The 57,671-nt window shown below is 40.7% G+C and carries 58 protein-coding genes and 2 pseudogenes (1 of these 60 cut by a window edge); 49 read left to right on the top strand and 11 right to left on the bottom strand.

Annotation, left to right across the window (positions count from 1 at the left end):
• Positions 1 to 729: the 3' portion of an aminoglycoside phosphotransferase family protein gene (locus LCL91_RS12980; protein ID WP_224882968.1), read on the top strand. Its footprint begins 354 nt before the window's first position; only the last 729 of its 1,083 coding nucleotides appear in the window; its start codon lies beyond the left edge, outside the window; the stop codon is at positions 727 to 729.
• 98 nt (positions 730 to 827) lie between these two features.
• Here the strand turns inward: LCL91_RS12980 and LCL91_RS12975 are convergent, their stop codons facing one another.
• On the bottom strand, positions 828 to 1,652 hold the full coding sequence (locus tag LCL91_RS12975; RefSeq protein ID WP_224882967.1) for an STAS domain-containing protein: 825 nt from the start codon (positions 1,650 to 1,652) through the stop codon (positions 828 to 830).
• 124 nt (positions 1,653 to 1,776) lie between these two features.
• On the opposite strand from LCL91_RS12975, the gene LCL91_RS12970 reads away from it, so the two are divergent.
• A complete protein-coding gene (locus LCL91_RS12970) occupies positions 1,777 to 2,106 on the top strand; it encodes a winged helix-turn-helix transcriptional regulator (RefSeq protein ID WP_224882966.1) in 330 nt (109 codons plus the stop codon).
• 36 nt (positions 2,107 to 2,142) lie between these two features.
• On the opposite strand, the gene LCL91_RS12965 is transcribed toward LCL91_RS12970, so the two are convergent.
• Positions 2,143 to 3,717, bottom strand: a complete 1,575-nt coding sequence (locus tag LCL91_RS12965) for a peptide chain release factor 3 (protein WP_224882965.1) — start codon at positions 3,715 to 3,717, stop codon at positions 2,143 to 2,145.
• Between the two features lie 145 nt (positions 3,718 to 3,862).
• On the opposite strand from LCL91_RS12965, the gene LCL91_RS12960 reads away from it, so the two are divergent.
• From LCL91_RS12960 to LCL91_RS12935, 6 genes and pseudogenes are all read left to right on the top strand, one after another.
• A complete protein-coding gene (locus LCL91_RS12960) occupies positions 3,863 to 4,285 on the top strand; it encodes a flavoprotein (protein ID WP_224882962.1) in 423 nt (140 codons plus the stop codon).
• Positions 4,286 to 4,639: 354 nt separating this feature from the next.
• Positions 4,640 to 5,845: an MFS transporter gene (locus LCL91_RS12955; RefSeq protein WP_224882960.1), complete on the top strand. Its 1,206-nt coding sequence runs from the start codon at positions 4,640 to 4,642 to the stop codon at positions 5,843 to 5,845.
• 12 nt (positions 5,846 to 5,857) lie between these two features.
• Positions 5,858 to 6,352, top strand: a pseudogene (locus tag LCL91_RS12950) (LLM class flavin-dependent oxidoreductase); the annotation flags it as partial.
• 138 nt (positions 6,353 to 6,490) lie between these two features.
• Positions 6,491 to 6,889: an IS200/IS605 family transposase gene (gene tnpA / locus LCL91_RS12945; protein ID WP_224882958.1), complete on the top strand. Its 399-nt coding sequence runs from the start codon at positions 6,491 to 6,493 to the stop codon at positions 6,887 to 6,889.
• An 11-nt stretch (positions 6,890 to 6,900) separates the two neighbouring features.
• A complete protein-coding gene (locus LCL91_RS12940) occupies positions 6,901 to 8,013 on the top strand; it encodes a transposase (protein WP_224882956.1) in 1,113 nt (370 codons plus the stop codon).
• Between the two features lie 131 nt (positions 8,014 to 8,144).
• A pseudogene (locus LCL91_RS12935) lies at positions 8,145 to 8,621 on the top strand (LLM class flavin-dependent oxidoreductase); the annotation flags it as partial.
• Positions 8,622 to 8,645: 24 nt separating this feature from the next.
• On the opposite strand, the gene LCL91_RS12930 reads toward LCL91_RS12935, so the two are convergent.
• On the bottom strand, positions 8,646 to 10,679 hold the full coding sequence (locus tag LCL91_RS12930; RefSeq protein ID WP_224882953.1) for a sigma-54 interaction domain-containing protein: 2,034 nt from the start codon (positions 10,677 to 10,679) through the stop codon (positions 8,646 to 8,648).
• Between the two features lie 178 nt (positions 10,680 to 10,857).
• Here LCL91_RS12930 and yfcC point away from each other — a divergent pair, with 178 nt between their 5' ends.
• Both yfcC and iadA read left to right on the top strand, forming a co-directional pair.
• The gene (yfcC, locus tag LCL91_RS12925) at positions 10,858 to 12,369 is read left to right on the top strand and encodes a putative basic amino acid antiporter YfcC (RefSeq protein WP_224882951.1); all 1,512 of its coding nucleotides are present in this window, start codon (positions 10,858 to 10,860) and stop codon (positions 12,367 to 12,369) included.
• A gap of 21 nt (positions 12,370 to 12,390) precedes the next feature.
• The gene (gene iadA / locus LCL91_RS12920) at positions 12,391 to 13,557 is read left to right on the top strand and encodes a beta-aspartyl-peptidase (RefSeq protein ID WP_224882950.1); all 1,167 of its coding nucleotides are present in this window, start codon (positions 12,391 to 12,393) and stop codon (positions 13,555 to 13,557) included.
• Positions 13,558 to 13,593: 36 nt separating this feature from the next.
• Here iadA and LCL91_RS12915 read toward each other — a convergent pair whose 3' ends face one another.
• A complete protein-coding gene (locus LCL91_RS12915; protein WP_224882949.1) occupies positions 13,594 to 14,112 on the bottom strand; it encodes a DUF2202 domain-containing protein in 519 nt (172 codons plus the stop codon).
• 152 nt (positions 14,113 to 14,264) lie between these two features.
• On the opposite strand from LCL91_RS12915, the gene LCL91_RS12910 reads away from it, so the two are divergent.
• Positions 14,265 to 14,930, top strand: coding sequence for a type 1 glutamine amidotransferase domain-containing protein (locus LCL91_RS12910; RefSeq protein WP_224882948.1), 666 nt, complete (start codon positions 14,265 to 14,267; stop codon positions 14,928 to 14,930).
• Positions 14,931 to 14,995: 65 nt separating this feature from the next.
• Here the strand turns inward: LCL91_RS12910 and LCL91_RS12905 are convergent, their stop codons facing one another.
• A complete protein-coding gene (locus LCL91_RS12905; protein ID WP_224882947.1) occupies positions 14,996 to 15,277 on the bottom strand; it encodes a hypothetical protein in 282 nt (93 codons plus the stop codon).
• Between the two features lie 140 nt (positions 15,278 to 15,417).
• Positions 15,418 to 16,176 carry an MBL fold metallo-hydrolase gene (locus LCL91_RS12900; protein WP_224882946.1) on the bottom strand — a complete coding sequence of 253 codons (759 nt, stop codon included), beginning with the start codon at positions 16,174 to 16,176 and terminating at the stop codon, positions 15,418 to 15,420.
• Between the two features lie 119 nt (positions 16,177 to 16,295).
• Here LCL91_RS12900 and LCL91_RS12895 point away from each other — a divergent pair, with 119 nt between their 5' ends.
• The 3 genes from LCL91_RS12895 to LCL91_RS12885 all read left to right on the top strand — a co-directional run bounded on the left by LCL91_RS12895 (position 16,296) and on the right by LCL91_RS12885 (position 19,763).
• A complete protein-coding gene (locus tag LCL91_RS12895; protein ID WP_224882944.1) occupies positions 16,296 to 16,736 on the top strand; it encodes an Lrp/AsnC family transcriptional regulator in 441 nt (146 codons plus the stop codon).
• Positions 16,737 to 16,883: 147 nt separating this feature from the next.
• The gene (locus tag LCL91_RS12890; RefSeq protein WP_224882941.1) at positions 16,884 to 18,227 is read left to right on the top strand and encodes a DUF2254 domain-containing protein; all 1,344 of its coding nucleotides are present in this window, start codon (positions 16,884 to 16,886) and stop codon (positions 18,225 to 18,227) included.
• Positions 18,228 to 18,434: 207 nt separating this feature from the next.
• Positions 18,435 to 19,763: a cyanophycinase gene (locus tag LCL91_RS12885; RefSeq protein ID WP_224882939.1), complete on the top strand. Its 1,329-nt coding sequence runs from the start codon at positions 18,435 to 18,437 to the stop codon at positions 19,761 to 19,763.
• A 44-nt stretch (positions 19,764 to 19,807) separates the two neighbouring features.
• Here LCL91_RS12885 and LCL91_RS12880 read toward each other — a convergent pair whose 3' ends face one another.
• Positions 19,808 to 20,278 carry a nucleoside deaminase gene (locus tag LCL91_RS12880; RefSeq protein WP_160920344.1) on the bottom strand — a complete coding sequence of 157 codons (471 nt, stop codon included), beginning with the start codon at positions 20,276 to 20,278 and terminating at the stop codon, positions 19,808 to 19,810.
• 185 nt (positions 20,279 to 20,463) lie between these two features.
• On the opposite strand from LCL91_RS12880, the gene LCL91_RS12875 reads away from it, so the two are divergent.
• The 6 genes from LCL91_RS12875 (at position 20,464) to LCL91_RS12850 (ending at position 24,431) form a co-directional block, all read left to right on the top strand.
• Positions 20,464 to 20,829, top strand: a complete 366-nt coding sequence (locus tag LCL91_RS12875; protein WP_224882937.1) for a potassium channel family protein — start codon at positions 20,464 to 20,466, stop codon at positions 20,827 to 20,829.
• 159 nt (positions 20,830 to 20,988) lie between these two features.
• Positions 20,989 to 21,258 carry a 30S ribosomal protein S14 gene (gene rpsN, locus LCL91_RS12870; protein ID WP_159781455.1) on the top strand — a complete coding sequence of 90 codons (270 nt, stop codon included), beginning with the start codon at positions 20,989 to 20,991 and terminating at the stop codon, positions 21,256 to 21,258.
• Positions 21,259 to 21,276: 18 nt separating this feature from the next.
• A complete protein-coding gene (locus LCL91_RS12865; protein ID WP_098442514.1) occupies positions 21,277 to 21,618 on the top strand; it encodes a hypothetical protein in 342 nt (113 codons plus the stop codon).
• Between the two features lie 178 nt (positions 21,619 to 21,796).
• Positions 21,797 to 22,210 carry a MerR family transcriptional regulator gene (locus LCL91_RS12860; RefSeq protein ID WP_224882935.1) on the top strand — a complete coding sequence of 138 codons (414 nt, stop codon included), beginning with the start codon at positions 21,797 to 21,799 and terminating at the stop codon, positions 22,208 to 22,210.
• Between the two features lie 69 nt (positions 22,211 to 22,279).
• Complete coding sequence (locus LCL91_RS12855) at positions 22,280 to 23,563, top strand: hemolysin family protein (RefSeq protein ID WP_224882933.1); 1,284 nt, start codon at positions 22,280 to 22,282, stop codon at positions 23,561 to 23,563.
• An 88-nt stretch (positions 23,564 to 23,651) separates the two neighbouring features.
• Positions 23,652 to 24,431, top strand: a complete 780-nt coding sequence (locus tag LCL91_RS12850) for a serine/threonine protein kinase (RefSeq protein ID WP_224882930.1) — start codon at positions 23,652 to 23,654, stop codon at positions 24,429 to 24,431.
• A 19-nt stretch (positions 24,432 to 24,450) separates the two neighbouring features.
• Here the strand turns inward: LCL91_RS12850 and LCL91_RS12845 are convergent, their stop codons facing one another.
• Both LCL91_RS12845 and LCL91_RS12840 read right to left on the bottom strand, forming a co-directional pair.
• Positions 24,451 to 24,615: a hypothetical protein gene (locus LCL91_RS12845; RefSeq protein ID WP_160920351.1), complete on the bottom strand. Its 165-nt coding sequence runs from the start codon at positions 24,613 to 24,615 to the stop codon at positions 24,451 to 24,453.
• A gap of 198 nt (positions 24,616 to 24,813) precedes the next feature.
• On the bottom strand, positions 24,814 to 26,163 hold the full coding sequence (locus LCL91_RS12840) for a dipeptidase (protein WP_224882927.1): 1,350 nt from the start codon (positions 26,161 to 26,163) through the stop codon (positions 24,814 to 24,816).
• Between the two features lie 397 nt (positions 26,164 to 26,560).
• Between LCL91_RS12840 and LCL91_RS12835 the strand changes: the two genes are divergently transcribed.
• From LCL91_RS12835 to LCL91_RS12800, 8 genes are all read left to right on the top strand, one after another.
• A complete protein-coding gene (locus LCL91_RS12835; protein ID WP_224882925.1) occupies positions 26,561 to 27,868 on the top strand; it encodes a glycoside hydrolase family 68 protein in 1,308 nt (435 codons plus the stop codon).
• A 34-nt stretch (positions 27,869 to 27,902) separates the two neighbouring features.
• Positions 27,903 to 29,231, top strand: a complete 1,329-nt coding sequence (locus tag LCL91_RS12830; RefSeq protein WP_159781467.1) for a glycoside hydrolase family 68 protein — start codon at positions 27,903 to 27,905, stop codon at positions 29,229 to 29,231.
• Positions 29,232 to 29,320: 89 nt separating this feature from the next.
• Positions 29,321 to 30,895, top strand: coding sequence for a glycoside hydrolase family 32 protein (locus LCL91_RS12825; RefSeq protein WP_224882923.1), 1,575 nt, complete (start codon positions 29,321 to 29,323; stop codon positions 30,893 to 30,895).
• A 274-nt stretch (positions 30,896 to 31,169) separates the two neighbouring features.
• The gene (locus LCL91_RS12820) at positions 31,170 to 33,155 is read left to right on the top strand and encodes a hypothetical protein (RefSeq protein ID WP_224882922.1); all 1,986 of its coding nucleotides are present in this window, start codon (positions 31,170 to 31,172) and stop codon (positions 33,153 to 33,155) included.
• A 102-nt stretch (positions 33,156 to 33,257) separates the two neighbouring features.
• Entirely contained in the window at positions 33,258 to 34,130 is an 873-nt protein-coding gene (locus LCL91_RS12815) for an SMP-30/gluconolactonase/LRE family protein (protein WP_224882921.1), read from the top strand.
• 72 nt (positions 34,131 to 34,202) lie between these two features.
• The gene (locus LCL91_RS12810) at positions 34,203 to 36,203 is read left to right on the top strand and encodes a penicillin-binding transpeptidase domain-containing protein (RefSeq protein ID WP_224882920.1); all 2,001 of its coding nucleotides are present in this window, start codon (positions 34,203 to 34,205) and stop codon (positions 36,201 to 36,203) included.
• 268 nt (positions 36,204 to 36,471) lie between these two features.
• Positions 36,472 to 36,999, top strand: a complete 528-nt coding sequence (locus tag LCL91_RS12805) for a DinB family protein (protein WP_224882919.1) — start codon at positions 36,472 to 36,474, stop codon at positions 36,997 to 36,999.
• Positions 37,000 to 37,079: 80 nt separating this feature from the next.
• Positions 37,080 to 37,637 carry a GNAT family N-acetyltransferase gene (locus LCL91_RS12800; RefSeq protein WP_224882918.1) on the top strand — a complete coding sequence of 186 codons (558 nt, stop codon included), beginning with the start codon at positions 37,080 to 37,082 and terminating at the stop codon, positions 37,635 to 37,637.
• Positions 37,638 to 37,676: 39 nt separating this feature from the next.
• On the opposite strand, the gene LCL91_RS12795 is transcribed toward LCL91_RS12800, so the two are convergent.
• Positions 37,677 to 37,832, bottom strand: coding sequence for a Fur-regulated basic protein FbpA (locus LCL91_RS12795; protein WP_098442528.1), 156 nt, complete (start codon positions 37,830 to 37,832; stop codon positions 37,677 to 37,679).
• Between the two features lie 136 nt (positions 37,833 to 37,968).
• Between LCL91_RS12795 and LCL91_RS12790 the strand changes: the two genes are divergently transcribed.
• From LCL91_RS12790 to LCL91_RS12705, 18 genes are all read left to right on the top strand, one after another.
• Positions 37,969 to 38,715 carry an alpha/beta hydrolase gene (locus LCL91_RS12790; RefSeq protein WP_224882917.1) on the top strand — a complete coding sequence of 249 codons (747 nt, stop codon included), beginning with the start codon at positions 37,969 to 37,971 and terminating at the stop codon, positions 38,713 to 38,715.
• A gap of 11 nt (positions 38,716 to 38,726) precedes the next feature.
• Complete coding sequence (locus LCL91_RS12785) at positions 38,727 to 39,224, top strand: GNAT family N-acetyltransferase (protein WP_224882915.1); 498 nt, start codon at positions 38,727 to 38,729, stop codon at positions 39,222 to 39,224.
• Positions 39,225 to 39,372: 148 nt separating this feature from the next.
• Positions 39,373 to 39,513 (top strand): hypothetical protein, encoded by a 141-nt coding sequence (locus LCL91_RS12780; RefSeq protein ID WP_224882913.1) that lies wholly within the window; start codon positions 39,373 to 39,375, stop codon positions 39,511 to 39,513.
• A gap of 162 nt (positions 39,514 to 39,675) precedes the next feature.
• Positions 39,676 to 41,100, top strand: coding sequence for a sodium:solute symporter family protein (locus LCL91_RS12775; RefSeq protein ID WP_224882911.1), 1,425 nt, complete (start codon positions 39,676 to 39,678; stop codon positions 41,098 to 41,100).
• Positions 41,084 to 42,769, top strand: a complete 1,686-nt coding sequence (locus LCL91_RS12770) for a sensor histidine kinase (RefSeq protein WP_224882909.1) — start codon at positions 41,084 to 41,086, stop codon at positions 42,767 to 42,769. Before LCL91_RS12775 ends, LCL91_RS12770 begins: the two co-directional genes overlap by 17 nt.
• Positions 42,770 to 44,146: a sigma-54-dependent transcriptional regulator gene (locus tag LCL91_RS12765; protein ID WP_224882907.1), complete on the top strand. Its 1,377-nt coding sequence runs from the start codon at positions 42,770 to 42,772 to the stop codon at positions 44,144 to 44,146. It begins immediately after the preceding gene.
• Positions 44,147 to 44,284: 138 nt separating this feature from the next.
• Positions 44,285 to 45,514 carry an NRAMP family divalent metal transporter gene (locus tag LCL91_RS12760; RefSeq protein ID WP_425589681.1) on the top strand — a complete coding sequence of 410 codons (1,230 nt, stop codon included), beginning with the start codon at positions 44,285 to 44,287 and terminating at the stop codon, positions 45,512 to 45,514.
• A gap of 18 nt (positions 45,515 to 45,532) precedes the next feature.
• Positions 45,533 to 46,279 (top strand): 5-oxoprolinase subunit PxpB, encoded by a 747-nt coding sequence (pxpB, locus tag LCL91_RS12755; protein ID WP_224882904.1) that lies wholly within the window; start codon positions 45,533 to 45,535, stop codon positions 46,277 to 46,279.
• Positions 46,266 to 47,039, top strand: a complete 774-nt coding sequence (locus LCL91_RS12750) for a LamB/YcsF family protein (protein ID WP_224882901.1) — start codon at positions 46,266 to 46,268, stop codon at positions 47,037 to 47,039. The genes pxpB and LCL91_RS12750 overlap by 14 nt, the downstream gene beginning before the upstream one ends.
• A complete protein-coding gene (locus LCL91_RS12745; protein WP_224882899.1) occupies positions 47,032 to 47,982 on the top strand; it encodes a biotin-dependent carboxyltransferase family protein in 951 nt (316 codons plus the stop codon). The genes LCL91_RS12750 and LCL91_RS12745 overlap by 8 nt, the downstream gene beginning before the upstream one ends.
• Positions 47,983 to 47,996: 14 nt before the next feature.
• Positions 47,997 to 48,464, top strand: coding sequence for an acetyl-CoA carboxylase biotin carboxyl carrier protein (gene accB, locus LCL91_RS12740; RefSeq protein WP_224882896.1), 468 nt, complete (start codon positions 47,997 to 47,999; stop codon positions 48,462 to 48,464).
• Positions 48,465 to 48,475: 11 nt separating this feature from the next.
• Positions 48,476 to 49,831, top strand: coding sequence for an acetyl-CoA carboxylase biotin carboxylase subunit (gene accC, locus LCL91_RS12735; protein ID WP_224882895.1), 1,356 nt, complete (start codon positions 48,476 to 48,478; stop codon positions 49,829 to 49,831).
• Positions 49,831 to 50,586: a putative hydro-lyase gene (locus tag LCL91_RS12730; RefSeq protein WP_224882894.1), complete on the top strand. Its 756-nt coding sequence runs from the start codon at positions 49,831 to 49,833 to the stop codon at positions 50,584 to 50,586. The genes accC and LCL91_RS12730 overlap by 1 nt, the downstream gene beginning before the upstream one ends.
• A gap of 116 nt (positions 50,587 to 50,702) precedes the next feature.
• Entirely contained in the window at positions 50,703 to 50,897 is a 195-nt protein-coding gene (locus LCL91_RS12725) for a hypothetical protein (protein WP_224597506.1), read from the top strand.
• A gap of 176 nt (positions 50,898 to 51,073) precedes the next feature.
• Positions 51,074 to 51,562 carry a GNAT family N-acetyltransferase gene (locus tag LCL91_RS12720; RefSeq protein WP_224882893.1) on the top strand — a complete coding sequence of 163 codons (489 nt, stop codon included), beginning with the start codon at positions 51,074 to 51,076 and terminating at the stop codon, positions 51,560 to 51,562.
• 265 nt (positions 51,563 to 51,827) lie between these two features.
• On the top strand, positions 51,828 to 52,331 hold the full coding sequence (locus tag LCL91_RS12715) for an RNA polymerase sigma factor (protein ID WP_224882892.1): 504 nt from the start codon (positions 51,828 to 51,830) through the stop codon (positions 52,329 to 52,331).
• On the top strand, positions 52,315 to 53,307 hold the full coding sequence (locus LCL91_RS12710; RefSeq protein ID WP_224882891.1) for an anti sigma factor C-terminal domain-containing protein: 993 nt from the start codon (positions 52,315 to 52,317) through the stop codon (positions 53,305 to 53,307). The genes LCL91_RS12715 and LCL91_RS12710 overlap by 17 nt, the downstream gene beginning before the upstream one ends.
• Positions 53,308 to 53,439: 132 nt before the next feature.
• The gene (locus tag LCL91_RS12705; protein WP_224882890.1) at positions 53,440 to 53,874 is read left to right on the top strand and encodes a hypothetical protein; all 435 of its coding nucleotides are present in this window, start codon (positions 53,440 to 53,442) and stop codon (positions 53,872 to 53,874) included.
• 143 nt (positions 53,875 to 54,017) lie between these two features.
• Here LCL91_RS12705 and LCL91_RS12700 read toward each other — a convergent pair whose 3' ends face one another.
• Entirely contained in the window at positions 54,018 to 54,449 is a 432-nt protein-coding gene (locus tag LCL91_RS12700; protein WP_224882888.1) for an Lrp/AsnC family transcriptional regulator, read from the bottom strand.
• A 117-nt stretch (positions 54,450 to 54,566) separates the two neighbouring features.
• Between LCL91_RS12700 and LCL91_RS12695 the strand changes: the two genes are divergently transcribed.
• The 3 genes from LCL91_RS12695 to LCL91_RS12685 all read left to right on the top strand — a co-directional run bounded on the left by LCL91_RS12695 (position 54,567) and on the right by LCL91_RS12685 (position 57,365).
• Positions 54,567 to 54,983, top strand: coding sequence for a carboxymuconolactone decarboxylase family protein (locus LCL91_RS12695; protein WP_224882886.1), 417 nt, complete (start codon positions 54,567 to 54,569; stop codon positions 54,981 to 54,983).
• Positions 54,984 to 55,404: 421 nt separating this feature from the next.
• Entirely contained in the window at positions 55,405 to 56,553 is a 1,149-nt protein-coding gene (locus LCL91_RS12690; protein ID WP_224882884.1) for a restriction endonuclease, read from the top strand.
• Between the two features lie 536 nt (positions 56,554 to 57,089).
• A complete protein-coding gene (locus LCL91_RS12685) occupies positions 57,090 to 57,365 on the top strand; it encodes a hypothetical protein (protein WP_224882882.1) in 276 nt (91 codons plus the stop codon).
• Positions 57,366 to 57,671: the final 306 nt, after the last annotated feature.

Raw genomic sequence — 57,671 nt, 5'->3', positions numbered from 1 at the left:
ATACTTGGTGATTTGACAATAAACCAATCACGTCAATATGGAAGAGAAATAGGAGACTTTTTTCTCGCTCTAGAATCGATGGAATCTCCCTATAATGGGATTGGGTACTTGAAGTGTGATCAGAATGGTAAGTTAAAAGGTGAGCTAGATATAGATCAAAAAGAGTTCGTTATGGAAGAGACGAGGGAGTATGTGGAGGAGTTAAATTTTTTGCTTGCAAGCGACTATGATTTTGATAAGCAAAGAGTTGAAGCCGTTGGAAGAGAACTGATCTCTGCTCGTTCCGTAAGCGTTGAAAAAATAACGTTTACGAATCAAGATACGTCTCCTGAGAACCTGATCTTTTCAGAAGGTGGCCTTAAGATGCTTGATCCGTATCCGCTTCTTTCTCCAGGTGTTTCGCTAGCTGCGAATCACGTTTTCAATTACCATTATCTCTTTCCTTCTTTTCATAACACACTTAGATACCGGAAAGGAAATTATCTTCAATCTCTTCCGCAATTAAGAGCTAACGCTGAAGGGTTTAAAGAAGCCTATACAGTCTGTTCGAAAGGGGATAACCTGCACATTGAAGTTTTCTTAAAGCTTGTTACGATGACCTATACTCATTATCAGTTAATAAATGAAAAATCATTAAGTCGTGAACAGGTGATTCGTTATGGTACGAAAGCGCAAATTGAAGAGCGGTTCGTTCATTTCCTAAAACAGCTTGAGCAATTTCCTCAATGATAAAGCAAAGAAAACACCTTTTTTTACGCAAAATAAAAACCACACCGAAGTGTAGTTTTCATTTGAGTGCAGTATCTCATATCAATGGAATAGACGAACTACCTTTCTACCATTCCGAGAGATTTTAGAGCTCCTTCTAAATTCTGTTTAATTGTAAGGGATTGCAAATCGAGTCCTAATGAGACAACGCCGATGGCAACTTCAGAACTAACCCCAGTTACAATGATATCCACGCCCATTACTTCTAGTGAATCAACGATTTTGAAGAGGTGTTGGGTCATCATTGTATCAAGTGTTGCGACACCGGATAGATCAAGAATAAGAGAGCGAATCTTTTTTGCGCTGGATTCCATTAATGTTCGTTCAAGAATAAGATTTGCGCGTTTTTCATCAATTTCCCCGATGATTGGGCAAATCGCTACACGAGAAGATAGTTTAATAATGGGTACAGATAATGCATCATCTTGATAGTATTCTGATCGAAGGCTATTTGTTTTTTGTGTTAAATAGCTTTCGGTAAAATGATGAATAAAATAATCAATCAACGGATCGACGATTTTTGTAATGGTAATGATGTCTGAAACCGTAAGTGAGAAAGTTTGCTGATTCTCTTCTATATAACTAAGAAGCGATTGTTTAACGACTGAAATGCTCATTAACACCGTATCCAAATAAGCTGGGCTAGCATCCATTTCTTTAAAACTTGAAACCTGCTCTGTTGGATAAGAAACTTCTTCAGCTTCGATCGATTCACCTAATGAGACGATGATCTGGTCGGTAAATGTGTAAGGGACAATGTTTGGAAGACCCTGTTCTTTGACGGAAATTTCAATTTGATGCCGCGCGTTTGCTGTGATGTGAGCGATGTTATTTAGGATGGATTGCCCTATAGATTGGACAGTGTGTGAAATGTTTTCGGACATAGAAACTCCCCTCTAACTTTGTAGTTAACTTATGATAAAATAAGGTTAATATATGCTTATCTTACTACAATGCACGTTTTTGTGAAGAAGTATATTACTATATACCTGGAGGTGCAGGGGGAATTTGAACAAATCCGTGGAGGATATGAAAACGACGCTTGATGTAGTCTGTGGGAAGTGGAAAGCCGTTTTGCTGCTAGAATTAGTGGAGGAGCCTCTTCGATTTAGCGAGATAAAAAAGGCGATACCACGCATTCCTCATCAAACGTTAATTAAACATCTCAAAGAACTTGAACAAGATGGGTTAATTAACCGAGTAGAATCGGATGATGTACCGCCCAAAGTCGAGTATTCTTTAACTTCATATGGTTATGCTCTTGAACCATTGCTTCAAGAAATGGAAAGATGGGGAAGAGTTCACCGCTCTCGTTCTGAAGAAACGATTGCAAACTAAAAGGAACGTGCAGATGCACGTTCCTTTTGTTTAGGTTTATCTTGATTCTCTTAGTGGAATATCTGGATTTTTATCCTGGAACCATCTAAGCGCAAAGTCGTTTTGGAACAGAAGAACAGGGCGCTTAAGCTGATCGTAAACAAGCATATTGCGAACACTGTCTACTTTCTCTTCTGGATTATCCGTTTCAATCCACCTTGCATGCTGATGCGGCATTGTATCAAATTGAATATCGACGTTGTATTCACCTTTCATGCGATATTCAAAGATTTCAAACTGAAGACGTCCAACGACGCCGATGACAATTTCATCCCAGTGTGCGGTACGATAAACTTGAATCGCACCTTCTTCGGAAAGTTGTTGTACCCCTTTATAGAAGTGCTTCTGTTTCATCGCTTTTTGAGCACGAACTTTCGCAAAATGTTCAGGTGGGAATGTTGGTAAGGCACCGAAGGAATAGACATTTTTTGAACCAACAAGCGTGTCACCAATTTGATACGTTCCTGAATCATAGAGACCAACAATATCACCAGGGTATGCTTTTTCTACATTGCCTCGAGAAGAGGCGAAGAAAAGTTGCCCTTGAGATAGTTTTAAGCTTTTTCCAGTACGCTCAAGCCAAGCTTCCATTCCTTTTTCGAATGTGCCTGACACGATACGTAAGAATGCCACGCGGTCACGGTGAGCCGGATTCATGTTTGCTTGAATTTTAAAGATAAACCCTGAGAACGTTTCGTCATCTGGATTTACTTCTCCTTCAGAACTCTCGCGAGGTGCGGGAGAAGGAGCTAGATCAAGAAAGTGGTTTAAGAAGGTAGGCACACCAAAGCTTGAAATGGCACTTCCGAAGAACACAGGCGTTTGCTTACCAGATTGAAGGGCTTCTTCGCTATATGTTGCACCAGCTTCGTCAAGTAGCATCACGTCTTCTTGTAGCTGATTCACAAGATCTTCACCGGCTTTTTCTTTCAGAACAGGGTCATCCAGATCTGAAATTTGGATCGCCTGTTTGTTGTCGCCTTCTGTATCATAGAATTCAACTGCTTTTTGGTGACGGTCGTAAACACCCTGGAACGATTGACCGATCCCGATTGGCCAGTTCATTGGATAGGATTCAATGCCTAGAACATCTTCAATTTCTTCAAGAAGTTCAAGCGGTTCGCGACCCTGGCGATCCATTTTATTAATGAAGGTGAAAATCGGAATGCCGTGCTCACTAACAACTTTAAAGAGCTTCTTTGTTTGTGACTCGACCCCTTTAGCAGCATCGATAATCATGACAACACTGTCAACAGCAAGGAGGGTACGGTACGTATCTTCACTAAAATCTTCGTGTCCTGGTGTATCGAGAATATTAATGGTATGACCTTTGTAGTTAAAGTTCATTACACTCGACGTAACGGAAATACCACGCTGTTTCTCAATTTCCATCCAGTCAGATGTGGCATACTTAGATGATTTTCGAGATTTAACGGTTCCAGTTGAGCGAATCTGACCACCTAAAAACAACAGTTTCTCAGTCAATGTTGTTTTACCAGCATCGGGGTGAGAGATAATCGCAAAGGTTCGTCTCTTCTTTATTTCTTCTTGTAATTCTTTATGGTTACTCATTATGTCATTTAGTCCTTTCAATATCACTTCTTATGTAATATAACATATTCTGACGGTTGTTCCTATTGCGTAAAGGAGGCGAAAAGAGAGAGAAGGAATTCGATGATCGGAGCTCGAAAATGAAAGAGAAAGGAGAGCGATTGCTATGAGTGGATTTCAAGAATTTTTAGAAGAATTTCTAGCGAGCTGGCAGCACTCCTCGTTAGATGAAATAAAAGTTAAAATAAGTGATTCTTATCAAGCAAGGGAGATCTCCAGTCAATCTGAATTATACGATTTTGGCTATGAGGAATCGATTGAAGGTTGGGAGCAAGCATTTAAAGCTTTTAAGAATGATGGATCGACATGGATTTTAAAGAAGCTAGCCGTTACGCCGCTTCGAAGAAATGAAATGCTTGCGATTATTTTCGCTTCTATTGAAGTAGGTGGCAAACAAAGTGAAACAGGAAATGTCTTTTTTAATACTTTTCGTAAAGAAGTCCAAGGAAATTGGAAGCTTGTTAGAAGTTACATTGAAGCCGGAATTCCAGGTGACTATGTAAACGCGTTTGATTTAAAAGAAGAATAGAACAAGAAATCAGAACCTCCCACTAAATTTTAGTGGGAGGTTTTTTGGTGTGCAGCTCTTGATTTGAGCCAATAGGAACTTATAGGTGCCTATATTACAGCAAAGTGCGTACTTTTCAGAGTGAAGAAACGAGCGCATAATCAGAGTCAGCTTGTTCTTGTTGCTTCTTTTTCGCAAGGGGGATGAGTAGGGTGGGTACTTTAAAGTTCCTATCGTACTTTTTGGGTACTGCGGTACAAAAAAGTGCGTACTTCTATTATTGTCTAGAAGGTTGCATAATCAGGTGTACCGCCGAAAAGGGAGGCGCCTCCCTGTCGTTTCGGCACTAAAAAAATTCAAGGAGGAATTCGCTTTATGAGTTCTCAAACACATACAATGTCACATTCGAAAGAAAAATCCAGTGGTACTCTTGCCCTTCTAGCGCTCGCGATTAGTGCATTTGGAATTGGAACAACTGAATTTGTTCCTGTTGGCCTTCTGTCTTCTATAGCAGATGACTTATCGATTTCGATTACACTTGCTGGCTTATTGATTTCAGGTTACGCCATAGGAGTAGCAATTGGTGCTCCCGTTCTAACTGCTTTAACTGGAAAAATGAATCGGAAAACGCTCCTGATGTCCTTAATGGTCGTCTTTATCATTGGTAACCTTGTAGCGGGAATTTCTACATCGTTCGGTTTATTACTCGTCGCCAGGTTTATTACCGCTTTTTCACACGGAATTTTCTTTTCAATCGGTTCAACGATTGCAGCAGACCTCGTTCCAGAAAATAAACGGGCGAGTGCGATTGCCTTTATGTTTACAGGATTAACGGTTGCTACAGTAACTGGTGTTCCACTAGGTACATTTATTGGACAAGCATTTGGTTGGAGAGCGACATTTCTTGGTGTTGCCTTACTAGGTGTCATTGGAATTATCGCGAGTGCCATTCTCGTTCCAAAAGATTTGAAAGAAGCTCCGCCAGCGAAATTTAGTGAACAGTTAAAGATCTTAACGAATGGAAAATTACTATTAGCTTTTGCGATTACAGCGTTAGGTTACGGTGGTACATTTGTTGCTTTTACGTATTTAGCTCCGCTTCTTGAAGATGTCACAGGGTTTAGTGCGAAATTTGTTAGTGTCATTTTACTCGTGTATGGTGTGGCAGTTGCAATTGGAAATATGATTGGCGGTAAAGCGTCGGATAAAAACCCATTAAAAGCATTGTTCTGGATGTTTGTCCTGCAAGCGATCATTCTTTTCGTGATGACATTTGCACTCCCGTTCAAAGTAGCTGGCATTATTACGATATTCTTCATGGGATTATTTGCCTTTATGAATGTTCCTGGGTTGCAAGTACTTGTTGTTAACCTTGCTGAAAAGTATGTTCCTTCAGCGGTAAACGTAGCATCCGCACTTAATATCGCAGCATTTAACGTTGGTATTGCGATTGGGTCGTTTGTCGGTGGGGTCATAGTTGATTCAATTGGGTTAATTCACACGCCGTGGATTGGCGGCATTATGGTTGTAGGAGCGGTCGCTCTTACAGGTTGGCTTCGTGCGATGGAAAGAAAAGCGTAGGAGGTTCTAATCATGAATTTATTTGAAAAACATCAAGCCTATAAAAGAACGTATCAGGAAGGTGAGCTAACGCTTGGTCTTCATATTCCACTTGAGAATTATCAGTTCAGTACACCGACGATGGAAAAACAGGTGGAGCTGGCTCAAGGAGCCGAACAATATGGTTTTACAGCGCTATGGTTGCGGGATGTTCTTTTAAAAGATCCGCAATTTGGTGATCCTGCCACCGGTCAAATTTACGATATGATGATTTATTTAACGTATCTTGCTTCGAAAACGACGAGAATTGGGCTTGGGACGGCAGCGGCTGTTTTGCCGCTTCGCCACCCTTTAAGAGTAGCGAAGGAAGTAGCAACGATTGATCAGCTTTTCCCTGAAAGACTGTTTCTCGGTGTTTCATCAGGTGACAGACAATCTGATTTCCGTGGATTAAATGCATCCCATGCAAACCGAGGTCATGATTTTGTAGAGGCGTTTCGCTATTTAACAAACTTCCGAAAGAAGTCTCCCTCTTCAAGCGTGTGAAGGGCGTAGCCCAACGGTAAGGGGGAGATGAATTTCGGTTAGGGGACAGCTCACAAGTTTCTGCCTTCTTGACTCCATATGGTATAATCAGTCTTATTACGTATGAGGACTGATATAAAAGTGAATTTAGATAGTAATAACCATTCAGTGTTCTTGATGTATTACCATTTGGTATTGGTTGTGAAATATAGAAGGAAAGTCATTGATGACACCATTTCAGATTATTCGAAAGAAAAGTTCCTATCCTTGGGTGAGAAATACAACATCACTCTGGTCGAATGGAACCACGATTTTGACCACGTTCATATTCTGTTCAAAGCCCATCCTAATACCGAACTATCAAAGTTTATCAATGCCTATAAAAGTGCCAGCTCAAGACTGATCAAAAAAGAATTTCCTTTTGTGCGAAAGAAACTATGGAAAGAAATGTTTTGGTCAAGAAGTTTTTGTTTGTTGACCACTGGTGGTTCGCCTATTGAGGTGGTTAAAAAATACATCGAAAATCAAGGGGTAAAGTGAGGTGATTGGATATGGCCAAACTGAATAAAGCATACAAATTCAGAATATACCCAACTGATGAACAGTCTTTGATGATCGGTAAAACCTTTGGTTGTGTTCGCTTTGTTTACAACAAAATGTTAGCTGAACGAAAAGAAGCCTATGAAAACCTAAAAGATGATAAAGAAGCATTGAAATCCGTAAAACACCCTACCCCTGCCAAGTACAAAAAAGAGTATGAATGGCTAAAGGAAGTAGACTCACTAGCGTTGGCAAACGCACAATTAAATTTAGATAAGGCATATAAAGCCTTCTTCAAAGGGAATGCCAAGTTTCCGAAATTCAAAAGCAAGCGACACAGACAAAGCTACACAACAAATGTCGTAAACAGTAATATCGAGTTGTTGGATGGTCATATCAAGTTACCTAAACTAAAAAAGGTCAAAATCAAACAACATCGAGAAATACCTTTCGTGCACAAAATCAAATCTTGCACCCTATCGATCACGGCATCAGGAAAATACTATCTTTCTATTCTGACAGAGTATGAGAAGGAAATCGAAGCCAAAGAAATCAAAGAAGTAATTGGGTTAGATTTTGCGATGGATGGGTTGTTTGTTGATAGTGAGGGTGAGAAAGCCAATTACCCTAAATTTTATCGCCAAATGCGTGATAAATTAGCAAAAGAACAGCGGAAACTTTCTCGAAAAAAGAAAGGCTCTTCGAATTGGAATAAGCAACGTATCAGAGTTGCCAAAATCCAAGAGAAAGTCGCCAATCAACGTAAAAACTTTCTTCACCATACATCCAAAAAATTAGTGACTCATTTTGATGCTGTTGTGATGGAAGATTTGGATATGAAAGGGATGTCGCAAGCATTAAAGTTTGGAAAAAGTGTTGCCGATAATGGTTGGGGAATGTTTACCTCTTTCTTACAATACAAACTAAACGAACAAGGGAAACAACTTATCAAAATAGACAAATGGTTCCCATCCACAAAAACTTGCTCGAAATGTGGTTCGGTAAAAGAAATCAAACTATCAGAGCGAACTTATCAGTGCACGTGTGGTCTAAATATCGATAGAGATTACAATTCAGCACTTAATATCAAAAAAGAAGGCATTCGCTTATTAGCAAGTGCCTGATGAAAATATAAACTTTTGGAACAAGAGGGTTAGCTTGGTCAATTTCGTCAGCTGATAAAAGTGGCGATTACCCAAGAAGCCCCCACTTCAAGCAACTCGTAAGGGTGGTAAGTGGTGGGAGTAGTTCACATGAAGCTTTATACCAGGAGTTCCCATCGATTCACTCTGAACAGGGCACGATTCATGGAGCCAACCTTGTACCAAAACCTATGAAAAGAGTCCCTACATTTATTACAGGTTTTGCACAGCAGTCGATGGAATGGTTTGCGGAACACGGCGATGGGTGGATGTACTATCCTCGAGGCCCGGTGCAACAAAGGGAAGCGATTGCGGCTTGGCGAGAGCTTTCAGAGAAATATCATCCTGGTGTGTTTAAACCATTCAGCCAGCCGATGCACCTTGATTTGGCAGAAGATCCGAATGAGCAGCCAACACCGATTCGTCTCGGTTTTCGGATTGGACGGAACGTGTTGATCAAGCTTCTTAACATCTATAAAGAAGCTGGGGTGAATCATCTCTTCTTTGCGCTCTTTGACAGTAATCGTCCTGCAGATGAAGTCATTCAAGAGCTTGGAGAAGAAGTTGTGCCACATTTTCCAGCTCGATAAAGCGAAAGCCGTTAGGGAAATTCCCTAACGGCTTTTTTCGTAAGCTTTTAACTGAGCTAAATATCGCTCGCCTTCTAAGGTGATTTGGGTTCCTGCTCGGCCGCGGCCTTTTACTACATATCCCTTGCTTTCAAGATCGTTTAAGCGTAAGCGGATTTGCTGAGGAGAGAGTGGGTGTGATAAAGTTGCGCTTTTCTTTGAAAGAAAATCTCGGCTGACGGTTTTGCCTTCGTCATTTCGATTCTTCATCGTTTGCAAGATGACGAAATGATCCTTTGCATCGATGGTGCTTACTGGGAGATTCGTTTGCTTCTCGCTTTTTGGTTCAAGGCGATGATGGGGGAGGTCGTCAAGTGTAATCGTAGAGCCGCCTGCGACCACAAGCGCATAATCAATCATGCTTTTCAGCTCGCGAATATTTCCTGGCCAATGATGGGCCATAAACGCTTCAATCACTTGCGGGTCCACTTTCATCCACGTGCCGCTTTTTGTAACAAAATAGTTTGTGAGTGATTGAATGTCGCTCAAACGTTCACGAAGTGGAGGGATCGCAAGTTGAAGGACATTTAATCGGTAAAATAAATCCGAGCGAAACGTACCTTCTGTAATTTTTTGTTCAAGGTTTTTATTTGTAGCAGCAATGACTCTTACATTAATCGGCGTAATTTTTCTACCACCAATCCTTCTAATTTCTTTTTCTTGAAGAACGCGCAGTAAGTGGGCTTGGACTGTTGGACTAATATCACCAATCTCATCGAGGAAAATCGTTCCGTTATCTGCGAGCTCAAATAGTCCTTGCTTTCCTCCGCGCTGAGCTCCTGTAAAAGTGCCTTCTTCATAACCAAATAATTCACTCTCTAAAAGACTTTCCGTCAAAGCGCTACAATTAATCGCAATAAACGGTCCGTTTTTTCGAAGAGAGTTACGGTGCATCGCATGTGCGAAAAGTTCTTTACCAACGCCTGTTTCTCCGTTAATCAAAACAGGGTGCTCTGCAATGGCGAGTTTTTTTGCGATACGTACGCGTTCAAGAAGGCGGGGGTGTTCACCGAGAATATCTTCGAAGTCATATTTTGCAGCGAATCCCTTCTTATGCTGCTCTCGCTGTGCCGTTTTTTCAATTTCAAATGCCTGATTAACGCTCTTGAAAGTAACAACTGTCGTATGTTCCTCTGGAATTGATTGACGAAAGGCGACAACATCTACTCCGTTCATCGAAACGAATTTATTTTCCTCTAATCCATTAATGATGAAATCTTGAAGATCGGTATCTACTACATATGAAAGATCACGACCAATGACATCTTTGGCTGGCATCTGGAACAGTGCCTCAAGTCGGTGGTTAAACAAGGTAATCTCTCTTTCTTTATTGATGGCAAGAATGCCATCATCGACGGTATTAACGACGTTTTGGTAATGTTCTGTTGTTTGAAGCGCCTCTTTTTCAGCACCAAGAATCTTGCGGTGTAAGACGATCATACTTCGAATGTAGCGCTCGGAAATTTTGGAAGAAACGGAATCGTCCAGTTGAAAATAATCCATTACTTTAATAATCGTCGCCATATCAAAAGGTCTTACTCCGATATCAATGATTTGAGGGATATAAGAGGGGCATAAGTGCGTTTCGCCAGGAGAAACGGCTATGTGAACATTGTCGTAAAACATTTGTCCTCGTTTAAATGGAAGAAACGTCACGTGGTTAATGCCAAGTTGGTAGAGTGATTCAATAACATCAACCGTGGACGGATCGTCATCATTCACCATTAAGACTCTTTCGCCATGTGGAATCGTAAGGAGACGATCAATATAGTCATGACGAATGGTTCGTTTGCCTACAAAGGATTCTTTTCCTGAGATGTTACTTATCGTAGCAGCTTCCGTTTTAGTTGCTTCCGAAGAATACAAGATAACGTGATCTTCAAGTTGATGTGGTAACGATTCGTCAATCGCAAAAGCTCTTACGACGATGTAATCGCCGGCCAACTGATGCAATTGATCATAGAGTATTTTTTTCGTTTGGGTACTTCCAGTAATTAGCGTTAAGGTAGGTCGCTCCAAGTGGTTCACATCTTTTCTAATGTTTTGGTTTTATTGTAACACCGATAAGAACTTAAAAGAACCAATTACGATCTTTATTTAATGATTTTTCGGACAATTCAAGTCTTCATCAAGTTGGCATGAAACTTGCTTCTTTATAGAGTAGGTAATGATGATTAAAACGGAAAGAAGGGGAAGTATGGAACAAGAAAAGAGAAAAAAAGAAATGAAGATGCCTCATACGTTTGTGATTGTATTTTTTGTCGTACTTGCTGCTGCTGCTTTAACGTACTTTATTCCAAAAGGAACGTTTGAAACGGAGGATGTAACGTATATCCAGCAGGGAGAGGAGCAAACGAAAACAGTTCTTGTCCCGGACAGTTTCAAGTATGTAACGGACGATGGTGGAGATGCGGTCCGAGAAGGGGTTTCACTATTTGAGCCTTATGGTGGAGCGGGTTTTCTTAATTATGTGTTCGAAGGGCTAGTATCAGGAGATAAATGGGGATCTGCTGTAGGTGTTGTCGCTTTTATCTTAATTATTGGTGGTGCATTTGGGATCATCATGCGCACAAAGGCGATTGATCAAGGAATTCTCTCCATAATTGATCGAACAAAGGGTCGAGAAGTGCTTATTATTCCGCTTATGTTCTTTTTATTTTCGCTTGGTGGAGCAGTTTTTGGCATGGGGGAAGAGGCGATTGCCTTTGCGATGATACTCATACCACTTGTCGTAGCTCTCGGGTATGACGCTATTACAGGGATAATGATTACGTATGTTGCAACACAAATTGGATTTGCAACTTCGTGGATGAACCCATTTAGCGTGGCGATTGCTCAAGGAGTATCCGGCATTCCAGTTTTGTCAGGCTCACCATTCCGAATGGTAATGTGGGGAGTTTTTACGATTATAGGGATTGCGTACACAATGTGGTATGCGAATGGTGTTCGTAAGGATCCAAGGAAATCGCTTAGTACAGATGCGAATCGCTACTTTAGGGAGTACAATCAGAATCAAGACCTAGCTAGCAAATTTACGCTTGGCCATGGACTTGTTGTCCTCACCCTTGTAGCAGGTATTGGCTGGATTATATGGGGTGTTATTGAACATGCTTATTACATCCCGGAGATTGCGACTCAGTTCTTTACAATAGGAATTGTCGCTGGTGTAATTGCTGTGATCTTTAAGTTAAATGGCATGACAGTAAATGATATTGCAGAGGGTTTTACAGACGGTGCAAAAGATTTGCTGCCGGCTGCGTTAATCGTTGGAATGGCCAAAGGAATTGTCATTATTCTTGGTGGCGATGCTGCTGGTGAACCTTCTGTGTTAAATACAATGTTATATAGTGCAGGAAATTTAGTTGATGATTTTCCAGCTGCGCTATCAGCGTGGTTTATGTTTGTCTTCCAGTCTGTCTTTAATTTCTTTGTTGTATCTGGAAGTGGCCAAGCGGCACTCACAATGCCTCTCATGGCCCCGCTCTCTGATATTGCTGGGGTTACGCGCCAAGTTGCTGTTCTAGCTTTCCAGCTAGGGGATGGGCTGACAAACATTATTGTTCCTACATCTGCAGCGCTAATGGGTACACTTGGTGCAGCTAGAATGGACTGGGGTACGTGGTTTAAATTTATTATTAAGTTTCAAATCGTGCTGTTTGTTCTCGCGTCTGTCTTTGTGATTACAGCTTCGCTCATGAACTTCCAGTAACAACCGTTTGGAGGAAAGACAATGTTTACAGTCATAAGAAATGCCGAGATTTATGCGCCGGATCATATCGGTAAGAAAGATATACTAATCGCGTTTGAGAAAATCGCGATGATTGAGGATGAAATTAAACTACCTGATCAGATTCCGCATGAGGTAATTGATGCGAATGGAAAGATCATCTTTCCGGGATTCATTGACTCTCACGTTCACATTACAGGTGGTGGGGGTGAAGGGAGCTATCGAACAAGAACACCGGAATTAACGTTATCGAAGGCGACGAGTGCTGGGGTAACGACAATTGTTGGCGTGATTGGAACAGATGGCACAACGCGTACAATGCCTGACCTCATTGCAAAAGCGCGAGGACTAGAAGAAGAAGGTATTACGTGCTATGTGCATACAGGAAGTTATCAAGTACCGGTAAAAACGTTAACTGGAAAAATTGAGGATGACATTATCTTGATAGATCGCGTGATCGGAGCGGGGGAAATTGCGATTAGTGATCATCGTTCTTCTCAGCCAACAGTAGAGGAAATGGCGAAGATTGCTTCCGCTGCAAGAATCGGGGGAATGCTTTCGGGAAAGGCTGGTATCGTCAATATTCATCTCGGGGACAGTCCGTCTAAACTATCGCTACTCGAGCAAGTCGTGGAGACGACGGATATCCCGATTAAGACGTTTCACCCAACGCATATTAATCGGACAGAAGAACTTTTCGAAGCCGGGGTCGCTTATGGGAAAAAAGGCGGGAACATTGATTTCACGACAAGCACCATTCCACAATTTCTTGAAGAAGGCGAAGTGAAATGCAGTACGGGATTGAAGCGTGCTCTTGAGGCTGGTGTTCCGGTTGAGCGGATTACGTTTACATCAGACGGACAAGCAAGTTTACCTGCTTTTAATGCTTCGGGAGAGTTTGAAGGGCTACAAATCGGTTCGGTGGCTTCACTTTATAAAGAAGTGCGAGATGCCATTGTTGAAGATGGCGTACCGATTTCGGATGCGATTAAAGTGATAACGAAAAATCCGGCATCGCTATTGAAGTTAAGTCAAAAAGGTGAGATTGCGGTGGAGAAAGATGCGGACCTTGTGATCGTAGACTCGGATTTTCAGATTGATACTGTTTTTGCGAGAGGTTGTAAGATGGTTGAAGGACAAGAGTGTCTTGTAAAAGGTACATTTGAATAGAACAAGACCCCTACCTAAACGGTGGGGGTCTTGTCTTCATTGGTACTGAGTTAACCCTTTCTTAAATGCAGCAAGGTGGTTTTTGGATGCGTCTCCTAGCCTGGTCATTACACTTCGTACATCTTGTGGGAGGTCAGGTAGATCGGCTAATTTCTCATACATGGCGATGTTATCGATTTCTCCTTGTACACCAGCTTCGAACGCTTCTTTTAGCGTTTTTGGAGTCGTTGTATACTGACTAGCCTTATTTTCTGGAACGTTAATGTTATACCTTGTAAATAAGGGAAGAAGCGCAGTGATGTGCCTTTGTTCTGCTACTTTTATTTGTGTAAAGGGTTTAATCTCGCCGAATTCTTTCATAATGGCATCATATCGTGCCTGAGCAAGGTATTCATCTTCCAATGCATACGTTAATGCTTCTTCAAGCGTAATAGAAGAGTCTTGTAATGCTCCTTTTGCACCGTAGTCTTCTGGAGGTGCTTCTGCATTCGCTTCAAGAAGATTGAAGTTGAAGAAAATAAAGCTGATGATCGCAACAATCGCTATTTTTTTCACGTTCCTCACCTTACCTTTTTGTTGATTAACCTTCCTATAAAGGGGGAGTTTTATGTAATGTTTATCAGTCGAAGTCATTTTGTTTGATTTCCCTTTAAGAACAGCTTATGATTTTAACTGTAAAGTTCATAATTACAGTAGGAGGAAATGTCATGAGCAAACGTATATTAATGGTTGTTACAACCGCAGATACAATGAATGAAGGACATAAAACAGGTTTATGGTTATCGGAGTTTGGGGAAGCGTATATCGAATTTGAAAAGCGTGGTTATCAAATCACAGTGGCAAGTCCTCTAGGTGGAAAAGCGCCAGTGGATGAACGCAGTCTTGAAGGTGGAGAAACACCTCAAGAAATCCTCGATACGGCGAAACACCTTGAAGATACAGAAAAGCTTGAAAAAATTGTTGGGGCATCTACGTTTGATGCGATCTTTATGCCTGGAGGACATGGCACAATGTTTGATTTACCAGAAAACGATAAGCTTCAGCACTTAATTCGTGAGTTTTATGAATCAAACAAAATTGTTGCTTCTGTCTGCCATGGTCCTGCTGGACTTGTTGGTGCTACCCTTTCAGATGGTACGCCATTAGTTTCAGGGAAAACCATTACGGCGTTTACAGACGACGAAGAAAGAGAGACAACTCTTGATCAATATATGCCTTTCTTGCTTGAATCACGACTTCGAGAACTAGGTGCTAATGTTGTGACGAAAGAGAACTGGGCAGAGCATATGCAAGTGGATGGAAATTTGATTACAGGTCAAAATCCTCAATCCACAACAATCGTGGCGAAAGAAGTTGTAGAAAAATTAAGCTAACTCACTTACGAGTAGCGAGATAAGCGAAAAGGACTCCAATTTCGGAGTCCTTTTCGTATTGATACCTACTCTTTCTCTTTTTTCTTTCCAAAAACTTTTTTAGAAGCGCCTTTCAACACGTTTGAAGCTGTGTCCACAGATTTCCCAACCACTTTATTCCCTGTTTTACTTACATTTTTGACAAAGTCTGTTGATGCATCAGCGGCTTTCCCAACAAGGCCGCCTTCTCCGCTAACAGACTTTACAATATCGTTCGCTGTGTCAGCGGATTTATTCACAAGATCACTTGCGGCTTTAGATGTCTTCTTTACGATATTTTCATCCTTCGCTGAATTTTTTTCAGACATCGCAATCCCCTCCTAGGTGAATTTAATACATCTCTATGCTTATGAAATGGAATGTTCGAATATGTAATGGATTTTTCAGATAGGAGTCATTTAGGAGCAAAGAAAAGAAATAAACCCGCAACATGCTGCGGGTTTATGCTTTAAAATGACAGGGTTTGACCGTCGTCAGGAATGAGAACTTTATTAAGAAGATCTTTTTCTTTGATGAATTGCTTTAATTCGTTCCGTGTTAACAGACAGTGATTGAGTGACTCCATATGCACGGCAATGATCGTTGCATCTGGTGCTTCTTGATAAGTTTCAACCACATTTTCTTTCGTCATTGTAATTGGCCCACCTTCAAGAAATTGAGCAGCACCAGCATTTACTACAATGATATCTGGTTTATGTTTTTGGATTGCTTCTTGTACATCTTCGTTGAAAAGAGTATCTCCAGCGACATAAAGCGTTTTTTCATTTGGATGAGAAAATGCAATGCCGGATACTTTCCCAGTTTGTTTTAAGATTTCGCCTGCTCCGTGCTTTCCATCCGTGCGAGATAACGTAACATTTTCAAAAGAAGACTCCTCTTCAAGTGAAAAGACGTTTTGAAAACCTTCTCCTTTAATTACTTCAACATCTTCCTTGTTCTGTGCGAAGATACCGATCTCTTTCGGAAGTACCTCTTTTGCCTTGTCATCGAAGTGATCTGGATGTAGATGAGTAACAATAACTGCATCAACATCAATGATTTCATTAATAGATGTTGATAAATCGACAGTAGGGTTCGCGAGGTGCTGGTTTGCCGTGTTTGGGAAAGGCGGCATTGCTCCTTTATCAGATAGGAATGGATCAATTAGAAATTTTTTATCAGCATAATGAAGAACGATTGTTGCGTTACGAACAAATTGAATTTTCATTGTATCTTCCTCCTTTTGATCTGGTTCTCTTATAGGATAATATAGATGTGGACAAGGAATACATAGATGAATTCAAGTCTTTAAGATAAAAAACTTGAATTGTGAAAGGAGTTGATGGAATGATCGATCAAACGGACCTACAGATTATTAAGGAACTAACAAAGAACGGTCGCATCACAATGAAAGAGCTTGGAGAAAAAGTTCATTTAACGGGTCAGGCGGCTTCAACTCGAGTGTTGAGATTAGAAGAAGAGGGGATTATAGAAGGATATTCGGTTCAAGTAAATAAGTCGAAAATGGGATATGCTGTACATTGTTTTCTGACGATCTATACCCTAAATATTCATCATACCCCATACCTTTCTTTTATTAAGACAAAAGAAGAACATGTGCTCAATAACTATAAAATAAGCGGTGATGGTTGCTATTTGATAGAATGTCGTTTTCCTTCCAATAAAGAACTTGATGAATTTCTTGTTCAATTAAATGAGCATGTGAACTATAAACTGTCGATTGTCATTAACGAAGCAGCCGCTAGTTTTGATAATCCTCAAATTTAATGGAAACATTAAAAAATAGGTTTGTTTACTTCTTTGCAGGGTAGTAAGAAGAAGTATTTAAAACTTTGAGGAACGGTGACTACTATGGGGTTCATTTACTATATAAAGAAATATTTAAAAATGTCGAGGCGACAGCGGAAAAGTGAATTGAACTCAACCATTTGGTTTATGCCGTTTTGGTATATTGTTGGAGCGATCGCTCTTTCTGCTTTTACCTATTATCTCGATTATGTGGTGGATGTTAGCTTATATTTACCGATCGGGATCGGTTTCAGTGGGCAGACACTGCAGGTGCTTCTAAGTGCACTCGTTGGAGGGGTGCTAACGTTAAGTGCCTTTACACTTAACTCTTTGCTCGTCGCACTCACGACGTTTAGCGGTCAGTTCTCTTCCAAAATGCTAGTAAACTTCGTCAGTGACCGGGCAACCCAACACGTACTTGGTATTTTTAATGGGAGTTTTATTTATGTACTCTTAAACTTCTTATATGTGACACATGGGGAAGAGGAATACGTTGTTGCGACACCGGTATTATCCATTCTGACAGCTATTACAGCTGCGGTAACCTTTATTTATTTTATTAACCACACAGCAACCTGGATGCAAGTTCATAACATCAGTTTTAATATGAATGTTAAGTCGAAATCCGTGCAGGCTTCCCTAGAAAAAGAATTATACTCTTACCATCTTGAGAAAGAAGTCGAGAGTGAATCTCTTCCTCTTGAGTCTGATGGAAAGGTAATGAAAACAAGTCAATCTGGTTATTTTCAAGTCGCTGACTTTGCGAAACTTATTAAACAAGCGAATAAAGACAACTGTCTTCTAAGGTTTGATGTTAGAATTGGCGAATTTGTAGTAGAAGGAACACCACTACTTACTTATTGGGAATATGGACAAAGCATTAATCCTGAACGCTACATCAAGTCTATTGAGATTGGAGTAAAACGTACAGAAATTCAAGATTTGGAGTATGGATTAATGAAGCTTGCCGAAGTAGCGATCAAAGCTTTAGGCCATAATGACCCACTTACGGTTACGAATACGATTCATCAGATTGCTGATTTGTTGAAAAGCATTAGCCAGTCTACGAACTTTTCTCCCTATCTTTTCGATCAGGAAGAGGAGCTTCGCATTATCTTAAATCAAAAGAATTTTCCTTATTACCTTCATAAGGGATTCGCATCTATTCGTGAGTATGCAAATCAAAATTCTACAGTAATGACGGAGCTTTTAACGATGATCTCCCTTCTAAGTAAAACGTTGGATGAGGAAGTACACGAAGATCTGTGGGAATTTGCCCGCCAGACGATTTTAGGATTTGATAATTATAGTCTGTATGAAAATGATTGTTTGTATATTTTAGAGCAGCTTTCTGATCTTGCTAAAAACACAGGCAATCAGGAGGATTATCTTTTCTTGCTTGAATATATGCTTCAGCGAGTTAGTTCAAAGAGTGCCTCTAAGGTGCTAAATGATCCTACTAAGGAATAACGATACGCTATTTTTGCAATATGGCGGTAACATATATGATGAGCATTTTCCTATAAGGAATTTGCTCTTTTTTTTAGGTTGTTTTTGGGTGGGTTAAACAACCAGATAAACGTGATCAAAAGAAACTGACCTCTACACTATAGGGTTCGAGAGTTGGAATAAAACTTGCATAATAGTTTGATAACAATGAAAAAGGGAGTGTGGAAGTTGGGGAAATGGAAGCATGTTATCGCTGTTACAGCAATGCTCGCAGTTTGTATGGTGTTAGTCATCCTAGGGAGGCAGTTGGAAACGAATGCCACTGGCGCAAATGAAACAAAAGGATCACTGGTGATTGTAGGAGGGGCTTTAAGTCCCGATAATGAAGAAGTTTACAATTCGTTTCTGTCATTAGGGATGGATTACCGAAACAAGACAAAAGATAAATTGAAAATTGGCATTCTACCAACTGCCAGTGCGACGCCAATTGATAGTGCATCTTCTTACAAAGATGACTTCGTACGCTATGGTGTTAGTGAGGAGAATATTGATATTCTTCCTATTGCCGTAAGTGATGATCCTTCTACAGAAGAAGATGAATCGAAGTGGAATGATGGTGCATACAATCAAGATCTTGCTGACAAAGTGAAGCAGTATGATGCGATCTGGTTTGTAGGGGGGAATCAGTTAGATTATACGAATACTCTTATTAATAATGGGGAGGACACTCCTGTATTAGCTTCAATCAGGCAGATCTATCAAGATGGAGCCGTTCTAGGTGGTTCCAGTGCTGGTGCAGCGATTATGAGTGATCCGATGATTGGCGCAGGTACAAGCTCTGGTGCGCTAAATGAAGGGGTCACCTATGAAGATAACTATGATGATGCTGATGACAATCGCGTTTTCCTTACACAAGGACTTGGTTTCTTTGAGGGTGGTACGGTTGATCAGCACTTTGTGAAGCGTGGCCGCTTTGGGCGACTAATCGTTGGGGCATGGGATGCTGGTAATGAAATGGGCTACGGTATTGACGAAAACAGTGCAATGGTTGTTCATAATGACGATCAATCAATTGAAGTGGTGGGAGAGAGTGGACTTGTCATCGTTGATCTTTCAAATGCTAAGAAAACAACAGATTTTCCGACGGCAATGAAAGATGTGAACATCAGCTACATTGAAAAAGGAGATCGTTACTTCTGGGAATCAAAAACGTATCAGATCACAGAAGATAAACCTCTTATTGAACAACCTTATTATCCAGAAAGCACTACGAATACAGGGATTTTTGGTGAAGATGCACTAAAACGAGTTCTTACGTATGATCTCGTTGATAGCGGCTCCAATGAAGCAATCGGTCTCGCTTATGAACTGACTGGTGACAAAAAAGGGGAAGGGTTTAAGCTTGTTTTCTCAGAAACGGATCAAACGAAAGGGTACTGGGGGAAGATAAATGGGGAAGAATCTTATGCTGCCATTAACGTTTCCCTTGATGTAACACCAATGGAAGTGAAGTTAAAAATCGATAAAGTAAACGAAAAGAAAATGGAAAAATTTTAGAAGTTCGTTTATGAAAAGAAGGATGTGCCAACGCACATCCTTCTTTAGTATTCTACTCGTTCGCCATGTTTTTGCCAGTTTTGAAAAGGCTCGTTCTTTTCTTTCATCTCAATATGATGGAACGGGATGGTTCTTTGTTCAGGTTTTTTCTCGATTTCATCATAGATGACAGCATCATCAAATCCGGCATCGGCAGCTTCGTGTCTTGAAGCTGCGAAGTAAACGCGATCAGGCCGTGACCAGTAAATGGCGCCAAGGCACATTGGACACGGTTCACAGCTTGCGTAAATGACACAGCCGTCAAGCTGATGCGTTCCAAGTTTTTGGCAGGCGTTTCGAATAGCGACAACTTCTGCATGAGCAGTTGGATCGTGGTCGCTTGTCACTTGATTGAACCCTTCCCCAATCACAACGCCATCTTTTACAACGATAGCCCCAAATGGACCACCACGATAATCTGTAACACTCTTTGATGCTAACTGAATGGCATGTGTGAGCCAATCTTTCTCTGTCATTTCACCATCTCCTATCTAAACAGTAATTAGACATATCTATCATCATTCCCTTTCAGCTTAGAAAATTTCAGGGAAAGAGCCGAAAAATAATAAATCGGTAGTCTCGTTTATAAGTAGTGATATGCTAAAATCAGTTTTAGGCTATCGCTGTCTGTGATAGACCTTCATCCAAATAGGAGGTTTCTATGATTTCCTTTCTACTCACGTTAAAGAGAATGTTATCCGCATTATGGTGGGCTATTAAAGATAAAGAATTCCAGGTGCTATTCTTTTTAACAACGATCACCCTTATTTCAGGAACGATTTTCTATCACACGGTAGAGAGTTGGTCTGTATTAGATTCTCTGTATTTTAGTGTTGTCACGCTAACGACCGTAGGCTTTGGTGATTTTAGTCCACAAACCGATTTTGGTAAGATTTTTACTATCGTATATTTGTTTACTGGAATTGGCCTTATTTTAGGGTTCATTAATAAGCTTGCATTACATATGGGAAGAAATAAATCAAGAAAACAAGATGAACGTGAAAGGAAGGGCTTAAACAAAAGTTAAGCTCTTCCGAAGTTCTCTTGCTTGCGTTATAACGAATAGAGGCTTATAATACAAAACGTAATTATTACGATTTGTAAAAGTGATTGATCGTTATAAATTGTGGATAACTGCTTAGTGCTCAAATCGCAACGATTAAAATAGAGAAAGGAATGCATTTTTTTGGCTAAGAAGTCGAAAGTAGTAAAAGAACAAAAGCGTCAGGAGCTTGTCATGAAGTATGCTGAGCTTCGTCAGGATTTGAAAGCGAAAGGTGATTATGAAGCTTTGCGTAAATTGCCGCGTGATTCTTCACCAACTCGGTTAAATAATCGCTGTGAAGTGACTGGTCGTCCGAAGGGTTACTTACGAAAATTTAAAATGTCTAGAATTGCGTTTCGTGAATATGCTCATAAGGGGCAGATCCCTGGGGTGAAGAAGTCAAGCTGGTAAAAGGGTAGGGGAAGATGAATGGAGTGCAATGAATATTTATTGAAGATGCTCGTTCGTGATATCGTGGCAAAACTCCCGGAGAAGGAGAAAGCCCTCTATCAGTTCATTGATGAATTAGAAGTAAGGTTGATTGAAGCGGCTGCAACACCTGATCAATACCTGAACCTTCTAAAAAAATATTCTCCTTATCATGAAGCAGCGAATCAATTTGATATCTCTCCATATAAGGCGAGAACAATGATGCATCGAATTGAATGGAAAATTGCCGCGAAATTGGAAGAGAAACTTCAGCATATTAAGTGGTTGGAGCATCCTTCTCACGGAAAAAGAGTGAAAAAAGGATATCTAGTGTTTAAGTGAAAAGAGCTGCGAATCATTGGTGAATTCGCAGCTTTTTTAAGTTCACAATCGCGCCGTTTTTCATCTCAATACCTTTATAACACAGTGAACGGATAAAAAAACAAAGAGGAAGTATAACGTTCTACTGTACAGTTCACGCATTTTAACTTAAAATGATTGTGAGGTGATCGATCTTGGGGTGTTGTTAAAAATAGGGGAGTTAGCTGAAGTTTGCCATGTTTCGAAACGGACAGTTGACTATTATACAAAAATGGGATTACTGCAGTGTGAGCGCTCCGAAACGAATTATCGCTTCTATGGGGAAGATGCGATCGATGATATTAAGTTCATCGAACAATGCAAGGAAATGCAAATGACGTTAAGCCAAATCCAACAACGTCTAACGGTAAAAAAGGCTAGTCAAGTTGATTCAGAAATGATTCATAGTCAGGTAAAACAAGTAATTGATAAAATGGAATATTTAGGTGCGGAATTAAAGGATATTCACGAAAGTGTTGAGAAATTAGATGAAGAAACTCAAACGAAGATTAAGAAAAATCTTTCGCCTCAAACTGTTGCACTTATTCAATCATTGCTTCTTTACTCAACTTGACCGGGTAATAAGTAGAAATGCAATTTAAAAAAAGTTAGGATAAACAACAACTCAGGAGAGTGAAATTTTTTGAATGACATACCACTGGATTCGATTCTTTTATTAGGTTCCTTATTACTGCTATCTGCTTTTTTCTCATCAGCTGAAACAGCCTATTCAAGTGTTAACAAGATTAGGTTAAGAAATTTCGCAGATGAAGGTAGGCGTGGAAGTAAAAGAGCTTTAGCCATTGCTGAAAACTTTGATAAAGCTTTATCAACGATTCTTATCGGAAACAATATAGTCAATATTGCTGCTGCTAGTATTTCAGCTGCTGTAGCAACTGAAATATTTGGTGGGAATGCTGGCCTCGTCATTAGTACAGTGTTCATGACTATTTTAGTCTTGATCTTTGGTGAAATACTTCCTAAATCGTTAGCAAAGGAACATGCAGAATCTTATTCATTAATGATCGCAACGGTGTTATATGTTCTCATTAAGCTGCTTGCACCTATTAATTTCTTTTTTGTTAAATTGAAAGTGTGGGTATCAAGTCTTTTTGCGAAAAATAGCACAATGCCATCTGTTACAGAAGAAGAGTTAAAAGTAATGTTAGATATTAGTGAAGAAGAGGGTGTCATCGATAAAGAGGAAAGAGACCTTATTCATCGATCGATGGATTTTGATGATACGCTTGCAGGTGAGGTTTTAACACCGCGAATTGACATCGTGGCCATTAATATTGATCAATCCGTAGAAGAAATGAAAGAAATCTTCTTTGAAGAAAGGTTTTCAAGAATACCTGTCTACCAAGATAGTATTGATAATATTATTGGGATTTTAACGGAGAAAGAATTTTTTACTCACTTGATTAAGTATCAAACTGTTGATATTAAAGAATTAATTCGAGAACCGCTGTTTGTGGTAGAATCAATGAAAATTTCCACTCTGTTACCGAAATTGCAAAAGGAAAAGGTACACATGGCCATTGTGCTAGATGAATTTGGTGGTACGTCAGGAATCGTGACATTAGAAGACGTACTAGAAGAGATTGTAGGAGAAATTTGGGATGAGCAAGATGAGAAATTCAGTACAATGCAGCGAATTTCTGATCGCAACTATCGCTTTGATGCTCAATTTCAGCTAGATGATTTCTTCGATTTAATGGAGGCGGCTCCACCTGAAAGTTCTTATCACACGATAGGTGGATGGGTCATTGAGAATCTTGGAACAGTTCCTAGTAACGGGGATTCCTTCTATTATGAAAATCTTAAAATTGTCGTCGAACAAGTTGAAGAGCGTCGCGTAAGAAAAATACTCGTAGAAGTGCTTCCGAAAGATCAAACGTACGAAGATATGATGGTAAGAGCCTAAAATTTTCTGAATAAAAACCAACAAGAGCAGCTGACATCAATGGCTGCTTCTTTTAATGGGGTAAGGTATGAATAACTGGAGAAGGCGAATGAAACACCTTTATCGATTTTTTGTCGATCGACCCTACAAGCCGCAATTTCTTATTGCTAACCAATATGAGGTAAAGCGTGTTATTGGGATGGGAAGTTACGGAATAACTTATCTCTCTAAAAATAAAAAAACGAGAGAGCGATGTGTCGTAAAGCAAATACGTCCAAGTAAACTGAAAAACAGTAACACTTCTTTCTATCAAATGGAGGCAGAGATACTGGCTTCTTTAGACCACGGTAGTATTCCTAAGCTCCATGATGCTTTTCTTTTTAATAGGAATCAGTTTTTAGTAATGGACTACATTGAGGGTGTGAACCTCGAAGACCTTCTGTTTGATCAATACAATCGATTCAATGAATTGGAATCTCTCGAGTTTCTTAAAGGTTTGATCGATATTGTAGCTTATTTACATATGCACGAGATCAGTCATGGTGATCTCCGAATACCAAATGTGATGGTAAAAAACGCTCAGCTTTATGTTATTGATTTTGGATTAGCGGTCTCACTGAAAAATAAGTCAGATCAGGAGACGCTTGAGCTCATTCAAAAGGATTTATATGATCTAGGTGATTTTCTACTCTTCTTGCTTTACTCTTCTTACGATCCCACCAGTAGAAAAGACCGTCCATGGACAGAAGAACTAAGCATCCATCCAGCTACGGAACATTTCATAAAGCGACTGCTGCAGATTGAGACTGGATTTAAGAGCATCTACCAGGTACGAGATTACCTTAATAAAACAATAAGTACTATTCCTAATCATAAAACCAGCACCTGATCAGGTGCTGGTTTTATAATTAGCTACTACTACTTGAGCCTTTTCGTTTATAGCGATGACTCCCGCCATAAGGCGAATGCTTCCGCCCGCTTGAGCTGCTTCTATGATAATGTTTTCTTTTGTGGCTACTCCCACTCGACTTTTTGATTTGTTTTTCGACTCGTTTTAATATTTTTTTAAACATGATCATGGGTCTCCTTTCAGTTTCAAATGGTGTTCGCATGCAGAAAAGAAAGATAGACTAGATTCTTTATAGCTTATCATGGAGTTGTGAAATGCAGCTAATTTTTTTAAAAAGTGGGTCATACTGATCATTTTCATTTTCTAAATCATGATGCCTATCTGTCATTTGACAGATAGGCATCTGAGAGAAGAGGTTGAGCTAAAGTGACTTGAAATACGCACAAACCGTTTCAATCCCTTTAGTGAAATTATCAAGATGAAAATGTTCATTAGGTGCATGTAAATTTTCTGACGGGAGTCCGAAGCCCATGAGCACAACAGGTGCTTCTAGAACGCGTGCGAATACTTCAACGATTGGAATCGACCCGCCTTCTTTAGGAAAGAGAGCACGTACGCCATACACCTTTTCATAAGCATCGGCCGCTTTTTGAATCATTGGATCGTTTGAATCAAGCGAGACAGGACGCGCCTGAATAAATTGATTGACGGTCATCGTTGTCCCGACTGGTTGATGGTCGAGAAGGTGTTTTTCAATTAATTCGTAGACGTGCTGTGGATCCTGTTCTCCCACGAGACGACAGCTAATTTTCCCAGTGGCTTCTGAAGGGACAATCGTCTTAATCCCATCACCCTCATACCCACCTGAAATCCCGTTCAATTCGAGCGTTGGTCGAATACCCGTCTGTTCCTTGAAAGTGAATCCTTTTTCTCCAAATAAAGAAGTTAATCCGAGCTCTTGCTTCATTCCTTCATCGTCGGACGGAATCTGAGCGATTTCTTCTTTCAATTCCTTAGTCAGTTCTGGCACACCTTCGTAAAATCCATCCACGGCAATGGCGCCATCTTCGCTGTGAAGACTATCGAGTAGATGAACAAGGGAATGAACTGCGTTTGGAACCCCACCGCCGTATACGCCAGAATGGAGATCAGTATTCGCTGTTTTCACCTTCACTTCCATCGCAAGGGCACCACGTAATGATGTACAAATCGCAGGTAAGCCTTCTTTAATAAAGGACGTATCGGAAATGACAACCGCGTCAGCAGAAAGTATCTCAGTATTTTCTTCAATAAAAGGTCCAAGGTGTGGGCTGGCGATTTCTTCTTCCCCTTCAATACAGAACTTCACATTAACGGGGAGCTTGCCATCTTCTTGCATCAAAAGTTCCATCGCCTTGATATGAATAAACAGTTGACCTTTATCATCCGTCGCACCACGAGCAAAGATCTTGTTATCACGAATAACAGGCTCAAAAGGTGGCGTTTCCCATAGATCGAGTGGATCAGCGGGCTGCACATCATAATGGCCATAGATCAGAATCGTCGGCTTCTCTTCTGCATGAAGCCAATCAGCGTAGACGATCGGATGACCGTCTGTTTCGATCACTTCAATGTTTTCCATACCAGCCTTTTCCAAAGAGTTGGCGACCCATTTAGCGCCTTTTTGAACATCTGATTTATGGGCGGGTAAGGCTGAAATGCTTTGGATTTTTAAGAATTCTTCTAGTTCTTTCAGGTAAGAATCTTTATGTAATTCGATGGTGTTTTTCATAAGTATAACCTCCTTAGTTAGGTTGTCTTTATTATAATCCAGTGACGTGAATTTGCACATGAATCGAGCTGTTTGTAGTGGAAAATCAAGGGAATTTGATAACAGGGCATTAACTTTTATATTAAAATTATGACATTGCAGTTAAGTGGTTGTCATATAAGGTGGGTCTAAATGCCTCTATGTGGAATCGATTCCTGATACTAAAGCACCATTTATTTTCACGATGAAAGCCTTTGCGAAAAACGTTTGATAACCGCTTTCTTAATTGGCTGAATAAGGTTTTCCTATCTAAAGACCTGGTTACTCGTTGCTTTTTCGAGCGTATTGACGGGTTCACATATTTTCCATACAGTTATGGCGAACGAAACATTTTACTAAATTTTGAGGAGTGTGGCAGATGGGGAACGTGAAAAAGTCTTCTGTTTTTAAGGGGATTGCACTATCGACAATTATGCTTGTGAGTGGATTTGCAGGTATGCCGTTATCTACGAATGCGGCTGAGGAAACTGAGACAGCAGTTTGGTCTCGTCAAGACGCGCAGGGTTATGATTTATCGAAAGACAACACTGCACCTAACATCGACAACGTGGATGAAGTGGCTCCAGATTATTGGGTGTGGGACACATGGCCACTACGTAATCGTGACGGATCAATTGCACAGGTAAATGGTTACCAGGTTGTCTTTGCTCTTACAGCTTCTAAAGAATATACATGGAGCGGTCGTCACGACGAAGCTCAAATTCGCTACTTCTACTCGAAGAACGGAAAAGACTGGAAAATGGGCGGACTCGCTTATGAATCAGAAGATGCACTAGGCGCTCGCCAATGGGCAGGTTCAGCAATGATGGATGAAGATGATAAGGTTCACCTTTTCTATACAGCAACTGGACGTAAAGGTGAAGAACAAACAACTTTTGAACAACGTCTTGCGAAAACAACGTTTGATATCGAAGCAGATAAGAAATCGAAATCTATTGAGCTAAGTAACTTTGGTGAGCATGAAATCCTTGCTGAAGCTGACGGTGAGTACTATGAAACGCAAGAACAAAAAACAGGAAATATTATTTATTCATTCCGTGACCCATGGTTCTTCCAGGATCCTAAAACAGGAAAAGAATACTTAATCTTTGAAGGAAATACAGCAGGAGACGACAAGTCACTAGACCCAGAAAACATTGGTGATGCTGATTTCCGTGAAACTCACAACGTACCAGCTGGCGCTGAAGATTACAACGGTAACGTTGGTATTGCTGAAGCACAGAATGAAGATCTAACAGACTTCGAATTGCTTCCACCACTACTTGAAGCAAACGGAGTGAATCAACAGCTTGAGCGTCCACACATCCTTGTTAAAGGTGGAGATTACTACCTCTTCACAATCACACATAAATTTACGTTTGCTCCTGGATTAACAGGTCCTGATGGCCTTTATGGCTTCACGAATGATTCCCTTCGCGGTGATTACGAGCCACTAAACGGCAATGGTCTTGTTGTCGCAAACCCTGAAGACGATCCATTTATGACATACTCTCACGCAGTTATGCCGAATGGTACAGTGATCAGCTTTGTGAACGAGTATCGTGATGAGAACGGTGAACTTCAATTTGGCGGTACGTTTGCTCCAACACTTAAGCTTTCGATCCATGGTGATGAAACAAAAGTAACTGGTGCACTTAAGCCAGGTCAAATTATGCCTTCACACTAAAACTGGGAAACCAGACTAAAGGAGACTTACCCATATGAATAAGTTTTCAAAAACAGTAGCGACTTCCGTACTCGGATTCGCTACCCTGTTTTCAAGTTTTGCCCCTGCAACAAGCTTTGCAGCAGAGAGTGAAACGTCGAACTGGACAAGAGAAGATGCTTCTAAAATTGTTCAAAACAAAGATAATACAGCTCCAGAAATTAACACAAAAGACCTTGAACAAATTGCACCAGAGTACCATATCTGGGATACGTGGCCACTACGTAACAAAGATGGTTCGATCGCAACGTTAAACGGTTATAAAGTGATTTTCTCGCTAACAGCTCCAAGTGATGTATTACCTGGTAAGCGTCATGATATCGCTGAAATTCGCTACTTCGTTTCAAAGAACGGGAAAGATTGGAAGCTTGGCGGTACTGTTTTTAATGAAGAGCAGGCACTAGGTTCACGTCAATGGGCAGGTTCAGCCATGATTGAAGACGGCGAGATTAATTTCTTCTATACGGCAACAGGTCGTAAAGGCGAAGAACAGCTAACTTATGAGCAGCGTCTCGTAAAGGCTTCTGCTGATGTTGATGCTTCAAATAAGGGAATCGAATTCAACAACTGGTCTGATCATGAAGTGATTCTTGAGCCAGATGGCGAATACTACCAGACAATGGAACAAAGTAAGCAGGGAGACATTGCTTATGCATTCCGTGATCCGTGGTTCTTTGAAGATCCTAAAACAGGCGAAGATTACATCTTGTTTGAAGGGAACTCTGGCGGTACACCTGCAGAACGCTCTGTTGAACAAGAGCACATCGGTTCTGAAGACTTCGCTACAGTAGATGAAGTACCTGAAGAATCAAAACTCTTTAACGGTAATATCGGAATCGCAAAAGCGGAAAACGATGATTACACAGAGTTTGACATCATGCCTCCACTGATGGAAGCGAACAGCCTTAATCAGGAGCTTGAACGTCCGCATATCGTAACAAAGGGAAATAAGTACTATCTTTTCACTGATACGCACAAAAACAAGTTTGCTCCAGGAATAACTGGTCCAGATGGTCTTTATGGCTTTGTATCGGATTCTCTCACATCCGACTATGAGCCTCTTAACGGAAGTGGTCTTGTTGTTGCAAATCCAGAGAATGAGCCTTATCAAACCTATTCATGGATGGTTATGCCGAATGGTACAGTGATTAGCTTTGCTAACTTCTATGACCTAAACGGTTTAACAATCAATGAACTTGGCGCGCAGTCAGAGCAATATCAATTTGATCACTTTGGCGGCACATTAGCTCCATCTCTTAAACTTTCGATTCACAATGATGAAACGAAGATTTTAAAAGAAATGGATGCTGGCGTATTTAAATAAGTGTGATGGTAACTGTCGGAGATAAGCTTCGACAGTTACTTTTCTATTTAGAGGCATGAATCGTTTGATAGACAGGAGAGCTGCATACAATGAGAAAATGGTTGCTAACTTTAGGCGCTATTGTCGTGATCGGCATTCTTATCTTGGTGACCTTTTATGACAAAAATGAAACGTCGGAACAAAAAGAAAAAGAGCTTGAGATACCAAAAGAATACAATCAGTCGCTACGTCCCCAGTTTCACTATACGCCAGAAGAAAATTGGATGAATGATCCTAACGGAATGGTGTACTTTGAAGGGAAGTACCATTTGTTTTATCAGCATAACCCATCAGGAAATGAATTTGGAAACATGGGTTGGGGCCATGCGGTTAGTGAAGACCTTTATCACTGGGAAGAAAAACCGATGGCGCTAGAAGCGGATGATCAGGGAATGATCTTCTCTGGTGGCGCGGTATATGATGAGCATAATACGAGTGGTTTATTTGGAGAAGGGAAATCTGGGCTTGTTGCGTTTTATACGATAGCAGGTGAAGAACAGACGCAGGGTCTTGCGTATAGTGAAGATGGGGGAGAAACGTGGAAAAAGTATCGCGGGAATCCGATACTTCCGAATCCGGGGATCAAAGATTTTCGTGATCCTAAAGTAATCTGGCATGAAGAATCTGAGAAATGGATCATGCTTCTTGCTGCAGGAAATAAAGTCATTTTCTATGGTTCCGATAATTTAATTGACTGGGAGCAGTTAAGTGAATTCGGTGTTGATCAGGGTGCTCAGGGTGGCGTATGGGAAACGCCTGAGCTATTTCAATTACCTTTAGATGGCGATCCTTCTAATCAGAAATGGGTGTTGCAGGTGGATATGAATCCAGGAAGTATTGCTGGCGGATCGGGTGGACAATATTTTATCGGTGATTTCGATGGAAAGGCGTTCACGAGAGAAGGGGCAAAAGATGACATTAACTGGGTTGATTACGGCACCGATTTTTATGCGGCACAAGCTTTCAGCAACCATGAAGGCAATCCCATTTGGCTTGCCTGGATGAGTAACTGGATGTATGCGTCTGATTTACCGACAGATCCATGGAAAGGTGCCATGTCTTTACCACGTGAGGTTTCTTTGAAAGAAGTAAACGGAGAAACGCGTCTTATCCAAGAGCCTGCGGGTGAGATTGAGTCGAATCGTTCTCAGAAGTTAGTGGATTTATCGGATAAAGAAGTGGAAGGTCGAATACCGCTTGATGATTTCAAGGCAGATATGTATGAAGTCGTTGCCGAATTCAAGTTAGCTACGTCAGGTGAATTCGGCTTCCGCGTTCGAAAGGGAGACGAAGAGGAAACGATTGTAGGATATGATTCAAAAAATAATCTTGCATTTATTGATCGACAGAATAGTGGTGATACAAGTTTTCATGAACAGTTTCCTGGTGTGTATCGAGCTCCGCTAGAACCAACGGAAGATGGCAAAGTAAAGCTTCATCTTTTTGTTGACCGCTCTTCTGTTGAGCTGTTTGCGAATGATGGAAAACGTGTCATGACCAATCGAATCTTCCCATCAGAGGATAGTGATGGTTTTGAGATTTATGCGATGAATGGAAAGGTGACGCTTGAATCTCTAGAAGTGTATGAGCTTGATTCATCTTGGAAAACGAGTGAAAAAGAGTAAGAATTTATGTTGAGAGCGGTCATCTGCAATGAAGATGACCGCTCTTTCTTTTAGAAGAACTTTTATTGAGAGAGGATCTTGATATTTCCGCGAATTTCGGAATATATCCGCGATATTTATTTTTATTCCGCGAAAATCATGATAATTCCGCGATATTCTCAATAATTCCGCGAAATGCTCGATAATCGAAAATAAATAGGTCCTTAGATGTGGTTTCCTTTTCCTGGATTGGGGTACAAATAGCTATCTTGTAAATAATGGGGGATGTATGGAAATGGAAACATCATTTTCAAATTCAGAACAGCAAAAGTTTGTCAGGACTCTTCAGTCATTCAAGGAAAACCGCCAGAATCCAGTTGTGTTAGAAGAATTGTTATCAGACGCTGCCGTTCTCATTGACCAGAATAAGCTCGAATCCCTTTATCAACTTGCTGGTGACTATGATAAGGCAGGTATTTTTGAAGGTGGACCATGGGAAGAACCTCGTAAATTACAACCGCCTCTTGTAGGTGGATCGTTTAAAATAGACGGCAACTACTCAATCTTTGAAGTGCTAAGTGAGCTTCGTATGCTTGCCATTGCGAAAAAGGACTATACACATCCAGATGTTTCACGCGAGCAAGCCCGCACTTTTCTAAACAAAGTGATGGCGCTGAATCTCCAACTGATTTTTCCAGCTGAAACGGAGGAAGCAAGAATTAATCAAGGGGAAGAACAAAAGAGAGGCATCCTCCTCTTTCAATTTCTAGCTGAAAAAATGTCGCTCGGATCGCTATCAGCTACGTTTGTTGATGAAATCGACCGATTGACTGCGCAGCGCCCGATTATGGTGAAGCGAATTAAAGAGATGATCGGTTATGCTGAAAATCTCTTATCTTCAGAGGACTTAAGCGTAGAAGGACGCGAAAGCATTCAGCGCTACCTTGATAGCGTGCACGCCCCAACAGAACTGAGCAAGAAATACCCTAACTTTGCTGACTACCATAATCAATTCAATGCGTTATCTGAGATGGAAAAAGAATTAGAAGCGGAGCGATTTGCAGACGTGATGCGTGATACGGGCCTCGTCTCACCGGTTCATGCCAATCTTGCACGTACTCTTGCTGAAGAGGACGCGTCTCATTTACTCGTCTTAACACTTGGGTTGACTGAAAAAGGGGAAGCGAACTTAAATGAGCATTTTTCCTTAGTGAAAGAGTTGGTTTCATTAGCGATCTATCCTGTCACTGCTCAGTCGCTTTACGGACTTGCGCGCATGCTTGAGCGCGGCGTATTATCCTCTCCGCCTGTTATTCCAGGACTGGAGCGTATAGTTGAAATTGAGATGCTCCCTGAAGTCGAAAAGGATTTACTCGCATCACGGGATAATCCAGAGGACATCACACCGGTAGGTATTCTATTATCAGGACTTTTAAGCGTATTGGGGCAACCGCTTGGTATTGGACAGGGAATGAACCCAACCTGTCAATCAGCCCGAGGCATCAGCCTCTGGTCACAGCACGATCCAGGATTTTTGCTAGAGCTTATCGCAAGAGCGTGTCGAGATGGGGAAATTGATATCTCGTTTGAAGGGGCTGAAATTAATTCGTCGCTTATCGCAGGAGGCCTTGCCCCGGATCTTCATAAAGAGCTTGATGCTGTTTCGCTTATTCTCGTTCCGCATCTTGATCGCGTATACGATGAAATGATGAAGCGAAGCGCTCTACGAGGTGAAGATGGTCATAAATTTGTGAATCCGGAATTTTATGGTCAGTGGATTTCTAAGGAGTTTTCATCCGTTATTAATCCGGTAACCGGAGCCGTAACAAACTATGAACAGTTTGCACGACTCTTTTATGCAACGCATCATCCGGATTACAACGAAGGTCATCAGTTGATTTATCCAAATCCGGTCGGGATCTTCGTCACTACCGCGAACGCCGATTTACTCGGTCTTCATGCGATTAGCATCCAGCGTATTGATGCTGATCCATCTGGAGAAACGAGAGTTTACTTTTATAATCCGAATAATGATAGCGGACAGGATTGGGGCCAGGGCATTAAGTCAACGGTCCGAAATCATGGGGAAGAGGAAGGAGAAGCCTCTCTTCCATTTGATCAGTTTTTATCACGTGTGTATGCCTATCATTATAACCCGAATGAAATGGGAGCCGTCGAAACGGTTCCTCAGGAGATCATTGATCGGGTAACGACGCTCGCAAAAGAAAGCTGGGGACAAAAATACCAGTGGACCGATTTAGCTAATCCATTTTTAATTTAAAAAGGCATGGGTTCCCTTCTTATACTATAGAAGGTGGACCCTTTTCTTATTAAGGGTTAAAGTAGAGAGAATAGAAGATTCACTAATCAGGAGGTACAGTTTATGGAAGCAAAACTAGTCATTGATGCACGCGCAATACTCGGGGAGGGACCTTGCTGGGATGATCAGAGTCAGCTTCTTTATTGGGTTGATATTGAAGGAAAGAAGGTTCATGCCTACAACCCGATGACGGCAGGTAATATTGAGATGAAGCAGGAGCAAATGGTTGGAACGATTGCACCACGTAAATCAGGTGGTCTTGTGATGGCGATGGCTGGGGGATTTTACGCTATGAATCTTTCAACTGAGAACGTAGAGGCGATTACCGATCCAGAGAGTCATTTGCCTGATAATCGCTTTAATGATGGAAAATGCGATCCAGCTGGGCGGTTTTGGGCAGGAACAATGCACATGGAAGGGTTAAAAGGGGAAGGCGCGCTTTATTGTCTTGATGAAAACCTTGAAGTGACAAAAAAAATCGATCATGTGAGTACGTCCAATGGACTCGCCTGGTCACCAGATACGCGCTATTTGTATTTTATTGACACGCCGACGAAAAAAGTCGTTCGCTATGACTATGATTTGTCTACAGGTGATATCCGAAATCCTGTTGAAGTGATTACGATTCCTGATGGCGAGGGTATGCCAGATGGTATGACGAGTGATGAAGAAGGAAATCTATGGATCGCTCACTGGGGAGGTTCTAAGGTAACAAGATGGAACCCAGATACTGGTGAAAGACTGCTAGAAGTTAGCGTACCAGCCTTGAATGTGACCTCATGCGTCTTTGGCGGAAAAGAGCGAAATGAGCTCTACATCACCACAGCGCGAACAAATACGAGTGAAGATGAACTGAAGCAGTTCCCGTATGCCGGCGGAGTGTTTCGTGTGAAAACAAATGTAAAAGGAAGTCGCACTTACGCATTCAAAGGATAACCTTTTTCCCTTCCTTCCTGTCTTAAAGTCTTTTATAATTAGAGGAAAATAATAGAAAAAGAGGGGCAGAGTGTGAAACTAAAATCATTTATCGCAATGGGGCTATTTTTACTATTTTTAGCGGGATGTTCGGATCAACCATCAGCGGTTGATGCGTTCGATACATACGTAAAGGACTGGAACAAGCAGGAGTTTAGTAGCATGTATAAGCAATTATCTCCAGCAACAAAAAAATCGATTTCAGAAGATGAATTTGTTGAGCGGTATCAGTCAATCTATGGCGATGTGGAAGTTGAGGATTTAAGCGTTACTTTTAAGAAACCTGAAGAAGAGCCAGAGCCAAATGATAATGGAGAAGTGACGTTTCCGTTTTCAGTGTCGATGCAGACACTAGCAGGGGAAGTTTCGTTTGATAACGAAGCAACGCTTACTTTAACTGAAGGAGAAGATGCTGATTCTTATGGGGTGAATTGGGACCCTTCGTTTATTTTTAAAGAATTAGAAGAAGGTGATCAGGTTGCGATTCGTTCTTCTGTTCCTGTTCGGGGTGAAATTACCGATCGAAATGGTGAGGGGTTAGCCGTTAATGGTACGGTGAAGCAAATTGGAGTGGTGCCGCAAGCTATTGAATCCGATCGAGAAAAGATTGTGAATGAACTTAGTGACGCTTTGAAAATAAGCGTAGAGGATATAGAAAAAGAGCTTAATCAAGGTTGGGTGCAGTCTGATCCCACACAGTTCGTTCCGCTAAAAAGCGTCATGGAAACAGAGGAAGGGCTTATTGCTGATGCAGGTGAAATTACCGGCGTTCAGATTAATAATACGAAAGAAAGGATTTATCCTTTTGGTGAAAGTGCCGCTCACTTGACGGGTTATATTCGACAAATGCAGAAAGAAGACCTTGAGAAGTATGCAGGAAAAGGGTATTCCAGCTATGAGAGCATTGGAAAAGCTGGCCTTGAGCAAGTGTATGAAGACGAGCTTCATGGTGTAACAGGCTGGTCCATTGAAGTAAAGGGCGCAGATCCTGAGAAAGTGATTGCCAGTAAGGAAAAGGTTGATGGCGAGAACATTCAAGTTACGATCGATGGCACTGTCCAACAGAAGTTGTTTGAAGAGCTTGGAAAAGATCCGGGAACTGCAGTAGCGCTCCATCCAACAACAGGTGAGACGCTTGCATTAACAAGCTCCCCTGCCTATAATCCAAATGATTTTACGCTTGGGTTTGACGAAGGGGAATATGCGAAGTTGGCTGATAATGAAAACCGTCCATTCTCAGCGAAGTTCAATAAAACGTATTCTCCAGGATCGACGATTAAGCCACTTACTGCTTCAATCGCGCTTCGGGATGGTGATTTAGATCCGAATGCCGTTGAGAAAATTGATGGTTTGACGTGGCGGCCAGACTCAAGCTGGGGTGGATATAAAGTGACGCGCGTGAAGCCGGCTGATCCGGAAGTAAACCTTGCAGAAGCGCTCATGCATTCGGACAATATTTATTTTGCACGAAAAGCCCTAGAGCTTGGTGCAGATAAGTTCAAAAAAGGATTGGAATCGTTCCAGATTGGTCAGGAAGTCAAGTTTCCTTTTCCAACCGAAGACTCGTCGATCTCAAACGATGGGCTCGGTGATAATGACATTCTTTTAGCTGACTCTGCCTATGGACAGGGAGAGCTACAGATTTCCCCTTATCAGCTTGCTATGACGTATACAACCTTTGCGAACGATGGCGTGATGTTAAAGCCGACGCTTCGTGTGGGAGAGGAACAGTCAGCCGAGGAGTATGAAGTGATCTCACCTGAAATTGCCTCAATTGTGAGCGATGATCTTAGGAAGGTAGTATCGGATCCTGAGGGTACCGCTTATGAGCCAGTGGTAAAAGGCATTTCGCTTGCTGGTAAGACAGGAACGGCCGAGTTAAAGGCGGCAGGCGAAGAAGAAGGCCCAGAAAATGGACTTTTTGTCGCATATAACACGGATAAGAAGGACTTATTGATCGCAATGATGGTTGAAGGCGCCTCAAGTCACGATATTACAGGCAAAGTGAAAGACGTTTTCGTGGAAGTGCAGTAATTTCTTTGGCTGCTGTGGTGGCGGGAGGACGGCTGTTCGACGTTTATTGTCCAAATTTCGGATATATTGGCCAAACTGCGTTTTTATTGTCCAACATTCAATTATATTGTCCAAAAGCAGATTTTATTGGCCAAACATACAAAAGCCCTCGATTTTAGCATAGAATCGAGGGCTTTTTCTGGAAAAGTAAGGAACTAAAGAGGGATTTAAGACTCTCCTATGGAAAGTAGTAAGAATAAGCTAGATTTGATCAAAAGGAGGATGTCGAATGATGCCATATCATGACCTTTGTATGATTGATCGTAAGAAAGGCTTTACGCCTGAGGTTGGTAGGTTAGTGTCGATGATGGATTATGCCAGACACACTACAGAAGAGGCAATCAGAGGGTTAGCGGTTGATCAACTCGATTTTCACATGGATGACAAGAGTAATTCCATTGGGATGCTCCTTCATCATATGTCTTCAATCGAAAGAGCCTTTCAAATCATGACGTTTCAAGAGCGGGAATTAAATGATGCGGAATGGGAGGAACTTGAAACAGGCATTGAGCTTGGGGATAAAGCGAGGACAGTAATTCAAGGGCGTGACCTTGATTATTATTGGAGTGAGCTTAGTCTTGTTCGTGCGAAAACGCTTGAAGAATTAAGAGAAAAAGACGACACTTGGCTAGAAAAAGTAACGCCTTTTGGCTGGGATGAAAAGGCGAATCATTATTTCAAATGGTTCCATGTTATGGAGGATGAAATTAGCCATCGTGGCCAAATCCTTATGATAAAAAGAAGACTAACGATTTAGAGAAAAAACAAGGTACATAACGGAAAACGGATGACAAGATGAGACAAAGTCTTAAGGTGAAAAAAGAGGAGAATAGAAACATGTTTACCTATCAACTTAACGAGGATCTTTATTTACGTATGTATACAATTAACGATGCAGAAGCGCTTTATCACTTGATCGATGAATCAAGAGATCACTTAAAAAAGTGGCTCGCATGGGTCGATTACAATACGGATGTTGAGGCTTCACGGGATTTTATCCAACGTACGTTAAAAGGTGTTAGTGAAACAGGAGGATATCCGAAAACGCTTGGCATGTTTTATAAAGGTGAGCTTGCAGGAACCGTGGGATTTAATGAAGTGAATCAAACCCATCAATACGCTACGATTGGCTACTGGCTAAGTGAGAAATTTCAGCGGAAGGGGATTGTCACTGAGGCGTGCCGGGGAATGATTCATTTAGGATTTAAGGAAATGGGGTTAAATCGAATAGAGATCCGTGCGGCGTCTGCCAATAAGAAAAGCCGTGCCATTCCTGAACGACTTGGTTTTACGAAAGAAGGTGTGCTTAGACAGGTGGAAATTGTAAACGGAGAATTCTATGATCACGTTGTCTACAGTATGCTGGCGAGTGATTGGTTGGAAAAGGATAGCTAGGTGCACAAAAAACATCTCCAGCGGCATCCTCTGGAGATGTTATGGTAGCTCGACCATATGAACGAGTCGTTCTAATTCTTCCATTGTGCATTCATAAAGCTGTTTGTCCTTTAATTTATATACACCGCGATCGAGTAAACGTTGAATGAATGACTGTTTTTGTTGGGGATCATGTTGTTTCATTAAATGTGACACGTTTCATTCCTCCTGTTAAGTATATCCAGGTAATATGTTCCACTGTATGGTCCAGTTCAAACCTTAATTCGCACATTTCTTAAAAGGAATGAAGCGCTTTCGTGACGAATAACGATAACCATTAGGAGGGATTTAGATGGGGAATTACGAGATTCAACAAGGAGCAGAACCATTTTATTTTAAAGGAAACAAAATAGGCGTTTTGGTTCTTCATGGTTTTACAGGTTCAACGCAAAGCATGCGTTATCTAGGAGAGCAACTAGCTTCGGAAGGTTACACGGTATGTGGCCCAAGATTAAAAGGGCACGGCACACATTATGAGGATATGGAACAGAGTACATATGAAGAGTGGATCGAGTCCGTTGAAGAGGGCTACCAATGGTTGAATGAACGGTGTGATACGCTTTTCATCACTGGGTTATCAATGGGCGGTACGCTAACGCTTTATTTAGCTAGCAAACACCCAGAAGTAAAAGGGATTATGCCGATTAATGCAGCAATTGATTTACCTGACCTCGAACAAATGAGAGGAAAAACAGAGCCGCGCTTCCTTGATGCCATTGGTTCAGATATTAAAGCGGAAGGCGTTGAAGAGCTGGCTTATGAGAAAACGCCAACGAAGTCGATTCAAGAGATTTTGAAGTTAGTAGAGATAACAAGAAAGGATCTTTCAAATATTAAGATGCCAGCGTTAATCTTTAAATCAATCGAGGATCACGTTGTACCGCCAGAAAATTCAACTACTATTTATGAAGAAATTGCTTCAACGAATAAAGAAGTGATTGAGTTGGATGACAGCTATCACGTGGCAACGCTTGATCATGATAAAGCATTCATTGCAGAAAAGTGTAAAGCATTTATGAAAGAGTTGTTGAAAGTTTAGGAGGTTTTGACATGGAAGTAAGACAGCTAACAGCAAATGATGCAGATGCTTATTGGGAGCTTCGGTTAGAGGCATTAAAGAAAAATCCGGAGGCGTTCGCGTCAAGTTACGAAGAGGCGATTCTAAAGGATGACCCGATTAAAAGCACAGCGAGAAACATGGAATCTGGCGCTACTTTCGGCGCTTTTGATAACGAGACGTTAATTGGTGTGATGACATTTGTGAGAGGGTCTGGGATTAAAGTGCGGCATAAAGCGGATTTGTTTGCTGTCTACGTTACACCGGGATATCGTGGCAAAGGAGCAGGCAGAGCGCTGTTATCACGCGTTATTGAATATGCAAAGAACCAGGATGCGCTGCTTAAATTAAGTGTATCTGTCGTATCAACGAATGAACGTGCGAAGCACCTGTACAAGAGCTATGGGTTTAAAACCGTCTATATTGAAGAGAAGGCCCTTTATGTTCAAGGACGGTTTCTGAACGAAGAGCATATGGTTCAATATTTCTAATCAAAAGCAGACGTCTACGAGGCGTCTGCTTTTTGATTGATCAATCCAGAAGCTAACGTGTTGAGAAAGTATCGTTATACAGGGCAACGCTGTAAGGAAATAGCTCTGCAGTCATAATTCCTTCTCGTACGGCAGGATCACTTGTAGAATGGAGAAAGAACAGATACAAACCGTACTGAGAGATGAAATTGCGTTAAGATTCTCGACGGTTTTAGAACACGCAGGCGTATTTAAACGAGATGAAGCGGGACAAAAGGCGTTCCGACGCTTTTTGAAACGAATGAACTAAAGAATAAAGTCGCTCCCCGATCTAAGGGGAGCGACTTTATTATGTTATGGTAGAAACGTGGCTATATAGGCGATTCTGGTTCAGATGCGTGATTTTGTATATAATGAAACCTGATACGAGAAATGATTTCGTGACTTACAGGAAAATGGGAGGGGAGACGAATTGGATGAACTACTATATTTAAGCGTTTTCCTCATTTACACCATTGCCATTCTTATTCTAGGAAAGCATGGTTTTGATAAAACGGATGAATTGAAGGGATATTTTCTAGCAGGAAGAAATCTTCCTTTGTTTCCAAGTGTGGCTTCTTTCTGTGCAACCTGGTTTAGTGCAGCCTCTTTACTTGGATTGCCGGGATTAATTTATGAGGGTGGGGTCTCCGTTATTTGGACGACGGCCATTGCCTGGTTACTTGGACTTATAGGTTTGTTTTTTCTTGCTTCTAAACTTTATACATATAACGTGGTCACCGTTCCGGAATTTTTTCTCGTGCGCTATGATTCAAAGCTTCTTCAAATTTGGGTCGGCATCATTCTGAGTGTGAGCTACCTTCTCTATGTTGTGATTCAAATTCGAGGGTTCGGGATTGTTGTTAGCCAGATGCTTGAAATTCCTTATACGGTTAGTGTGTTTTTAATTTATCTTTTCGTTCTCTATACGACGTTTGGTGGTCTTCACTCTGTAGCACGAACCGATATTTTTCACTTTTGCTTAATTTTCTTTGGAACTATTCTAGGTGCCGTTTTTATTGTTGGAGAAATTGGCGGGTTTGGAGAAATCACGAGTGGTCTTTCAGCTTTAGACCGAAATGGATCCACATCTTATTTGGCGCTGTTTCCTGAAGGTGGCTTATCTTTTTGGGCGTTGTTAAGTGCATTCTTTTCGCTCGGACTTGGCGTTGCGGCGAACCCGCAATACGCGGTTCGTATTCTTTCCGCGCGCTCGAAACAGGTTGCGCTAAAAATGGTTGGCACCAGTACTGTTTTTCTTGTCCTCATCTATTTTTCTATTTTTGTGATTGGAATTGGGTCACGTGTGCTTGACCCTAGCGTTCCATTCAGGAGTACGGATGAAATCTATCCGTTCATTATTGCTTACCTACTCGAAACACCGTTAAAAGGCGTGCTGTTAATTAGCGTAGTCGCAGCTGCCATTTCAACAGCAAATTCACAGCTGTTGATCATGGCGACGAGCTTTGTCTATGATATCACGCTCCCTATACAGAAAAAGGATGCCGTTGATCTCAAAGTGATTTCCTGGACGCGATGGATGATTTTTATCTTTGCGACCTTTTCTCTTGTCATTGCTTTTACACCACCGCAGGGAATAGTCCAATTTAGTGGCCACATATGGGGGATTATTGCGGTGTCCTTGTTCTTTCCGCTATATGGAGGACTTTATACGAACGTCCGTCATCGTCATGCACTTCTTTCTACTTTTGGAGGAGTGATCACGTATGTACTGGCTTTTCTTCTTATTCCGAATGAGCTGCAGCCAGTTTTTCACCCCGTTCTCCCTTCGCTTCTGGTAGCAGGCATTCTTTTCTTTCTAAATGGAAGGGGGCGATCAGATGCGTCACTCCATTGAACGAAAAATATTAGTGCCTTTCTTAATTATTGTACTCGTGCCGATTTTTATTATAGGTGCCGTTTCCATGTGGTCAAGTTATCAGTCAGAAAAGCAGTTAAAGCAGGCGACGGCTCAAGAACACTTAACGAGTCTTGGTCGGTATGCGGCGAAGCTTGATGATCGTGTGAAAAGTGGAGATATGGTCGAAGAAGAAGCCAAATCGCTGATCAAGATCATGATCGATGAAACGAACGGTTTGTACGTGGAAGAAGCAGATGGCACTCTTTCATCTGAAGGAGAAGTTGTTCAATCAAGTGAACTTGATTGGTACAATGGCGAAGCGAAAACGAGCTTTTTTACCGAAAACACAGTACTCACAGAACAAATCGAGCAGTGGAATTGGACGCTTTACCAGCCAATGTCCTTTTCCTTTTATTCAGGTTCACTTCCTAATATTCAAAAATACACCCTTCTCATCAGCATTTTTACTGGTGTAATTGCCGTTCAAATTACGATTATTCTTGCTTATCATCTTTCAAAGCCAATTAAGAATTTAGCTGCTTTCTGTAAGCGAATCGCGCTAGGCGAGAGAACAAAAGGCATGGAGATGAACGATAACCGAAAAGATGAGATCGGGGTTTTGTCATCGTCGTTGAAGGATATGGTTGAAACGCTTGATGAACGGAACGCTCAAATCGATAAAATTAAGAAGTTGAATGAAACAATTTTAAATAGCGTTCATGTTGGCATGGTGCTTGTGATTGAAGGCGCTGATTCTGTTTATAATGAAGCGGCTCAGACGATGATGAACGAAGATCCGCTATTAAAGGAACGACTTGGTAAGCTAACGATTCATGAAACGAAAAGAAGAAGTGAGGAAATTTGGGATCATAAGCGGAAGGAAGAGAAAGTTTTTTATGCGGTGAGCTATAAAGTACTCGGAACGTCAGAAAAGCAGCGTTCCATTATTACTTTTGAAGATATCACGCATCGACGAAAATTAGAGCAGCGCGTGGAAAGAATGTCGCGTCTGGCCTCATTAGGTGAGATGGCTTCAGGTATTGCCCATGAAATTAGAAACCCACTCGCAGGAATTAAAACAACGACGGAATTATTAACACGCAGGCTTGAGCTAACAAAGGATCAGCTTACATTAACAGAAAATATGCTGCTGGACATTGATCGTGTGAATAAGATCATCACCAATATTCTACAGTTTTCAAGGCCAATGGAAACAAATCCTTCTTTGTTAAAAGTTGACGATACTCTAAACTCACTTGTCTTGCTCATGAAAACGATCGCGAATGAAAAAAATGTGGTCCTTCATCATTTCGAAAACGATACAGAAGTTTACGTGGATCGTGATCACCTCCGGCAGATTCTATTAAATCTTATCCTAAATGGGATAAACGCGATGCCAGAGGGCGGAGAACTGATTCTGTCAAGTTTTCAACGAGAAAGTGACGTAACGATTATGATAGCTGACACGGGTGTTGGAATGGAGGATACGGTCATGGAGAAAATTTTTGATCCGTTTTATACAACGCGTGCAGAAGGAACGGGCCTTGGGCTATCAATCGTTCATCAGTTAGTCGTTCAAAACAATGGGGAAATTGATGTAAAGAGTATCCTTGGAAAAGGGACGGAGTTTTCGATCACATTTCCAACAGGAAGGGAGGAGAAATAAGTGGCTGTCAAAGTAGGCATTATTGATGATGAAACAACGCTTCGTCTCACGCTACAAATGTTTCTAGAAGATGAAGGATACGATGTGAGGGCAGCAGCAACGCTTGAAGAAGGGTGGCGCATGCTCGATGAATTTAGTCCCCACGTGCTTTTATTAGATATTCGCTTACCTGATGGAAACGGGCTAGACTCGCTACATGAATTTAGAGAACGCTATCCAGAAATGGCTGTGATGATGTTAACGGCGTATGGTGATGCAAAAACAGCCGTGCGCTCGATTAAAGAAGGTGCCTTTGATTATTTAACAAAGCCTTTTGAGTTAGAAGAGCTGAAAATCACGCTTCAGAAATGGATTAAACAGCACCATCTCGAGAAGGAAGTCGAACGCTATCGAGAGGAAGAGCGACGAACGAAACTTGTTCAAATGATCGGTGAAAGTAAGCAAATGCACGAGTTAAAAGATAAAATTTCCTTAATCTCTGAAAGTAATGATACGACGGTTTTAGTTCGAGGGGAGACAGGTACCGGGAAAGAGCTTGTTGCAAGAAGCATCCATCAGCAAAGTAAGCGTCATGAAGGGCCGTTTGTTGCGGTGAATTGTGCCAGCATTCCAGCGGACTTAATTGAAATTGAGCTTTTCGGTCGAGAAAAAAATAGCGTGACAGAACAAGTGAATCCGAAAGTTGGCTTAATGGAGTGGGCCGATGGAGGGACGTTGTTTCTTGATGAAATTGGAGACCTTTCACTCGACATCCAAGTGAAGCTTCTTCGTTTTCTTGAAGATAAAAAAATTAAGCGAATTGGCAGCGTTCATGATATTGATATTGATGTACGGGTTATTGCCGCCACAAATCGATCGCTCGAGGAAATGATTCAAGAGAAGACGTTTCGATCCGATCTCTACTATCGTTTGAACGTCGTCCCAGTAAAGTTAACGCCTTTGCGCGAGCGAGGCGATGATATTGTGATGCTAACGGAACATTTTCTCTATGAGTTTTGTCAGCAAATGAGAAAGGAAAAACCGGTATTACGAGGTGATGCAAAAAAGCGTTTGGTGAGCTACGATTGGCCTGGTAATGTCAGGGAACTGAAAAATACAATTGAACGAATCGCGATTCTTCACCAGGAGAAAGAGCTTGCGGCCTATCACTTTGATTTTCTAAACCCGGTTGAAGGATATGTAGAGGGTTCTAAATCAGTTGACGACGTCGTCTTTGATGATCGCTTTTCATTAGAGGACCATATTGAAGCGATCGAAAAGAAATATATCGAGAAAGCCATTCAAGATGCGAGGTGGAATATCACGCAGGCGAGTAAGTTATTAGGGATAAGCCGCTATGCCCTTCAGCGCAGAATTGATAAATATGATATTACATGAGCGAAATCGCCCGAAATGGGCGGTTTTTTTGTGCGGAATCTTATAAAATTATCTGAAAATTACGTGATATCGTAGAGGTAAGAGAAAAACGCATCGATTCAAGCAAAGAATGAATCATATAGAAAAAGGGGGAATTTGATGGGTATTGAAAAACAAAAGCCAACAGAGTTAGAAGGCGGCCCAACGAAAAGCAAGTGGGGCGTTATCCTCGGTGCAGCTTTCTTAATGGGCTCATCCGCTATCGGACCAGGCTTTTTAACACAAACGGCTGTCTTTACTGAACAGCTACTCGCAAGCTTCGGATTTGTTATTTTAATGTCAATTATTTTAGATATTGGGGTACAAGCGAATATCTGGCGTATTATTGCCGTCTCTAAGCGAAAAGGACAGGACATCGCGAACATGGTTGTCCCTGGTCTTGGATACTTTCTCGCGTTCGCAATAGCACTTGGCGGACTAGCTTTTAACATTGGGAATGTCGGTGGGGCTGGGCTTGGTATGAACGTGCTCTTCGGCATTGATCCACGGATAGGTGCAGTGATTACGGGCGTTATTACAATTGGGATTTTCCTTTCAAAAGAAGCCGGAGTAGCGATGGATAAAATCGCACGAATCCTTGGTGGGATCATGATTCTTCTTACATTGTACGTTGCTTTTCAAAGTAATCCACCAGTTGGAGATGCGATTGTTCATACATTCGCACCAGATAAAATCGATGTCTTTGCAATCATTACTCTAGTAGGTGGAACAGTAGGTGGCTATATTACATTTGCTGGTGGGCACCGCTTACTTGATGCGGGTATTTCGGGGAAAGAAAATTTACATCAGGTAACGAAAAGCTCGGTTTCCGGCATTCTCATTGCGTCGATCATGCGCGTGTTTTTATTCCTAGCGGTATTAGGTGTTGTCGCCACAGGGTTTAAACTAGACCCAGCCAACCCACCAGCATCTGTTTTCCAACAAGCAGCTGGAGCTGTCGGCTATAAAATGTTTGGTGTTGTTCTTTGGGCAGCAGGGATTACGTCAGTCGTTGGCGCGGCATATACATCTGTTTCGTTCCTAAGAACGTTATCCAAAAAAGTGGATCGTCATCACTCAGGTGTAACGATCGGTTTTATAGCCGTATCAACCATCATTTTCGCGTTTATCGGTAAACCGGTTCTGTTACTGATCCTTGCCGGAGCTTTTAATGGATTGATTTTGCCCGTTGCTCTTGGAACGCTTCTTGTAGCGGCGTATAAGAAATCCATTGTCGGAGACTACAAACACCCACTATGGCTCACGATCTTTGGCGGGTTTGTCTTCCTTATTACTGCCTATCTAGCCATCGTGACGCTAATTGATAAAGTGCCACAGCTTTTTTCTTAATTGTTAGGAGGAACATGTGTGAAACTTGATTATTACCCTCTTGGGGATACAGGTATTCAGCTTGTATTTGGGACCGAGATTTCAGAAGAAACGAATCGAAGAATTAGAATGTTTGCCGATGAGTTAGCGCAACATCCGATTGACGGTGTTGTGGAATGGGTACCAGCGTATACCACGTTAACCATTTATTATCTTCCGAATAAAATTTCTTTCAACGCATTAAAACAAAAGCTAGAAGAGTTAGACGAACAACAACATGGAAGAGAAGCAGAATCTGCTTCTCTTGTTTATATCATCCCAACCTATTATGGGGATGAAGTAGGATCCGATTTAGAGTTTGTAGCGGAGCATAATGGATTGAGTAAAGAAGAAGTGATCTCAATTCACGCAAATAAAGATTACCTCATTTACATGATGGGCTTTGTTCCCGGGTTTCCTTATTTAGGAGGGATGTCAGAAGAAATCGCAACGCCAAGACGTGAAAATCCACGTGCTGAGATAGAGCCTGGATCTGTTGGTATTGCTGGAGCTCAAACGGGGGTTTATCCGTTAGAATCACCAGGTGGCTGGCAGCTTATTGGGCAAACCCCTGTGAAACTATATGACCCAACAGGAGAGCGACCGATTTTGCTCGAGTCAGGTCATTATTTGCGGTTTGTTCCGATTAGTAAAGAAGAGTTTTTAAACATAAAAGAATCAATCAAACGTGGAGAGTATAAAGTCGAAACCGAAGAAAAGAAGGTGAGTGTTCATGAAGTCGGTTGATTTAAATAGCGACTTAGGAGAAAGCTTTGGAGCTTACAAGATTGGAAATGATGAGAATGTACTCGAGTTTATTTCATCAGCGAACATTGCCTGCGGTTATCATGCAGGCGACCACAATGTCATGATGAAGACAGTGGCACTAGCGAAAGAGCTTGGCGTTAGCATTGGTGCACATCCGGGATTTCCTGACCTCGGAGGATTCGGCAGGCGTGAGATGAAGCTATCTTCTAATGAGGTGTTCAACCTTGTTGCTTATCAGATTGGAGCGATCCAAGGTATTGCGAATGTTCACCAAACAAAAGTTCATCACGTGAAACCGCACGGAGCTCTTTATAATCTGGCAGCAAAAGATCCAGCCATTGCAAAAGCGATTGCAAACGCTGTCTACGCGGTGGATTCAGAGTTAATTTTATATGGTTTAGCAGGGAGTGAATTGATTAAGGCAGGACGAGAGCGTGGACTAACGGTTGCACAGGAAGTTTTCGCAGATCGCACATATCAGCCTGACGGTACCCTAACCCCACGCTCAGAACCGAACGCCATGATTCACAATGCCGATCAAGCGGTTGATCGTGTCATTCGCATGATCAATGAGCAGCAGGTAAAAACCGTAAATGGAGAAGACGTTGCCATTCAAGCCGATACGATTTGCGTACATGGAGATGAGCCTGAAGCCCTGAAGTTTGTCCAACAGTTAAGGGAGCGCCTTATGAATGAGGGTATTCGTATTCAACGGGTTGGAGTGAACGCCAATGTCTAAACCAATTTTTAAAGTTCGAAAATCTGGGTTGCTTTCGACAATCCAGGATAGTGGAAGAAAAGGGTACCAACAATACGGAATTGTCGTATCAGGTGCAATGGATCCTTTTTCAATGAATGTGGCGAATTTCCTCGTAGGTAACAAAGGAAATGAAGCCGTACTTGAAATAACTGTTATGGGGCCAGCCTTCAAGGTTCTTGATGATGCTGTCATTGCCATTTGCGGTGGCAATCTTTCACCAAAAGTGAACGGAGAAAAAGCACCGATGTGGAAAAGTTTCACTCTAAAGAAAGGCGATCGACTAGAGTTTGGTCAGCCTCTCTCTGGTGCTCGTTCGTATATTAGTCTAGCGGGTGGTTATGATGTACCCCTTGTGATGGGAAGTAAGTCGACGTATTTGAAAGCAGGAATTGGTGGGGTCGAAGGACGAGCGCTTGAAAAAGGCGATGTGCTTCATACGTCAGGAAAAATAGACGGAATCAGTGGGCGAGCCCTGCATCCAGACGAAATACCAGTCTATGAAAAAGAATTAACGATCCGTGTCGTACTTGGACCACACGAGCATGCATTTACGGAGGAGGGGATTCAAACATTCCTTTCAACTCCATATGAGGTAACGCCTCAGTCCGATCGAATGGGCTTTCGCTTAAAAGGGGAGAAGGTGGAGCACGCAACGTCTGCTGATATTATTTCAGAAGCGATTCCGCTTGGCGGGATTCAGGTTCCGGCGAATGGCGATCCGATTATTTTGATGTCAGACCGGCAAACAACAGGCGGTTATACGCGCATTGCCACGGTGATTTCAAGCGATATTCCATACTTAGCGCAAGCGATGCCAGGCTGTACGATCCACTTTCGTGAAGTAACCGTGGAACAAGCACAGGAAGTGTTTGAAACGAATGATCGTTTTCTTCGAACGTTAGAAAAAGTATCTGTGAGATAAAGGGAGGACACAGCATGTTAAGTTCAAAAGAAATCATTGAGATTATTAAATATGTCGATGGGTCAACAGTTGATGAAGTCCATTACGAGCATGATAGCTTTGTCGTTAAGGTGAAAAATCAAAATCCGGAGAGTGAGAAAAGCGAACCTCAGGAAGCGAAAGCGCAGGTTCCAACCGCTGTTGCAGAGCGAGGACAGGAGGATCTGATTTCTGAGGCGGATGACGCACAGGAAACGCAAGAATCATACACGGTAAAAGCCCCTATGGTTGGTATGTTCTATTCATCTCCTTCTCCGGATGATCCAGCCTTTATTCAAGTAGGAGATGCGGTGAAGGAAGAAACGGTCGTTTGTTGTCTTGAAGCAATGAAAATGTTTAATGATGTGCACGCAGATGTGAACGGTGAAATCACTGAAATTTTAGTGGAAAACGGAGATCTTGTTGAATTTGGCCAGCCGCTCTTTACTGTAAAACCAGCATAGGAGGGAATGAGATGGGAATCAAAAAAGTACTAATCGCAAATCGCGGTGAAATTGCTGTACGTATTATTCGCGCCTGTCATGAGCTGGATTTAACCGCTGTCGCCGTTTATTCTGAAGCGGATCGTGATGCCTTGCATGTGCAATTAGCGGATGAACGTTATTGTATCGGTCCTACTTCGTCTAGTGATAGCTATTTAAACGTAGGGAATATCATGACGGTTGCTACGAATAGTGGTGTTGATGCCATTCATCCTGGCTATGGGTTTCTTGCTGAAAATGCTGATTTCGCTGAGATGTGTGAGGATTGTAATATTGCGTTTATCGGTCCAAGCAAAGAATCGATTCGTCAAATGGGAATCAAGGATGTCGCAAGAAAGACGATGCAGGATGCGAATGTCCCGGTCGTTCCAGGTTCGAAAGGTATTATTTCAAGTAAAGAAGAAGCGCTTGAGCTTGCGAACGAAATTGGATTCCCTGTCATTATTAAAGCAACAGCAGGCGGTGGCGGTAAGGGAATCCGCGTTGTAAGAGAAGAAGAGGAACTAATTAAAGCGATTAACATGACCCAGCAGGAAGCGGAAAAGGCATTCGGAAATCCCGGGGTATATATAGAAAAGTTTATCGAAGAGTTTCGTCATATTGAAATTCAAGTTCTAGCGGACCTTTATGGAAATGTGATTCATCTTGGAGAACGCGACTGCTCGATTCAAAGACGGATGCAGAAGCTTGTCGAGGAAACCCCATCTCCTGCCCTAACAAAATCGATTCGATCGGAAATGGGAGAAGCCGCTGTTCGAGCAGCGAAGGCCGTTCATTATGCCGGCGCTGGAACAGTCGAATTTATCTATGACCAGGATGGAAACTATTATTTTATGGAAATGAATACCCGCATTCAGGTAGAGCATCCTGTCACTGAAATGGTCACGGGTGTTGATTTAATTAAAGAACAGATTAAAATAGCTGACGGCGAACGGCTATCCCTTACGCAAGAGGAAGTGGAGATGAGCGGTTGGGCGATTGAGTGTCGCATTAACGCAGAAGATCCGGATAACGGCTTTATGCCTTCACCTGGAACAGTCGAAACGTATCTCCCTCCAGGTGGCTTTGGCGTTCGAGTGGATTCGGCCGTTTATCCTGGTTATGTCATCCCGCCATTTTATGACTCGATGGTAGCGAAGCTGATTACATACGGCGCAACTCGAACAGAAGCCATGCAGCGGATGAAGCGAGCGCTCAGTGAATTTAAAATTGAAGGCGTGAAAACAACCATTCCATTCCATCAAAGATTATTTCATCACGAGAAGTTTGTAGAAGGCGATTTTAATACAAAGTTTCTAGAAATCTATGAACTGAAGGAGATGGTGTAATGGTAACCCCTCAAACTCAGCGACGAAAGTATCGCGATAATCTTGAGACCGGGACAACATCAGGCGTATGTGATGGCTACTTGCAGGCGAATATGATTACCCTTCCCTCAAAATACGCTTTCGAGTTTCTCCTATTTTGTCAGCGAAATCCGAAGCCGTGTCCGATCGTTGATGTCCTTGAAGCAGGTCAGGTTAACCCTCGCATTGCGGATGCAGACATTCGAACAGATCTTCCGAAATACCGCATTTACAAAAACGGGGAGTTAGAGAAGGAGACGCTTGACCTTAAGGACGTCTGGCAAGAGGACTATGTCACGTTTCTATTAGGATGTAGTTTTACTTTTGAAAAAGCGCTTGTGGAACGCGGCATTAGTCTACTTCACCAGGAAATGGATCTCGTTGTGCCAATGTATCAAACAAATATTCCGTGCGAAGAAGCGGGTCAGTTTAACGGGAATATGGTCGTCAGCATGAGAGCGATTCGGAAAGAAGAGCTTGATCAGACCATTGCCATTACATCAAAGTTCCCACACGCGCACGGTGCTCCGATCCACGTTGGGCACCCATCTGAGATTGGCATTCAGGACATTGAAAAACCAGACTACGGAGAATTTCCTCCTTTTGATGAAGAAGAACGCATCCCTGTGTTCTGGGCGTGCGGCGTGACACCTCAGTATGTTGGCTTAAACGTAAAGCCTGAAATGATGATTACACATGCGCCGGGGCATATGTTGATTACGGATCAAGAAGAATAGAGTGTGAAAGTCGTTTAGTCGTGAACTAAACGGCTTTTTTGTAGAGAATAAATCCTTATGACGTATGATAGAATGAGAAGAATAAATGTATTGAAATAAGTAGGGGGAAGGTAGAAATGACAATCGTTAGCTTCTTACTTATTGGGTGGATCTTAAGCTGGTTTAAGTTTGAGCAGCTATTTATTCAAGCGTTTCAAGAGCTCTTTAATAAAACGATCACCAAGGCAAGCTATTATTTTATTTTCTTTTGTATAGGTGCACTAGGAGACATCGTCCTATTAGTGAAAGGGACGTTTTATGAATACCTATGATCCTATAACCACATACGTCATTCTCGAAAAAGCCGTTGAAGATGCTCTCATCTTCAACGGCTTTTGTGCAAATCGGAGAATATTTCTCGAAATTGGATGACAAAAATAGTGGAAAGTGAAAAAATGGAAATAGAAACTGATGAAGGGATAGTATATTAGAAGGAGGAGATGAGTGAATGAATGTCATTCTTCGGCTAATCAAAAAAGGGGATCTGCCACTGATACAGCAATATCTATCCAAAGATGGTGTTTCGAGAATGACCAATATACCAGAACCATATCCAACAAATGGAGCGAGTGATTGGTTTGAGATCGTTATGGAAGAATTCCATGAAGGGAATCACTACCCCTTCGCTATCATAGCTGATGATCAATTCGCGGGAAGCATCTCCGTTAGACGTGAACAAGATCGTATCGGCGCAATCGATTATTGGGTGGCTCCTCCGTTTTGGAAGAAAGGGATTGGAACTAAGGCTGCTGAACAAGCTGTGGACTTTGGTAGAAATGAGCTGGGATTTAAAAGCTTTGAAACGTGCTGTCTTATTGAAAATAAAGGCTCTGCTAGGATACTTGAGAAAATTGGTTTTCAGAAAGGTAAGGAATTTCTGATTGGAAGTGGAGAAAAGCATGGAGGGAAAATGGCTAGGTTGTATTATTTATATTGATGGGTTGGTAGTCTTCCGTAATCGGGCAGAGATTGTGGAAGACTCAGTTTCAAGATAATATGCCTATACCATCTGCTATTTTTAGTCTTAAATGCAAAGCATGAAAGCCGCACCGTAATCTGTTACAGATTACGGTGCGGCCCGTTTTTTGAAATTAACTCAAGAACTTTCCGGTGTTTAATTCACAAGATGTAAAAAATATTATACATATATTTGTAAACTTTTTGTTTGTATCTACGTTATATCAGTAGGAAGGAGGGTGACTGTGGATGTAGCGCTTTTACAACAGAAAGCTCAATTTATTAGAAAATATCTTATAAAACTTGGCGCATCACCCCAGGATGCTGAAGATATTGCTCAAGAGTCGATCTATAAATTGTTTTTATATGTTGATTCTATTGATGCGGAAAAGGTTTCAAGCTGGCTTTTTCGAGTAGCTAGAAATCATTATTATGATCTTTGCAGGAAACAAAACAAAGAAATAATCATTACAACAGATAGATTTACTTTAGTAGATTGTGAGCCTTTGCCAGAAGATCACTATTACTCTTATGAACAACGAATAGAAATAAATAGCGTACTAAACAAGTTAAAACCAATATATAAAAATCTGCTATTACTCAAATATGAATTGGAATTAACATATGAAGAGATATGCGAGTTGTTAGACATGAAGCCTGGAACATTAAAGACCTATTTATTCAGAGCTAGAGAGAATTTTAAGTTTTTATATGAAAGAGAGGTTCTCGTTAATGAGAAGAAAAAATGATCAAGAAAAAAAAGATATACATGAAGCAGAAAAAGTTTTCGACGAAGAGTCCATTGGTGGGTCTAGTTTAAAAAGTACTATAAAGAAAGCTCAGCGAAGGTCATTATTCCGTACAATATTTATTTCCAGTCTGGTAACATTGTTCATCATTATTGGGGGGGGTTTTGGGTATCCCTTCTTGATGCAATATCAGGAACAAAAAGCAGTAAATGAATCAGGAATATTAGTTGTAGACGATTATAAAAGTCCTAATATCCATCTAACTGGACCACAAACTACTTATAATGGTTTATTTAATGGAACTGTCACTTTTGAACAGTATAAAATCATCGATGGGAAACCAGTTGATTGGGGTGAAAAAAGTGTATACTATTCACTATTTGGAAATGGTCATGAACCTTATGGAGATTATTCACCAATACAGTTAGAGCAGGTGAAAGATAGCCGTAGTTATGATAAAGCAACGAAGAAACTCTTAATGGAATTTTACCAACCTGGCGTTGATTATAAGACAATGATCAATGATTTTTCAAGAATAGAATCAATGGGAGAAAATTATGCTGCAGAGGTTGCTTTATCATTTAATAAGCCAATATCTCCACAACAAGTAAGGGAATTACTACCGGAAGAGGTTTCGTTAGAGTGGTATTGGATATACGTAAGCGGTCAAATCGATGACTATCCAATCTCATCAAATGCTCCCTATATTGTAGGATTTGAGCATAGGAACGATGTGAAAAGTGAAACACGTTTTACGAATTGGATAAATGCGTTTGTAAAAAATGAAAATTTGCAATCAAATTCTATCATTAAAGAGGCCTATGATTCATTGAAAAATGAGGAAGGGATCGTTAAAGAAGATGATATTAAGGTCATGGGTGTTGTTGTTACAGGAAAACCACAAGATTTAATGAAAACAAAAGAAGTTTCTGAGGTAAGAACAGGTGTATTAGGAGCAGTCACCAATAGTTATTAATAGATGTATGGAAAATTATATACAATGGAATAAAAGTTAGCATTTCTTCCGGTATTTCGGAGTTTTTGTGTATTAAATTCTAAGCAAATATACGCTTGGGGGAGGATAGAAGAATAAACGGGAGGACAAATAATGAAAAGAAACCTATTGATCATGATCATACTTTTAATATCTATAAGCGCCTGTTCGACGAACGAATTAGAAAATGTTGAAAAAGTAAAAGCAAGCTCTTGGATTGGAAATGAAAAACAATCAGAAGAAGTAGCTTTTAAAAAGAAAGAAGAAGTAGATGTATTCGTTGGTGCCACCAACAATGCAAAAGAACTTGATGATCAAAAGGTTATTAAAACGCCTCCAGTATTGACCTACGATCTTATTATTGAGGGAAGCAATAATAAAGCATTTCAATTATGGATTACTGAAGATGGAAAAGGGTTTATTCAAAGTCTTTTACCGGAAGATAGCCTAACATACCGATTGGATGAAGATTCGGTAAAAGATGTAACAAATATTTTAAACAAACAAGTTAATGTTACGCTTATACCAAGAATCGAATTTGAAAAATAAATTAGTTTTTGAGGTGTTCCATAATCTCGGAGCATTTCTTTAATAAATGTTTTGGACAACAAACTTAATTTAGGAGGCGCATGGTTAAATAGACGTGCGCCTTTTCTTTAATAGAGGTTCGCCTATTCAAAGTCATACTAGTTTTAAACCTTTTGATTTGTTTCAACACTTGAAAAAATAACGTGCGTTACGGTTTGGGCTAAATCTGAAAAATTATTAATAAAACCTTCTATTTCAAATAACCCCTTAAAATGCAATTTCATCATATAACAAGCTTGACCCGCAATTCGATGACAGAATTCCACATTATTCAGTTTTTCAACCCTTTTCTTAAAGAGCTCGTACTGTCCATTTTTAACCGTGGCCTCTATGATGCAACTGACTGGATATCCTGCTTTTTCATAGTCAATTTGTAAATGGTACCCTTTGATTATTCCAAATGATTCCATCTGTTTAATTCTTTCTGATACAGCAGGAGAAGACATACCTACGATTCTTCCTAATTCCCTCATGGATAATCGACTATTTTGATTGAGGTGATTCAAGATTTGTTTATCTTTATCATCTAAATGCATATGTAAAGTTTCCTTTCTATTTTCAGTTAAAATGCAAATTAAATCACTGTAATACTTTAAATATACCATGTTAGGATGTATTGATCTCTTCTATAATCGTGACAAGGAGTGAGATCAATGACAAGAATAAGTTTCTCTGAAAATGGAAGTAGTCCGTTTCAACATTTACTAGGCCATAATCAAGAGGTAATGGCAGAATGGAATGACTTGGGGGAGGTATTAGAAGCCGATGGTTCTTTATCTTCTATGCTAAAAGAGCAAGTACGAAGAACATTAGCACAAGAGAATGGATGTGAATATTGCAAAGCTAAAGGGCGTCCAGAACCTCATATTTTTGATGAAAAAATATCAGTTGCAGTAGGCTTTGCGCAAGCTTTTTTATCGTATAGAGGAGACATGCCTTCTAGTGTGTTCAACGTATTACATACAACTTTTGATGATAAAGAAATTAGCGAACTTTGTGCCTATGTTTGTTTTACAACGGCATCTCAATTTTTTGGTGCTATTACAGGGTTACAACCTGATGGCGCATAAACGTAGTGATGTGTATTGTCGATCTTCAATAATCTCGGAGCTTATCTTTAATAAGATAGGCTTCTTTTTAGTGTAAAAGAAAAGATTAAGTTGTTTGCACTAATTTGAAATGATTGGTATTACACATGTGTAGGCGATGTTTTAATAAGGTCCTTCTTTAAAAATGAAAAACGCATATGGAATTCTATAATTGAGGAATGTTTCAGATTACGTACTTGATTTGGAGTCTTCTAGCAAATGGAGCTTTACCAGGAGATCGCTTAAATTAATGGCATGTTAATACAAGGCGTGCCGAGCTTAGCTTGTTTTATTTAAATAAGATAGTTGGGAGTATATGTTAATATTGATTTATGAAAAATTTATTAAGTCTATTTGTAATACCAGATGATCTAATAAAAAGTATTCGAAGGATGGAAGAATAGTGAATAATGAATTATTAACTAAAACTAAGATGTCAGAGATAGTTGGTTGGTCAGAGGCAAACGGTAGGAGGTGGGTAAAGCATTTTAAAGATTGTATCCCAACTGTTACTAGCAAAAATAAGGTTATGTACACTTCAGAGTCATTAAGGATTATGATGTTTTTAAAGAAGATGAATGAAGCTGGCTTAACTATTCCAGAAATTAAAAAGATAATTGATATAGAGGGTATACCTAAAAATGAGAAGGAAGAACTGAGATTAATTGAAAAATATAGGCAGGATCCAATACATAATGAATTTGATGAGAAAATCAAAGGTACAATTCCTTCTACTGGAGAAATGATGATTCCTTATTTAGAAATTATCAAAGATGGAGAAGCATATTCTGCTAGTGAAATTACAGAGGAGTTAGTAGAATACTTTAAATTAGGTGAAGAGCAACGCTTGATGAAGTATGAAAATACTTCAGATATCATATTTCTATCTAGAGTTCGAAGTGTTAGATATAGTTTGAAAAAGGAAAATTACATCGAAGAAGTAAACAAACTTACATACAAAATTACTAACGAAGGCCAAGAATTACTTAACGAGAGTAGCAGTGAGATTAAGGAAGAAATCGAGGAATTAGAGAAAGTAGTAGACCCATTAACAATTGTCAAAGAAAAGTTAACTGACTTAACCAATGAATTAGCTGATAATCTATTGAAGCAATTAAGAAATGTCCATTGGGTAAAATTTGAGGATATAGTTGTAGAGTTATTAACTGAAATGGGATATGGAGATGGGCAAGTAACCCAGAGGACAAATGATGAAGGTTTGGATGGAGTAATTAAAGAAGATAAGCTAGGATTAGATAATATCTATGTTCAAGCAAAGAGATATGCAGCCAACAACTCTGTTGGTCGTGACGTTGTTCAAAGCTTTTCTGGTGCATTAGATGGGAAAGGTGCTAGAAAAGGTGTCTTCATTACAACATCTTATTTTACAGAAGGTGCAAAAAAATATGCGGAACGTTTAGAATCTAAAAAGATTATACTGATTGATGGCATAGAACTATCAAAGCTAATGGTTGCCCACAATGTAGGTGTAGATATTAATCACACTTTTGTAGTGAAAGCAATTGATTATGATTATTTTAAAGATGAATAACTTCGGAACGCAAAAAGTTGAGATGTTTGAAATCAATACATTTTTAGTATTCAAGAAAATCGGAGCTTTTGTGTAATAAAAAGCAAGTTTCCAATGTAGGGGTGAGGTAGGATTGTGAATTTATGCTTATTGAAAGGATTAACTTATGAAAAGTAAGGATTACAGCAAACGAAATATCATTCAGTGGATTGCATTTGGAATTGTAATGCTCTCTGTCGTTATAAGATTAGTAGTGTTCGTATCAGGAATAGCTCAGGATTTAGAATACAACACAATTAATGCTATAACTTGGACAGGTTTTGCGATTGGTATAATTTTATTATTGATTTCTTACTTGTTTCCCAAGGAGGCTTAAAACTTCCAATACGCTTTTCAGTTAAATCGGAGCTTATCTGCAATAGGATAAGCTCCTTTAAATTTGATATAAAAGATTGAGTTATGTAGGTAGGTTTGAAATAATTGGTATTAGAGGTTTGTGTGCGCAGCATTGTTGAAGACTTTAATTCGAGATATTTTAGTAAATTGGGTGGTTTAATATGAAGAAAGAAAACTTAAATAAGGCTCCAAAGATATTAATTAACATCATCCTTATTCTTTTAGTCATAGGTGCGATACAAATGTTTTTCGATGAAAATTATAGAAATGACCATTTTGGTTGGTTGTTTTTGTTAGCTTTTTGGATGGTTAGATGTCTTTATGGCTTTACCATAAGTTTCAAAAAAGGTGATAAGAAATTAGCTTTAGTTAATTTAGTTTTAGGTATTGTTGCTTTTTATTTTCTAGTGTCTCGTAGTATTAATTATTTTATCTAACACTATGTACTTCAGCATCTCGGAGCGATTGCACAATAAAAGGTGAGCGCTCTGTAAGTATTTAGAGCAGTTTAATGACTTGGAGAAGGACAGTTTGAGATATTGTTTTTCTTCTTATTCAACCAAGGTGTGTAGAACTAATATAGCTTAATTTTTGTTCCTCAGGAGTGAAGTTTTCATGGTGGATATTACCATAGTAATTAATGTGTTTAATATTGGTTTAATAGCGCTAATAATTAGTGTAATACTGAGGTTTTTCGTAAGAAAAGTCAGTTTAATGTATGTTATTGCTACCCCAATGGCTTT

Source organism: Guptibacillus hwajinpoensis (assembly GCF_020171785.1).
Lineage (GTDB): Bacteria > Bacillota > Bacilli > Bacillales > Guptibacillaceae > Guptibacillus > Guptibacillus sedimenti.
The sequence above is the reverse complement of the archived record's forward strand: the minus strand, read 5'-3'. Positions and strand labels throughout refer to the sequence as shown.

Excerpts from the sequence above, each read along its gene's own strand:
- LCL91_RS12975 (WP_224882967.1), bottom strand. The coding sequence starts at position 1,652 with ATGTCCGAAAACATTTCACACACTGTCCAATCTATAGGGCAATCCATC.
- LCL91_RS12965 (WP_224882965.1), bottom strand. The coding sequence starts at position 3,717 with ATGAGTAACCATAAAGAATTACAAGAAGAAATAAAGAAGAGACGAACC.
- LCL91_RS12960 (WP_224882962.1), top strand. The coding sequence starts at position 3,863 with ATGAGTGGATTTCAAGAATTTTTAGAAGAATTTCTAGCGAGCTGGCAG.
- LCL91_RS12955 (WP_224882960.1), top strand. The coding sequence starts at position 4,640 with ATGAGTTCTCAAACACATACAATGTCACATTCGAAAGAAAAATCCAGT.
- LCL91_RS12940 (WP_224882956.1), top strand. The coding sequence starts at position 6,901 with ATGGCCAAACTGAATAAAGCATACAAATTCAGAATATACCCAACTGAT.
- yfcC (WP_224882951.1), top strand. The coding sequence starts at position 10,858 with ATGGAACAAGAAAAGAGAAAAAAAGAAATGAAGATGCCTCATACGTTT.
- iadA (WP_224882950.1), top strand. The coding sequence starts at position 12,391 with ATGTTTACAGTCATAAGAAATGCCGAGATTTATGCGCCGGATCATATC.
- LCL91_RS12910 (WP_224882948.1), top strand. The coding sequence starts at position 14,265 with ATGAGCAAACGTATATTAATGGTTGTTACAACCGCAGATACAATGAAT.
- LCL91_RS12905 (WP_224882947.1), bottom strand. The coding sequence starts at position 15,277 with ATGTCTGAAAAAAATTCAGCGAAGGATGAAAATATCGTAAAGAAGACA.
- LCL91_RS12900 (WP_224882946.1), bottom strand. The coding sequence starts at position 16,176 with ATGAAAATTCAATTTGTTCGTAACGCAACAATCGTTCTTCATTATGCT.
- LCL91_RS12895 (WP_224882944.1), top strand. The coding sequence starts at position 16,296 with ATGATCGATCAAACGGACCTACAGATTATTAAGGAACTAACAAAGAAC.
- LCL91_RS12880 (WP_160920344.1), bottom strand. The coding sequence starts at position 20,278 with ATGACAGAGAAAGATTGGCTCACACATGCCATTCAGTTAGCATCAAAG.
- LCL91_RS12875 (WP_224882937.1), top strand. The coding sequence starts at position 20,464 with ATGATTTCCTTTCTACTCACGTTAAAGAGAATGTTATCCGCATTATGG.
- LCL91_RS12865 (WP_098442514.1), top strand. The coding sequence starts at position 21,277 with ATGGAGTGCAATGAATATTTATTGAAGATGCTCGTTCGTGATATCGTG.
- LCL91_RS12850 (WP_224882930.1), top strand. The coding sequence starts at position 23,652 with ATGAAACACCTTTATCGATTTTTTGTCGATCGACCCTACAAGCCGCAA.
- LCL91_RS12845 (WP_160920351.1), bottom strand. The coding sequence starts at position 24,615 with ATGTTTAAAAAAATATTAAAACGAGTCGAAAAACAAATCAAAAAGTCG.
- LCL91_RS12840 (WP_224882927.1), bottom strand. The coding sequence starts at position 26,163 with ATGAAAAACACCATCGAATTACATAAAGATTCTTACCTGAAAGAACTA.
- LCL91_RS12835 (WP_224882925.1), top strand. The coding sequence starts at position 26,561 with ATGGGGAACGTGAAAAAGTCTTCTGTTTTTAAGGGGATTGCACTATCG.
- LCL91_RS12830 (WP_159781467.1), top strand. The coding sequence starts at position 27,903 with ATGAATAAGTTTTCAAAAACAGTAGCGACTTCCGTACTCGGATTCGCT.
- LCL91_RS12825 (WP_224882923.1), top strand. The coding sequence starts at position 29,321 with ATGAGAAAATGGTTGCTAACTTTAGGCGCTATTGTCGTGATCGGCATT.
- LCL91_RS12820 (WP_224882922.1), top strand. The coding sequence starts at position 31,170 with ATGGAAACATCATTTTCAAATTCAGAACAGCAAAAGTTTGTCAGGACT.
- LCL91_RS12815 (WP_224882921.1), top strand. The coding sequence starts at position 33,258 with ATGGAAGCAAAACTAGTCATTGATGCACGCGCAATACTCGGGGAGGGA.
- LCL91_RS12805 (WP_224882919.1), top strand. The coding sequence starts at position 36,472 with ATGATGCCATATCATGACCTTTGTATGATTGATCGTAAGAAAGGCTTT.
- LCL91_RS12800 (WP_224882918.1), top strand. The coding sequence starts at position 37,080 with ATGTTTACCTATCAACTTAACGAGGATCTTTATTTACGTATGTATACA.
- LCL91_RS12790 (WP_224882917.1), top strand. The coding sequence starts at position 37,969 with ATGGGGAATTACGAGATTCAACAAGGAGCAGAACCATTTTATTTTAAA.
- LCL91_RS12785 (WP_224882915.1), top strand. The coding sequence starts at position 38,727 with ATGGAAGTAAGACAGCTAACAGCAAATGATGCAGATGCTTATTGGGAG.
- LCL91_RS12780 (WP_224882913.1), top strand. The coding sequence starts at position 39,373 with ATGGAGAAAGAACAGATACAAACCGTACTGAGAGATGAAATTGCGTTA.
- LCL91_RS12770 (WP_224882909.1), top strand. The coding sequence starts at position 41,084 with ATGCGTCACTCCATTGAACGAAAAATATTAGTGCCTTTCTTAATTATT.
- LCL91_RS12760 (WP_425589681.1), top strand. The coding sequence starts at position 44,285 with ATGGGTATTGAAAAACAAAAGCCAACAGAGTTAGAAGGCGGCCCAACG.
- LCL91_RS12750 (WP_224882901.1), top strand. The coding sequence starts at position 46,266 with ATGAAGTCGGTTGATTTAAATAGCGACTTAGGAGAAAGCTTTGGAGCT.
- LCL91_RS12745 (WP_224882899.1), top strand. The coding sequence starts at position 47,032 with ATGTCTAAACCAATTTTTAAAGTTCGAAAATCTGGGTTGCTTTCGACA.
- accB (WP_224882896.1), top strand. The coding sequence starts at position 47,997 with ATGTTAAGTTCAAAAGAAATCATTGAGATTATTAAATATGTCGATGGG.
- accC (WP_224882895.1), top strand. The coding sequence starts at position 48,476 with ATGGGAATCAAAAAAGTACTAATCGCAAATCGCGGTGAAATTGCTGTA.
- LCL91_RS12730 (WP_224882894.1), top strand. The coding sequence starts at position 49,831 with ATGGTAACCCCTCAAACTCAGCGACGAAAGTATCGCGATAATCTTGAG.
- LCL91_RS12725 (WP_224597506.1), top strand. The coding sequence starts at position 50,703 with ATGACAATCGTTAGCTTCTTACTTATTGGGTGGATCTTAAGCTGGTTT.
- LCL91_RS12720 (WP_224882893.1), top strand. The coding sequence starts at position 51,074 with ATGAATGTCATTCTTCGGCTAATCAAAAAAGGGGATCTGCCACTGATA.
- LCL91_RS12710 (WP_224882891.1), top strand. The coding sequence starts at position 52,315 with ATGAGAAGAAAAAATGATCAAGAAAAAAAAGATATACATGAAGCAGAA.
- LCL91_RS12705 (WP_224882890.1), top strand. The coding sequence starts at position 53,440 with ATGAAAAGAAACCTATTGATCATGATCATACTTTTAATATCTATAAGC.
- LCL91_RS12700 (WP_224882888.1), bottom strand. The coding sequence starts at position 54,449 with ATGCATTTAGATGATAAAGATAAACAAATCTTGAATCACCTCAATCAA.
- LCL91_RS12695 (WP_224882886.1), top strand. The coding sequence starts at position 54,567 with ATGACAAGAATAAGTTTCTCTGAAAATGGAAGTAGTCCGTTTCAACAT.
- LCL91_RS12685 (WP_224882882.1), top strand. The coding sequence starts at position 57,090 with ATGAAGAAAGAAAACTTAAATAAGGCTCCAAAGATATTAATTAACATC.